This is a genomic window from Archangium violaceum (genome assembly GCF_016859125.1).
Classification (GTDB): Bacteria; Myxococcota; Myxococcia; order Myxococcales; family Myxococcaceae; genus Archangium; species Archangium violaceum_A.
Genome location: NZ_CP069338.1, coordinates 5,284,544 through 5,342,214, shown reverse-complemented (window position 1 = coordinate 5,342,214; position 57,671 = coordinate 5,284,544). Strand labels below are relative to the sequence as shown.

Here is a 57,671-nt window from a genome sequence, read left to right as displayed (position 1 = left end):
GCCGGGTGCAAGAAGGAGTCGAAGTCCGAGGAGGGCAGCAAGCCCGCCGCCGCGCAGCCGCAGCAGGTGGACACCGCCGCCCTGGAGAAGGCCGCCGAGAAGTGGGTGGACCAGGAGTTTCAACCGAGCACCCTGACCCGTGAGCAACAACTCGCGGAGCTGAAGTGGTTCCGCGACGCCGCCGCGCCCTACCGCGGCCAGACCATCAACGTGGTCTCCGAGACGATCGACACCCACGTCTACGAGTCCAAGACGATGGCCAAGGCCTTCGAGGAAATCACTGGCATCAAGGTCAAGCACGACCTCATCCAGGAAGGCGACGTCATCGAGAAGCTCCAGACCCAGATGCAGTCGGGCCGGAGCATCTATGACATGTACGTGAACGACAGCGACCTGATTGGCACGCACGTGCGCTACGGGCACGTGGTGCCGCTGTCGGACTTCATGGCGGGCGAGGGCAAGGACGTGACGCTGCCCACGCTCGACATCGACGACTTCATGGGCAAGAGCTTCGTCACCGGTCCGGACGGGAAGATGTACCAGCTGCCGGATCAGCAGTTCGCCAACCTGTACTGGTTCCGCCACGATTGGTTCAGCCGGCCGGACCTGCGCGAGCGCTTCAAGAAGAAGTACGGCTACGAGCTGGGCGTGCCGGTGAACTGGTCGGCCTACGAGGACATCGCCGAGTTCTTCACCAACGACGTGAAGGAGATCGACGGCGTCCGGGTGTACGGCCACATGGACTACGGGAAGAAGGACCCGTCGCTGGGCTGGCGCTTCACGGACGCGTGGCTGTCCATGGCGGGCGTGGGTGACAAGGGCTTCCCCAACGGCAAGCCGGTGGACGAGTGGGGCATCCGCGTGGAGGGCTGCAACCCGGCGGGCGCCTCGGTGGCGCGCGGCGGCGAGACGAACGGCCCGGCCGCGGTGTACGCGCTCACCAAGTACATCGACTGGCTGAAGAAGTACGCGCCGCCCCAGGCCGCCGGCATGACGTTCTCCGAGGCGGGACCGGTGCCTGGCCAGGGCAACGTGGCCCAGCAGATCTTCTGGTACACGGGCTTCACCGCGCCCCTGATGAAGCCGGGGCTGCCGGTGGTGAACGCGGACGGCTCGCCGAAGTGGCGCATGGCGCCCTCGCCGCACGGCCCGTACTGGCAGGAGGGCACGAAGCTGGGCTACCAGGACACGGGCTCGTGGACGATGCTCAAGAGCACGCCGCTGGAGCGCCGCAAGGCCGCGTGGCTGTACGCGCAGTTCACCGTGGCGAAGACCACGTCGCTCAAGAAGTTCCTGGTGGGGCTCACGCCCATCCGCGACTCGGACGTGCGCTCCGAGCACGTGACGAAGGTGGCGGACAAGTACGGCGGCCTGGTGGAGTTCTACCGGAGCCCGGCGCGCGTGGCGTGGACGCCCACGGGCACCAACGTGCCGGACTACCCGAAGCTGGCGCAGCTGTGGTGGCAGAACATCAGCCTGGCCGTCGAGGGCGAGAAGACGCCGCAGCAGGCCATGGACACGTTGGCCGAGCAGATGGACGACGTGCTGGGCCGTCTGGAGCGCGCGGGCATGCAGAACTGCCCGCCGAAGCTCAACCCGGTGAAGGACGCGAAGTTCTGGTTCGACGCGCCGGGCGCGCCCCAGGCGAAGCTGGCCAATGAGAAGCCCAAGGGCGAGACCGTGCCCTATGAGCAGCTCCTGCAGGCCTGGAAGGAAGGCCGGGCGATGTAGCGCCTTGCCGAGATGGGGAGCGCACTCCCGCCGCGCTCCCCATCTCCATCCACATCCGCGACAAAGAAGCTCGACCACGAGGGTCCAAGCGTGAAGGCCTATCTGTTCCTCCTCGTAGGAGCCATTCTTCTTTCCGGCGGCTGCAGCCATCAAAACAATGCGGTCCGCCAGGAGCCAGACACCGGCTGGGTTGCTGACACGGCTGACGCAGATGTGCCCGGCGAAGGCGTACGCCTCAAGGGTGGCAACTCGGTCTCCGCTCGGATCTGGGTGCTCATCAACAATGGCCAGTTCGCAGAGGCCGAGGCATTGATTGCCGAGGCGAAGGCATCGGGACTCATCGCCGCTCCGATGGCCACGCGAATGATGGACAGGATCACCCTGCTCAACATGAAGTTGGGGCAGATTCCCGCGACCCTTCAGCGAGCCCCCGACTTCCCTACTCAACTCAAAGATTACACCCTGTTCGAGATCATCAAGATGCAGAAGCAAAACGACTTCAGTCTGGCGACGAAACTCCAGTTGAAGATGGTCAAGAAACTGCTCGAACAGCCAGAGCGCCTCATGGGGAAGTTGTGAGATAGAGCCATGAAACATCCCAGTCTCGAGGAGTTGGTTGCGAAATTCGAAGCCGCCAAGGCAGCCGGTAAGGACGTGCGTGGCAATCCGGAGCAGTTGAGGTTGCATCGCGAACTCGCTGAAACCTGCCCCGCCTTCACACACAATCTCCTCTATCTCGCCTGGTTGCAGCAATCCATCGACCAGCCCGACAGAAGTGCCGAGGAAGTGTCCTCCGAGATCCAGCGCCTGTTGGAAGCGGCTGTTTTTGGCTCGTACCGCAGCGCCCAGACCGTGGTGGAGTTGGGCCACTTCCTGGACGCCTTCCGAGCATCCCCCCACGAGGCCATGCGGCTCTACGAGGAGGGGGAACAGAAGGCGTTGGACACGCTTCGAGATGCATGGCTCGGGAAGATCCGGTACTGGAATGATGAGCGGACAAAAGAGTCCTTGAAAAAAGCTCTTCAGCTCGGCGAACTGGCGGAGCGGATGTTTCCTGACTTCACCAGCCTCCACATCGAGATTCAGATCACGAGGGATTACGCGGAGACAGAGGGACTACTCCCTCCCGCTGAGAAGTAGGATTGATTCAAATATCTGGGCCTCTGGCCAACGTGCCAGCAACTGCTCCGAAAATTCCCGGGCATCGAGAACCCAATCCGTCTTGATGATGATGTAGCTCATCAGGCACTTTCTTACTGGAGCTTGACCACGACCCGGCCTGGAGTGTCACACCGAGCGCGAGCAGCGCGACATCCACCGCTTCGCCGACGATGGGGATACCTCGAGACCCAATCCATGCAGCCGTCGGGGTTCCCATGAAGGCCAGGTTCGCTGGGGTGAGCAGGGCCTTGGCATCATCCGTCATCGTCGCCGGCAGCGCCGCGAGGGCTCGCGAGAACGAGCGACACAGCTGCAGAGAGTTGGCTGAAGCGGAGAACGCGAGCAGCAAGCCCAAACAAAGGGCAAGGCCCTTCATGTGTTCTTCCTTCTGGCAAAGACGACAGCGCCATCTTGGGCTCAGTTGGCCTGTGCCGTCTCGCCGGAGCTGTCCTCGCCCTCCCCTTCTTCCTCGTCTCCCTGTGCGTCGAAGCCCTGCGGCACTCCGTCCACGTACGTGACGACGTTGCCCACCGTGGCCGGTACTCGCGGTCCCGGTGTCACCACGCCCGTCAGGTTGAGCGGATCCACCGCCGAGAGCTGCACGCGCACGCCCGAGGGCACTTGTCTCCGTACGGCTCGCGCGACGTCCACCGCCTCCGGTAGCGCGAACTGCTCTCCTACGAAGCCCGCTACGAAACGGCCTCCACGGATTTCGCCTCGCGCTTCCATCCGCCGGTACACGTACAGCAGCTCGCGCCACGACGGTGCCAGTGACTCGCGCATCACCAGGTCTCGCCAGACGATGCCGTAGCGCTGGAGGAACAGCCGTGCGAGGGATTCACGCACCTCGTCCTCGGCCTTCGGCTCCGAGGGCACCAGCAGGCTCCAGCGGCCCGGGCCTCCTCGCTGCAACAGCTTCTGGCGCTTGCGCTGCGCCGGGCTCTGCAACACTCGCAGGTTCTGCACCGCGTCCGCGGTGACGAGTCCCCGGGCCACCAGCTCCCACAGCGCGTCCTCGACTTCCGCGGGCAGCCTCCGTGAGCGCGAGCAGAGATCGTTGAAGAAGCACGCCCCCCGCTGCTCCAGCACCGTCACCACGTCCTTCGCCGGCCCCGACAGGTCCGGCGGCACCCACACGCCTCCGTCTGAAAGCACCGCGTTCGGCCTCGCCGCCGATAGCATCCAGTCCAGGTCCTCCCGGCGCACGAAGGTCAGGCTCGCGTTGCGGTTCGGCGTCGCCGCTCGCGCGCGCGGGGCCTCTGGTTCGGGGGGGGTGGCTGGGGCTCCACGGCGTGGGCCGGGGGTGGGCTTCGCCTCCTTCTGCGTCAGCCGGCCCCACGCCACCTCTCCCGAGTAGCAGGCCCTCTCCAGCAGATCTCCCAGGTACCCCTTCATCCGCGCGGGTAACAGGTAGCGCTCCCATGCCGATGCCGGTGCTTCGTAGCCCTGCAACAGAGAGATTGCCTTCGACAGCCCCGTGGAGCCTCGCAGTGCGTCCAGCTCCTCCAGGTGGTGCCACCGGAAGAGGAAGCGCATGAAGTCTTGCGCGCTGAGGGGCTCGATTTCCTTGCGCAGCCGCCCCACCGTCAGGCGATGGATTCGCTGCAGGAGCCGGCGATCGCACCACTCCACCACGGCGGGGGTGGAACCCTCGGTCTCCGATACCCTCACCCCGTCCCTCTCCCAGAGGGAGAGGGTCGAACTCGAGTGTGGAATCACTGGGCGGAATCGGCCTCTCAGGATTCCTCCCGTTGACTCCAGTTGGTGCAACGACAGGTTTATCTCGGACTCGTTCAGCGCCGTTCGCTCCGCCAACTCCCCCACCGTCGTCGGCCCCAGTAGCTCCATCCACCCTCGCACCACTTGCGACACCGCTGCTTCCTTCTCCACTGGTTTGTCTCCAGGGAGTGGCATCAACGCCGGTTGCAGCTCGGCCTCGGGGAACAGTGCTCGGATCGCGCTCAGGCGCTCGGCCGGAACCAGGAAACGTCTCTTGTCCGTCGCAAGCCACGCCACCCGTCGCTGTGTCATGAGGCTCGGGACGAAGCGCTTGGGTACCTCCTCCTCGGGCATCAACACCAGTTGCAGCAGCGCGTCGTGCAGTTCGTCCTCGTCCCTCATCGGCGGCGCCGCGTCCCTCACCACCTGCGCGATGGCATCCGCGTCCAGTGCTCCAAACGACGCCGCGTCCTCCGCCGGCAGCGTCCGGCGCAGCACCACGTTGCGCACCCGCCGCTCCTCCGCCGGTGCGTCGTCCAGGAACGTGTAGGGCTGGCTGTTCACCATCTGGTGGGCGAACACGCTCGGCTCCGGCACGTCCCTCGCCACCAGCTTGATGCGCCCATCCTTCATCCTCCTCAACACCTCACGCAGGCCCTCCACGTCCATGGCCTCGCGCAGGCAGTCCTCCATCGTCTGCTTCACCAACGGATGGTCCGGCAGCTCCACGTCCGCCCCTCCGTGGTTGTCCTGGCACCCCACCTGCGCAGGAAACACCGCCGCCAGCAGATCCTCGCTCCTCGCCCTCTGGAGGTTCGGCGCCACCCGCTTGCCCCCCGCGAAGCGCGACAGTGACAGCGCTCGCGTCGCGTTCCACCGGAAGCGCGTGCCGAACAGCGGCACCTGCAGCACCGCCTGCACCAGCACCTCCTCCACGTTCGCCGGGTTGAGGAACTCGAAGATGTCCTCCAGCGGGAACGAGTGCTGCTCACCCAGCGACAGCAGCAGTCCGTCCTCCGTCGCCGCCGCCTGCAGCTCGAAGTCGAAGGTGCGGCAGAAGCGCTTGCGCAGCGCCAGTCCCCACGCCCGGTTCACCCGGCTCCCGAAGGGCGCGTGGATGATGAGCTGCATCCCTCCCGCCTCGTCGAAGAAGCGCTCGGCCACGATGGTGGTGTGGCTCGGCACCACGCCCAGCGCCTGCTGCCCCGCCCTCAGATACGCGAGCAGCGCGTCCACCGCCGGCGGCGGCACCTTCAGCTCCTTCTCCAGGAAGAGCGCCGCGTCCTCGCGCTGGGTGAGCTCCTCGCGCAGCCGGCCCACGTGCGCGCTCAACTCGTCCGTGCGCCCCGGCGCCTCGCCTCGCCAGAAGGGCACCGTCGGCGGCTGCCCGTGCGCGTTCTCCACCATCACCGACGCCCCCATCACCCGCTGGATCCGCCACGCCGTCGTCCCCAACAGGAAGATGTCCCCGGGCGTCGACTCCACCGCGAAGTCCTCGTCCAGCGTCCCCACCACCTTGCCCTCGGGCTCCGCCACCACGTTGAAGGTGAAGGTGTCCGGAATCGCCCCTCCGTTGGTGAGCGCGGTGATCCGCACGCCCCGGCGCGCCTTGAGCCGCTGGTTCACCCTGTCTCTGTGCAGGTGCACCCCCGCACGGCCTCGCCGCAGCGACACGCCCTCCGAAAGCGTCTCCAGCACCTTCTCGTACTCCTCGTACGTCAGGTTCCGGTACGGGTACGCCCGGCGGAACAGGCTGTAGAGCGCCCGCTCGTCCCACTCCTCGCACGCGCACGCCGCCACCACCTGCTGCGCCAGCACGTCCAGCGGCTTCTCGGGTATCCGTACCGCGTCGAGGTCCCCCTCGCGCACCGCGTTCAACAGCGCCACGCACTCCATCAGCTCGTCTCGCGTTTGCGCGATGAGGATGCCCTTCGAGATTCCTCCCTTGTAGTGGCCCGCGCGGCCCACCCGCTGCAACAGCACCGCGATGGAGCGCGTGCTGCCCAGCTGCACCACCAGGTCCACGTTGCCCACGTCGATGCCCAGCTCGAGCGACGCCGTCGCCACCATCACCGACAGCTGCCCCGACTTCAGCCGCTCCTCGGCCGACAGCCGCATCTCCCTCGACATGCTGCCGTGGTGCGCCGCGACCTTGTCCGCCCCCAGCCGCTCGCCCAGGTCGTGCGCCACGCGCTCGGCCATCTTCCGCGTGTTCACGAAGACGAGCGTCGTTCGGTGCTCGCCCGCCAGCGCCACCAGCCGGTCATACACCTGGCCCCACATCTCGTTCGTGGCCAGCGAGCCCAGCTCCGCGTCGGGTATTTCCACCCGCAAATCCCACGGCCGCTGGTGCCCCACCTGCACCAACCGGCACTCCTCCGCCCGCTCTCCCGTGAGGAAGGCGGCGATCGCCTCCAGCGGCTTCTGCGTGGCCGACAGGCCGATGAGCTGCGGCCTCACCTCCGTGAGCGCCTTCAACCGCTCCAGCGACAGCGCGAAGTGGCTGCCCCGCTTGTCGCGCGCCAGGGCGTGGATTTCATCCACGATGAGCGTGCACACCCCGCGCAGCGTGGCGCGAGCCCGGTCCGCCGTGAGGTAGAGGTAGAAGGACTCGGGCGTGGTGATGAGGATGTGCGGCGGCCGGCGCACCATCTGCGAGCGCTCCGACGCCGAGGTGTCTCCCGTGCGCACCTGCACCCGCAGCTCCTGGGGCGAGTAGCCGGCGGCGCGCGCCCGCTGCATCAGCTCCTCCAATGGCTGGAGGAGGTTCTTCTGCACGTCGTTGCCCAGCGCCTTCAGGGGCGACACGTACAGCACCTGCGTCTGATCCGGCAGCCGCTCCTCCAGCGCCAGGCGGAAGAGCCTGTCCAGCGCCGCGAGGAAGGCGGTGAGCGTCTTGCCGCTACCGGTGGGCGCGGCGATGAGGACGTCGTGCTGCGCCTGGATGAGCGGCCAGCCCTCCACCTGGGGGCGCGACGGCTCGCCGAGACGCTCGGTGAACCACCGCTGCACCACCGGGTGGAACGGCTCGAGGGCCGGGTGGACGGCCTGCTGGGACGTGGCGAAATCGAGGGCAATCTGGGGGGCCATGGCGCTCTCTCCCTCTGACTGAACACCGGTTTAGGGGAGGCGTCAACGCACCCGCCTGGACGGAGGGTGGGCTGCCGTGGGATGGGACATCTGTAAACTGGAGAACACATGCCCATCGACGAAATCCTCGAATCCAATACGCAGCTCCTCGGCGCCTGGCGCTTCTTCGCCCGGCACAGCCCCAACGGCGAGGTGCTCGATCTGCCCGAAGTGCACATCGCCTCGGCCAATGGCGTCTGGCAGATGCTGAACATCGCCATGCCCCGAGGCCCCCACGAGACGGCGGAGGAACTGCAGCGCAGCGCCGCCGCCGCCGCCCGCTACTTCGAATCCCGGGGGTGCGCGTGGATGTTCGCCGTGTGCGAGGACTGGCTGGCGCCGGGGTTCCGTTCTCGGGCCGCCGAGCTGCTCGCCCCCTACGGACTCAATCCGGGCCTGGACACCACCGGCATGGTCACCGACCGCCTCGTGGAGCCCGTGCGGCCCCTGCCCGCCCTCGAGTTCCGACAGGCGGTGGATTCACAAGGCCGCAATGACGTGGCGGACATCAACGCGCACTCCTACGACACCCCACGCGACCTGGTGCGCGAACCCCTCGACGTGCCGGCCTACTTCTCGGGCGACAACCAGGGCGTGGGCTACGTGAGCTACCGCGATGGGAAGCCCGCGAGCTGCGCGACCGTCCTCCCGGTGGACGGCATCGCCTACGTCGCGCTGGTGGCGACCATGAGTGAGCACCGCAAGCTCGGTTGCGCCGAGGCCGTCATCCGCAAGGCGCTCGCCGAGACGCACCGCACCCAGGGGCTGCAGCGCACGACGCTGCACGCCACCCCGGCCGGCTACCCCGTCTACCTGCGCATGGGCTACCGGGCCGTGACGCGCATCCACTTCTACATGGCCGCGGCGAAGGGCCACTGAAGAGGGGCCCGTCGAAGCAGGAGACCCTCCGGGCGCTGTCTTCCGCAACTTGTCCGATTGTCGGACAGGTTGGAGAAAAGTGAGGCCGGAGGGCGGGCTCAAGAGCGCTCGATAAATCCCAGGAAGTGAAAGCTGGGTGATCCAAAGGTGGGTGGGGAAGGCAAAGCCCCACCCCTGGGGTTCGGGTGCAAGAGGTACCATGTGAAGTAGGCAGGGGGAGTGAGCCAGAAGAAAGCGCGGGCAGCAGAGGGAAGAGTCCGGACGAAAGAGCCGGACAGGTCGCAAGGCTGGCTGTTCAAGCAGATGCCGGAGCAGTTGGTGGAGCCGGAGCACCCGGTGCGGGTAGTGGCGGCGGCGGTGGAGGCGTTGGACCTGAGAGGCTTTCTGGCCGGGGCCAAGGCGGTGGAGGGACATGCGGGACGCCCGGTGACAAGTCCCCGGTTGCTGTTGGCGCTGTGGGTGTACGGGATTCAGCAGGGAGTGGGGACGGCGACGGAGCTGGCGCGCCGGTGCGAGGAGGACAGGGCGTACCAGTGGCTGGCCGGTGGAGTGAAGGTGAGCCACGACAAGCTGAGCCAGTTCCGGGTGGAGCACCTGGAGGTGTTGCAGCAGGTGTTTACCGACGTGCTCTCGGTGCTGTTGCAGCAGGGGCTGGTGAGTTTGGAGCAGGTGGCGCAGGACGGCACGCGGGTGAGGGCCAGTGCCTCGGCGCCTTCGTTCCGGCGGGAGCAGTCGCTGCGGGAGTGCCAGGAGCAGGCCGAGCTGCACTTGCAAGCGGTGCTGGCGCAGAAGGACGACCCGGAGCTGACGCGTGGGCAGCAGGCGACACGAGAGGCCAAGGCGCGTGACTACCAGGCGCGGGTGGACGCGGCGCTGGAGGCGATAAAGCAACAGCAGGCCAGGAAGAAGGGGGCGGACAAGGAGAAGGTGCGCGCCTCCTCCACGGATGCGGATGCACGGGTGATGAAGATGGCCGATGGGGGTTTCCGACCCGCCTACAACCTGCAATTCGCGGTGGCTGGGGAGGCGCTGGGAGGGCCGCGAACGATTGTGGGAGTGGAAGTCACCAACCAGGGCAGCGACATGGGCAGCGTGAGCCCCATGGTGGAGCAGATTGAGCAACGCACGGGCCAGGTGCCCGAGCGCGTGCTGGCCGATGGCGGCCATGCCACGTGCGCAGACGTGAAGCAGTGCGCGGCCAAGGGGGTTGAAGCGCTCATTTCGGTGCCCGAGCGCATGGCCCAGGCCGGGCAGCAGGGGGACCATTCCCCCGAGGTAGAGGCGTGGCGTGAGCGCATGCGCACCGACGAGGCCAAGGAGCAGTACAAGGCCCGCGCCGGCCTGGTGGAGAACGTCAACGCGCAGGTGAAGGGGCGCTATGGCCTGACGCAGGTGACGGTGCGGGGGCTGGACAAGGTGAAGTGTGTCGCCTTGCTGGTGGCCCTGGCGCACAACCTGGCCGCACACGGCCAGCCTCTGGTGGATGCGCTGCTGGCGCGCCAGAGCGCGCTTGCCGAGCCGGCTCACCTCCTCGAGCTGGCTCCAGGCAACGCGGCCTCTCTCGGTGGCGGCATCAGTCCGGTGCCGGTGGACCAGGTCACCGCCTTGCCTGCTGGCTTCTGACGGCCAGCCCCCTGCCGCGTGTGGTGTGACCGGGCCTCTCAGGCTCCAACCAGGCGATGAGCCCCCGGGCTGTGTGGTTGAATCCCGCTCTCGCCTGCTTCCCACCTGTACAACCCCCCCCTCCAACTCCGCGCCTCGGGATGGGCGATTTCCTCCGCCCTCCCCTCCACTTCCTGATCGCGCTCTGCTCCCGCGAGGGATTTATCGACTGCTCTTCAGGGCTCGAGGGTGAGCAGGAAGGTGTCCCACCGCGCGGAGCCCGAGTCCTCCAGGGATGCGCCCAGCGCACACGAAAGCACCGCGATGACACTCGCCTTGCCTGCCTTCATGCCGCCTCCTGGATGAGGTGCGCGGAAACCAGGCCCCCCTCCAGGAAACAACGGAGGCGTGGTGTCCGCGACGGCGGCCGTGGTGAAGTCCACCTGCACGTCCGAGGGGAACAGGTTGGGCTGGATGGGGTCATCCGAGGCAATGCCAGACGGCCCGCCCGCGAGCGAGAGGGCGTACTCCGTGCTGGCGACGTAGTTGGCGCCCGTGGTCCCGAGCCTCAGCGCAGCGTCAGCGCCACGGCGGCCGGCCGGGTGGCGGCGTGCGTCCAGGTGAGCCGGAAGGTGGCGGCCGTCCCGTCGAAGGCCACCGGGTGCACGGAGATGTCACCGGCCCCGGCCGCGCGCAGCGTCTCGGAGAGGAAGCCACACGCGAAGAAGGGGTTGTCGGCGATGACGTCCTTCATCCACAGCGTGGCCGCGTGGGTGCCCAGCTCCTCCACCCGCACCTCGTTGAAGTTGTTGCCCGCGCGCACGTTGTGCGGCACCCGCTCCAGCGTGTGCCGGGGGCCCAGCCGCGTCACGAGCGACATGCTCGCGCGCCCCTGCGCCGTCTGACGGAAGCCCTGCAGGTAGCGCTCGCCCAGGCTGAACCACGCCTCCCGGGGCGAGGACGCCGGGAAGACGTCGCTCGCGGCCACGCGCAGGAAGGCCTTCCACTGCTCGAGCGCGTAGGCCGGCCGCAGCGGCTCGTTCAGGTCCAGGCCCACGTCCTTCAGTCGGCGCCGTCCCTCCCGGGTGAGGTGCGGCCCCAGGGCGCGCACGAAGAGGGCATCCACGGACTGTGCGAAAATGAGTTTCTCGTTGGTCAGCGCGGAGGGCATGACGGGAGGGTGACAATCCCCCCCAACTTCCGGCCATGCCCCACCGGGGCACAGTGTGCACTGGTGGAAAGTGGGTGAGCCCCGCGGGTCCCGGAATGTCCGCTGCAGCGCAGGTGCGCCGTTCACACCTGCATCTTCAGCCGCGTCTCCTGAACTTCCACCGAGTTGACCACCTTCTCGCGCTCGGCCTGGCGCAGGAGGCGGAGGATGAGCGGGCCGAGCACGTCGACCTCGGTGGACGCATAGGTCTCCGAGCCGAAGCGGCGGATGGTCTCCGTCTGGCGCGCGAGGATGCGGGCGTCCTGCTGGAAGATGTGCAGCGCCACCGGGGTGAGGAACGGCTTCACCAACCAGTGCGGCAGGGGCATGCGGAAGGTGACGACCGCGTACACCAGCGTGTCCCAGTCGTCCGCGGGCGTCATCGCCGAGGTGACGAGGAGATGGCTGTCGTCGCCGATGCGGTACTCCACCTGGGCGATGGACGGCAGCAGGAAGCGGTCGAAGTGCTGCACCACGCCACCGCCGGGGGCCAGCAGCTTGCCCACGAGCCCCTCCGGCCGTGGCTCGCCGATGTACTCGGCCTCCACGCGGTCCGCGCCCCGGCGCACCACCACCTCGATTTCGTTGCGCTTCTTCTCGGTGCGGAACAGGCCGCCGTGGAGGAAGGCCGTGTGGGGCACGTCGAGCGTGTTCTCCAGCGTGGAATGGAGCGAGCCCTTCGCGCGCAGGGTGCGGCGCACGGTGCTGTAGCCGTGGGCGTCCAGCAGGGGGAAGCGGTAGGGCTCGTGCGAGGGCTCGACGCCGGGGGTGGAGTACACCCAGATGAAGCCGTCCTGCTCGCGCGTGGCGTGCCAGGAGGCGCAGCGGGACTTCGCGCCGGGCTCGCCGATGAGGCCGGGGATGGCGCGGCACTGGCCCGAGGCGTCGAAGCGCCAGCCGTGATAGCCGCACTGGAGCTGGCCCCCCACCACGCGCCCCATGGACAGGGGCACGTTGCGGTGGGGGCAGCGGTCCACCAGCGCGGCGGGTTTGCCGGTCTCGTTGCGGAAGAGGACGAGCGGCTGGCCCTGGAGCGTGCGCGCGAGCGGCTTGTTCCCCAGCTCGCGCGAGGAGCAGAGGATGAACCAGCTCTGGGGGAGCCGGACCACCGAGACGAGTCCTGACGACGGCGCGCCCGGCCCGCGGGCTTCCTCACGAGAAGAAAACATGCTCCCAGTCTAATGAGGCGCCCGGGGAGTGCACGCTTCCTGGTGGCCGCTCAGGGATTGCCCATGGGGGGGCTCCCGGCGGGGGTCAGGCGGACGTACACCATGCCGCCCACCGGGGTGCGGCTGCCGTAGAAGGGCTCGAGCCCCTCCGGCACCACGTTCAGCGCGCCCCGCACGCCCACCCCCGGCCGCACCGGCCCGAAGGGGCCGAAGTTGTAGACGTAGCCCAGCACCAGGTTGCCCACATCGAAGACGGAGTGCTCCAGCGCCTCGGGGAGCACCAGGTCGTGCCCCGCCTTCCGGACGTACTCGGTGCGGCCGAAGACGACGTGGTGCCCGTCCAGGTCCAGGCTGCTCTCCAGGAGGAAGGAGTCGGTGGGCGCCTCCTCGCCCTCCACGTTGCGGCCGTAGATGGCCGTGGTCGCCCAGAAGCCCCTGCTTCCGAAGGGCGCGTGGTACGTGGCCGACGCGGTGAGCCGGTGCAGCGACACGTCCGGTTCGAGCAGCTCGGGGCTCCGCAGGAAGCCGTAGGACACCTGCGCGCTCACCCGGGCCGTGGGGTTGGCCGACAGCCGCACGGAGAACGAGTCCGGCGCCCGCAGGTCCAGGCCGTAGCGGTCCTCGTCGGGCTCGCGGCCGTTGAACCAGGAGAACTCCAGCTTCGCCGTCGGCGTGAGCAGGCCCGCGGTCAGCACCCCGAAGGAGATGTGCGTGGCGTCCTGCCAGTGGTGTCCCAGTGGTGCCAGCGGGTCGTACCAGGCCGAGGCCCGATGCGGAAAGCCCACCGGGCCCAACGCCGGCTCGCCCGCGGGCGCCGCGTAGAGCAGCAGCCCCCAGGTGTCCGAGAAGTAGTGCGAGTACGAGACGGCCAGCTCCATGAAGAGCTCATGCGGGTGCTGACGGTCGCGCAGGGGCTCGCCCTGGTAGGTCTCTCCCGTCTGGAGCAGCAGCGGATAGCCGCCATCCGCGCCGGCCGTGAAGGGCTCGGGGCTCACCATGATGCTCCCGACGAGCTGCCCCGAGGGCAGCTCCCGGTTCACCATGAGCATCAGCCAGCCGAGTGCGGTGAACGCGCTGTCTCCCCGCGGCCCGCTCTGCACGTCGTAGCCGCCGAAGAGCAGGCCCTGGAACATGAAGCCCCACCCCGCCACGTCCCAGTGCAGCATCGACGGAGGGATGAGGTCCGGCTGCCACGAGGTGCCCGAGCCCCGTCGCATCAGGGGAATGTCCCGCAGTGAGCGCACCTCCAGGGACTCTCCGCCCCCATGGCCCCTGTGTCCGGCGCCATGCGCGCCATGAGCCTCTTGCGCTTCGTGGGCCTCGTGCCCGCCAGGAGCCGAGGGCTCTCCAGGTGCCTCGTGCCCGCCATGGGTCTCATGCCCATGTCCGGGATCCTGCGTCTGGGCTCGAGCCGAAAGGGCCAGGAACAGGCCCGCTGTCAGGATGAGAGTGCGCATCTTCCACCTCGCGGAGGAAGACTGGTGTCTGTTCCCTCGCGGAGGGAGGGACTGGGTTGCTCCGCCGGCCGCCGGGAGGACGGGCGGGCAGCCCCGTGTGATTCAGGTCCAGCGTGCCAACGCATGAGCAAGAGAGCGTCCGCCAGGAGTGAGTTGCCACCTTGGAGCCCCTACCGAAGCCTCCACTCATGGATTGGGGATTCCTCGAGGATGACCGACAGCAAGGGCAAGGCCCTGCTGATGGCGTTCCGCGCGGAGTTCTTCTCCATGCTCACGGGCCATCCAGGGAGACCAGCTCCGGCTGGAGCTGGGCGGCGCGCGCGACGTGTGGGGCTTCCTGGACGAGCGGTGTCCCCTGAGCACTACCGGCGTGCGGCCAGCCCGGCTCCGACAACCCCCGTGGCGACGAGGCCCGCGACCGCCAGCCAGCCCCGGTGGAGGTTGGCCCATACCTGGAAGCTGCGCTTCTTGGCCCGCGCATCGAAGCGGCCGTGAGCGCCATGGTCTCCCGGCACGGGGGAGAAGAGGGCGTCGGGACGGTCCTTCCGGGCGGGCTCCTCCGTCATCTGACTGTTGTAGCCCTTCTTCCCGAGGTACCAGTCCAGCAGCCCGGGGATGAACTTGTCCCCGATAATGGCCTTCACCGTGGGGAAGCCCACCCAGATGGAGCGGCGCCGGTGGTGCGCCGCGTACACGATGGCGCGAGCGATGATTTCAGGCTGGAAGATGGGAGGAACCGGCTGGGCCTGCCGGGGCATCTTGCTGCGCTGGATGTCGAACTGCGGCGTGTTGACGGCGGGCAGATGCACCTCCGTGACGTGCACCTTGCTGCGCTCGTGGACGAGCTCGCACCGGAGCGACTCGGTGAAGCCCGTGATGGCGTGCTTGGCCGCGCAATAGGCCGATTGCAGCGGGATGCTCCGGAAGGCGAGCGCGCTGCCCACCTGCACGATGGTGCCCTGATTGCGCGGCTTCATCCGCCGGAGCGCCGCCTGGGTGCCGTGCACATAACCCAGGTACGTCACCTCGGTGACACGCCGGAACTCCTCGGGTGTCGTCTCCATCACGGGAGCGAAGACGGTGGACATGGCACAGTTCACCCAGACGTCGATATGACCCCACTTCCGCTCCACCTCGGCGGCGGCATTCTCGACCCCGGCGGCATCCGCCACGTCACATGGCAGGAGGAGCGCCTCGCCACCCAGCTCCTCCACCTCGCGCGCGGCCGCCCTCAACCCATCCTGCCCGCGAGCGAGCAGGCCGATACACGCCTTGCGCCGGGCGAACTCCCGTACCACGGCCCGGCCCACGCCAGCGGACGCCCCCGTCACCACCACCACTTCCCGCTTCACGTCCATGTCATCACCTCCGGAATCCCTTCCCCCTGGAACCCTTTCGAAGGTAGGGGCTCCCCAGCATCGCACCAGCTCGGCCAGGCAGCCTGCCTGGCCCTCGGGAGGACTCCCCATCTCCGAGGGCTAGAGGTCCAGCTTGCGCAACCGCAGCGCGTTGCTGATGACCGACACCGACGAGAGGCTCATCGCCGCGGCCGCGAGCATCGGGCTCAGCAACAGCCCGAAGAAGGGGTACAGCACCCCCGCGGCGATGGGCACGCCCAGCGTGTTGTAGACGAAGGCGAAGAAGAGGTTCTGCCGGATGTTGCGCAGCGTGCCCCGGCTCAGCTTCCGCGCCCGGGCGATGCCCCGCAGCCCGCCCTGCACGTCGTAGCCGCCGAAGAGCAGGCCCTGGAACATGAAGCCCCACCCCGCCACGTCCCAGTGCAGCATCGACGGAGGGATGAGGTCCGGCTGCCACGAGGTGCCCGAGCCCCGTCGCATCAGGGGAATGTCCCGCAGTGAGCGCACCTCCAGGGACTCTCCGCCCCCATGGCCCCTGTGTCCGGCGCCATGCGCGCCATGAGCCTCTTGCGCTTCGTGGGCCTCGTGCCCGCCAGGAGCCGAGGGCTCTCCAGGTGCCTCGTGCCCGCCATGGGTCTCATGCCCATGTCCGGGATCCTGCGTCTGGGCCCGAGCCGAAAGGGCCAGGAGCAGGCCCGCGGACAGGATGAGAGCGCGCATCTTCCACCTCGCGGAGGAAGACTGGTGTCTGTTCCCTCGCGATGGGGGGGCCCCGCTGATCCGCTGGTCGTGGAGAGAACGGGCGGGCCCACTCCGTGCGGAGGTCCATGAATCCCTGCTCCGACCGTGGCGCACCCGGGTCATACCAACGAACGAGGTCGCTCATCCGCGCCCATACTCCATTCGTCACACCAACTCCTTCGAACTCCGCGCTATAAACCGCGCCTTCATTGGGCATGAGCCCAATGAAAGACAAGGGTTTGAAGACATGAGACAAGAAAGGTCGAGCCGGAGGGCACTCCTGCTCGCATGCGCACTGCCGCTGGCCACCACGCTCAACGCATGCAGTCAGGTCAGTGAAGAAGACCTCGACTCCCGCCAGGAAAAGCTCCGCCTCCTGAACCAACTGACGACCGATAGTCAGGGCGAAGAGCGGATCGGCTGGAACGCGGAAAAGGGCATTCCGACCTTTGTCTTCGGCAAGCTCAGCGACAAGAAGGCATCGAACGCGCTCGATGCCCTGCGGGTGCTCGAAGAGAAGAAAGCCTTGTTCGATATGCAGCTGGCCGCCGACGAGTTGACGCTTGAGAGCCAGCAGCAGGACGAATACGGCAGGACGTTCAAGTTCAAGCAGCGCTACAAGGGGATCCCGGTCTTCGGCAGGGAACTGGTCGTCAACACCGATCTGCACGACGACGTGAGGACGATCAACGGCCATTATGAGCCGGTCTCCAGGCTCGATGGCCTGAACACCCGGCCCGGACTGAGCCAGGGGGAAGCGGTTGCGGCGGCGAAGGAAGCGCTCGGCCTGCGGACGGTCCAGTCCTTCCAGGAGCAAAGCGCCGAATTGAATGTCTACCGAGCGCACGATGGCTCCTACCACCTGGCCTACGTGGTCAGCCTGGCGACCCTCGAAACGGAGATTCCGTTCAGCGAGTGGGTGTTCGTCGATGCGCATGGCGGCACGCTCCTGCACCGAATTCCCCGACTGGAATCCTGGGCTGCGGTCGGCTCCGGCTCCGGCCTCGGAGGGGTCACCCGGACCGTGAACTCCGATTATGTGAATGGCATCTACGAGATGCGCGATCTGACTCGCGGCGCGCGAATCGAAACCCATGACGCCAACAGGATGGAGATGCCGGACTCGCCGATCGCCACGGACGAGGACAACCTGTGGGCCAGCAACCCGGATGCGGTCGACGTGCACGCCTTCACCGGCCTGTCCTACGACTATTTCAAGAACAAGCTGGGCCGCGATTCGTTCGACGATCACGGCCGCACCGTGAAGGCGTACGCCAACTTCGGCACCATGGCCAATGCCTATTACGATACCGCTGCCAGCACCCTCCACTTCGGTCCGGAATGGGGCAGGCTCGACATCGTCGGCCATGAGTACACGCACGGCGTGGTGGCGTACACGGCGAGGCTCATCTACGAGGCCCAATCCGGTGCGCTCAACGAGTCGTGGGCGGACGTGTTCGGCGAGCTGATCGACGACGACGATCAATGGCTCATCGGGGAAGACCTGCCCAACGGAGCCATCCGCTCGCTCCGCTCCCCGTCGGACCACGACGATCCAGCCCACATGAGCGACTACCTGAACCTGCCCATCGACGGAGACAACGATCTGGGTGGCGTTCACTCCAATTCCGGTATTCCGAACCGGGCCTTCTATCTCGTCGCGACCGCACCGGGGGTCACGAAGGACCAGGCCGGGCAGATCTGGTACCGGGCATTGAAGAACTACATGACGAGCACCTCGCAGTTCAGCGACGCGCGCATGGCGACGATCCAGGCGGCGAACGACCTGTTCGGCTCGGCCTCCGCGCAGACGTACGCGGTCATCTACGCATGGAATGGCGTGGGCGTGGGCACTCCGGCGCCGCATGACGCCTACGAGCCGAATGACAGCCTGACCGCCGCTCATCCCATCTCCGCCGACATCACCTACAGCAGCAAGATCAGCAGCGAATCGGACGTGGACTACTTCCGCATCGAAGTGGACGCGGGCACCCACGTCCGCGTGGACCTGACCCAACTGCCCGCCGACTACAACCTGCAATTGATCCACCCCACTGGCTCGGCTGTCGGGATGTCCGGTGCACCCGGCACCGGGAACGAGTGGATCGACTACACCGCGGCGGAGAGCGGAACCTATTGGGTGAAGGTCTCCGGCTACGGTGGAGCGTACGACCAGAGCAACGCCTATGCGTTGAGACTGACCCTGAACGACCCGACGCCACCGCCGGCCACCGACCTGTACGAGCCGAACGACAGCCGCTCCGCTGCGTACCCGCTTCTGCCAAACCTCACCTACCGCGGCCTGATCGACAACGCATCGGACGTGGACTACTTCCGCATCGAGCTGGGAGCAGGCGCCCACCTCCGCGCGGACCTGACCCAACTGCCCGCCAACTACAACCTGCAGTTGATCCACCCCACCGGCTCGACGGTCGGGATGTCCGGTGCACCCGGCACCGGGAACGAGTGGATCGACTACACCGTGGGAGAGAGCGGAACCTACTGGGTGAAGATCCTCGGCTACAACGGGGCGTACGACGCGAGCAGCGCCTATGCGTTGAAATTGACGGTGACCGACCCTCCACCGTCGTGGGCCATCGACCCGTATGAGCCGAACGACAGCCTCACCACGGCCCATCCCATCTCCGCTGGCACTACCTACACCAGCAAGATCAGCAGAGCATCGGATGTGGACTACTTCCGCATCGAGCTGGGAGCAGGCGCCCACCTCCGCGTGGACCTGACCCAACTGCCCGCCAACTACAACCTGCAGCTGATCCACCCCACCGGTTCGACGGTCGGGATGTCCGGTGCACCCGGCACCGGAAACGAGTGGATCGACTACACCGTGGGAGAGAGCGGAACCTACTGGGTGAAGGTCCTCGGCTACAACGGGGCGTTCGACGCCACCGCCGACTACACGCTGAAGGCCACCCTGACGGCCAACTGAAAGCCGGGGTTACAGGTCCAGCTTGCGCAACCGCAGCGCGTTGCTGATGACCGACACCGACGAGAGGCTCATCGCCGCGGCCGCGAGCATCGGGCTCAGCAACAGCCCGAAGAAGGGGTACAGCACCCCCGCGGCGATGGGCACGCCCAGCGTGTTGTAGACGAAGGCGAAGAAGAGGTTCTGCCGGATGTTGCGCAGCGTGCCCCGGCTCAGCTTCCGCGCCCGGGCGATGCCCCGCAGGTCTCCCTTCACCAGCGTCACCGCCGCGCTCTCCATCGCGATGTCCGTGCCCGTGCCCATCGCGATGCCCACGTCCGCCTGCGCCAGCGCTGGTGCGTCGTTCACCCCGTCCCCCGCCATCGCCACCGTGCGGCCCTCGGCCTGCAACCGCTTCACCACGTCGCCCTTGCCCTCGGGCAGCACCTCCGCAACCACCTCGTCGATGCCCAGCTGGCGCGCCACCGCCTCGGCCGTGGTGCGGCTGTCGCCCGTGAGCATCACCACGCGTACGCCCTCGCGGTGCAGCGTGGCCAGGGCCTCGGACGTGGTCGCCTTCACCGGATCCGCGACCCCGAGCAGCCCCGCCGGCTTCCCGTCCATCACCACGTACATCACCGTCTGGCCCTCGCGCCGGAGCGCCTCCGAGCGGGGCCGCAGCGCCCCCGCGTCCACGCCCAGTGACTCCAGCAGCGCCACGTTGCCCAGCGCCACCTCCGCGCCATCCACGCGCCCCGTCACGCCCTTGCCCGTCACCGAGCGGAAGCCCTGCACCGCCGTCAGCACGGCCCCACGCTCCTCGGCTCCCGCCACCACCGCCGCCGCCAGCGGGTGCTCACTGCCCCGCTCCAGGCTCGCCGCCAGGTGAAGCAGCCTCGCCTCGTCCACGCCGTCCGCCGCCACCACGGACACCAGCTTCGGCTTGCCCTCCGTGAGCGTGCCCGTCTTGTCCACCACCAGCGTGTCCACCTTTTCCAGCAGCTCCAGCGCCTCGGCGTCGCGGATGAGGACGCCCACGCCCGCGCCCTTGCCCGTCCCCACCACCACGGACATGGGCGTGGCCAGGCCCAGCGCACACGGGCAGGCGATGATGAGCACCGCCACCGCGTTCACCAGCGCGTGCGCCAATCGCGGCTCGGGGCCGAAGAAGGCCCACACGAGGAATGTCACCACCGACACCGCGATGACCGCCGGCACGAAGATCGCGGCCACCTTGTCCGCCAGCTTCTGGATGGGCGCGCGCGAACGCTGGGCCTCGCTCACCCGCTGGACGATGCGCGCGAGCAGCGTGTCCCGCCCTACCCGCTCGGCCTTCATCACCAGGCTGCCCGTGGCGTTGACGGTGCCACCCGTGACGCGGGCGCCGGGGACCTTCTCCACGGGGATGGACTCGCCCGTCACCATGGACTCGTCCACCGCGCTCTCGCCCTCCACCACCACGCCATCCACCGGCACCTTCTCGCCAGGGCGCACGCGCAGCGAGTCACCGACCTTCACCTGCTCGAGCGAGACGTCCTCCTCGCGGCCATCCTCGCGGATGCGCCGGGCCACGGACGGGGCGAGGCTGAGCAGCGCGCGCAAGGCTCCCGAGGTGGCACGCCGTGCCCGGAGCTCCAACACCTGCCCCAGCAACACCAGCGTGACGATGACCGCCGCCGCCTCGTAGTAGACGGGCACCGCGCCGGCGTGGCCGGTGAAGGCATGCGGCAGCAGCCCCGGCGCCAACGTGGCGAAGACGCTGAAGAGGTACGCCGCGCCCGTGCCGATGGCGATGAGGGTGAACATGTTGAGGTGCCGGTTCCTCACCGAGGCCCAGCCGCGCTCGAAGAAGGGCCAGCCGCCCCAGAGCACCACCGGCGTGGCCAGCGCGAGCTGCATCCACGCCAGCATCCGCGCGTCGAAGGCGCGCTGCACCGGCTGGCTCGGAATCATCTCGGACATGCCCAGGAAGAGCAGCGGCAGCGAGAGGATGACGCTCACCCAGAGACGCCGCGTCATGCTCCGCAGCTCGGGGTCCGGTTGCTCCTCGGGGAGCACCGTGCGCGGCTCCAGCGCCATGCCACACTTGGGGCACGTGCCTGGATGGTCCTGCACCACCTCCGGGTGCATGGGGCACACCCACTCGGTGCGGGCCGCCAGCGTCACCGGTTGCTCGGGCTCCAGCGCCATACCGCACTTGGGGCAGGCGCCCGGGTGGTCCTGGCGGACCTCGGGGTCCATCGGGCAGATCCACATCGTGCCCGGTGGGGCCTCCACTGGCTCCGGCTCGGACCTGGCCTCCAGGTACTTCTGGGGCTCGGCGGCGAAGCGCTCGCGGCACTTCGGGTTGCAGAAGAAGTACGTCTTCCCCTCGTGGACGTGGGTGCCGCCCCTGGGCGCGTTCGGGTTCACCGACATCCCGCAGACGGGATCCTTGGGGAGGTACTTCTCGGGCTCGGCGGCGAAGCGCTCGCGGCACTTCGGGTTGCAGAAATGGTAGGTCGCGCCCTTGTGGACATGGCTGCCGCCCTTGGCGGTCGCCGGGTCGACCATCATGCCGCAGACCGGATCCAACACCTTGCCCTCCGCGCTGGGAGGAGCGCCGTGCGAGTGGGCGGCATGGGAGTCGTGCGAATGGGTGTGCTCGTGGGCCATGAGAAGGAACTGCTCCTTTCACCCGGGCAAACGGAACGAACGCCAGACCCTTACAGTGGTCACGCCGCACGCCTCGGTTCGGCCCAGGAGGTAACCGGGGCCGCCTGCCCGTCAAGCGGGCGTCTTGCAGCCTCCGCCCGGCTTGCCGCAGGTGCAGTCCAGGCACCCATGTGACGCGCACGTGCCACAGCTCCGCTCCAGCTGCTTCTTGAGCGCCTGACGCGCCCGGTGGAGCCGCACCCCGGCGTTGTTCGTGGTGATGCCCGCCTCCCGGGCCACCTCGGGGACTCCGCGGCCCTCCAGGTCCACCTGCCGCACCATCTCGGCGTACTCGGGCTTGAGCGCGGGCAGCAGCTCGTGGATGCACGCGCAGACCGTCTGCGTCAGCTCCGGATCCGGCCCCAACTCGGAGACCTCACGGGCCTCGCGCTCCAGGGCCCGGCCCTCGGCGCCCTGCCGGCGGTAGTGGTCCACGAGCGCGTTGCGCAGCAGGCGGTAGAACCAGGCGACGGCGCCCTCGCCCTCCTGGAGCTCTCCTCCCTTCTCCAGCGTCCGCACATAGGCGGCTTGGAGGAGCTCCTCGGCGAGCGCCCGGTTGCCCACCCGTCGCTCGAGGAAGCTCAGGAAGCGCCGGTGGTTCCCGACCAGCGACTCCACGACCGCCGGATTCAACTCCCCCACTCCCTCCATGTCCTGCATTCCGTGCCTCGGGTTCACCGGGCACGCGCCGTGCGTGCCCGTCCTCCGTCTACTATCCGAGGCCCGTGGGGATTCAACCCCCCTCAGAAAAGCCGGTTGAGGCCGTTGAGCGCGGCCACACGGTACGCCTCGGCCATGGTGGGGTAATTGAAGGTGGTGTTGACGAAGTAGTCGATGGAGTTACCCGGCCTCTCCTGCGCCATGATGGCCTGGCCGATGTGGATGATCTCCGAGGCGTTGTCCCCGAAGCAGTGGATGCCGAGGAGCTCCCGCGTCTCCCGGTGGAAGAGCAGCTTGAGCATGCCCACCGTGCGGCCAGTAATCTGCGCGCGCGCCAGGCTCTTGAAGAAGGCGTGACCCACCTCGTAGGGCACCCCCTCGCGCGTGAGCTCCTGCTCGGTGCGGCCCAGGCTGCTGATCTCCGGGCTGGTGTAGATGCCGGTGGGAATGTCCTTCACCAGCTTGTGCTCCAGCCGCCCCTCGACGATGTGGGTGGCGGCGAAGCGGCCCTGGTCATACGAGGCGCTCGCCAACGAGGGAATGCCCACCACGTCTCCCACCGCGTAGATGTGGGGCACCACCGTCTGGTACGCGTCGTTCACCTGCACGTTGCCGCGCGAGTCCAGCTGGATGCCCAGCGCCTCGAGCCCCATGTCCTGCGTATTGCCCGTGCGCCCGTTGGCCCACAGGAAGATGTCCGACTTCAACCGCTTGCCACTCTTGAGGGACAGCACCACGCCGTCCTCGCGAGCCTCCACCCGCTCCATCTGCTCGTGGTGGCGGATGAGCATGCCCTGCTCCCGCAGGTGGTAGGAGAGCGCGTCGGAGATTTCATCGTCCAGGAAGGACAGGAGCCGCTCGCGCGTGTTCACCAGGTCCACCTTCACGCCGAGCATGCGGAACATGGACGCGTATTCGCAGCCGATGACGCCCGCGCCGTAGATGATCATCGTCTGCGGCGCCTCGCGCAGTGTGAGGATGGTGTCCGAGTCGAAGATGCGCGGGTGCTGGAAGTCCAGCTCCGGCGGGCGGTAGGGGCGCGAGCCCGTGGCCAGCACGAAGGCCTTGGCGGACAGCTGCTCGCTGGCGCCCCGCGGCTCGCTGACCTCGAGCGTGTTCGCATCCAGGAAGCGCGCCCGTCCCACCACCAGCTCCACCCGGTTGCGCTCGTAGAAGGTGGTGCGCAGCCGCACCTGGCGCGACACCACGGACGTGGCCGTCCGCATCATGTCCTCGAACTTCCAGCTCTTGGACAGCTCGACGCGCAGCTCGGGATGATCACTCTGCACGTCCACCAGGCGCTGCACCGCATGACGGAGCGCCTTGGAGGGGATGGTGGCGGTATGGGTACAGGCGCCGCCCACCAGCGGGCGCTGCTCCACCACGCACACCCGCTTGCCGGACTTGGCGGCCTTCATGGCGGCCCCCTCGCCACCAGGACCCGAGCCAATCACCACGATGTCGAAATGCCGCACGCTCATGGCCGGATATTCAACCCGGCCGGAGGGACTCGCGAAGAAAACAGCCAGGGAAAGAAGCGCGGGCCGTTTCCCTGGCCGGTGCGGGTGCGAACGGCCTCAGTCCCGCTGCCGGTAGAGACGCACGGGCGTCCCCGGGCCTCCGCTCACCGGGACATAGAGGACCCCCTGCTCCTCCGAGCCCACGGAGGTGGCATCCCCGAACCGCGTGTGGAGCCAGGGCTGGCCGAAGCCATTGCCCCCGAGGCCCGCGCAGCCCGCCATGGCCGCCGAGCACCCGCCCTGGCCCGTGAAGTCCGAGCGGCTCGAGGGCGCCACCGCCGAGCGGTACACGACCACGCCCTCCACCGCGTTGTCGAAGCCCACGTACAGGTGGCCGCGGTTGACGGTCAGCAGCGTCAGCCGGGTGTTGTTCGGGTTGTCGAACTGGCTGAGCCGCGCGTCCCCCTGGCCGTTGGCGGCGACGAGCACCCAGTCCCCCGCGTCGCAGTCCTCGGCGGTGGCTGGCGCCGGACCGGAGACCCGGACGGGCTCGCACCGCCACAGCTGAGGGCCCTCGGTGGTGTTGCGGCCCAGGTACACGTGGCCCTCGAAGACGACCATCCGCGACCAGGCCCGGTCGGACGGCTCCAGGTCCACGGTCTTGTCGGTGGTGATGGACTCCCTGGCGAGGTACTCGGGCGCGCTCGGGGTGATGGACACCCAGTGCGAGGGCGAGCTCTCGTAGTCGAGCGGCTGCGAGACGGTGGCGCGGACGAGTCCTCCGTTGTTGCCCAGGTAGAGCCTGCCGTTGAGCTCGCCGACGAAGTCGATGCCCACCGTGCGCGCCGGGTTGGCGGGAGAGCCCGCCGCGCCGATGCCCGGCATCCGGTGCGCGGACAGGTTGCACACGTCATGCGCCGAGGGATTGCACGCTCCACCCTTGATGCCGTTGCCCCGGGCCTCCAGGCCCCTGACATTCGCCGCCGGAGCACGCAGGAGCGCGAGGAGCTCGGGCCGGCGCGACCCGTCACGGGAGGGCATGCCCAGGTACGCGCGCCCCTCGAGGAAGCCCATGGCGGAGAAGCTCCGGACCGACGTCGAGTCCAGCGCCTGGCTCAGGTCCACGTACTTCATGTCCAGCGTCGCGTCGTCATCACGGGACAGGTACACGTAATCGAGCCCACCCGAGCTTCGAGTGCCGCCGATCATCAGCCACTCGGAGCCATCGAGGGAGCCGGAGGCGAAGAGCGCGCGACCGTCCTCGTTGTCCGGGCCGCACTGGAACATGTTGGCCTGGCAGCCCGCGAAGCCGATGGACGGGAAGAGCGAGCCGGCGGTGTTGGAGCTGCTCGAGCCGGCGAGCTTCTGGGTGTCCTTGCGGAAGCGGAAGTCCAGGTCATCGGGCCGGAGGCCATCCAGGTCCATGCCCACCGCGCGCGTACCCTGGGCGTCGGTGCCCAGGTACAGCCGCCCGCGGTAGGAGACGACGGAGGTGGAGGCGACTCCATCGGCGAACGGGTCCACCTGCACCGGCCCGTCCTGGAAGCGGCTCACGAGCGGACCGAATCCGGTGAAGGTCGCACGGTCCAGCGGCGACGCGCCCAGGCGCCCACCCACTCCATTGGAGGCGACGACGGTGTACTGGCCTCCCCGCTGGAAGGCCTCAGGCGAGCCTCTCATCTGCTGAGCAATGGAAAGAATTCATTCCCGCGTTGTTCACACCGGACAGTCCTCCCGTGCCCTGTGTGAGCAAACGCGTTCCCACATGCTCCTTGCATCTATGTGGGGCTCCGGAACATGACAGGGCCGGGCCCACCCCTTCGCCCGGGCCCGAGGGAGAGCCCCACATGCCGTTGCGCTTCAAGAACCTGGATGGCAGCGGCCCGCAGCCCTTCGCCAATGTCTTCAAGTGGGCCGTGGGGGACAAGCTGGCCGGCAGGCGCCGCAAGAGCCCGGACAAGGCCCCCATGCGCCGCGTGGAGCCGGACCTCGCCGCGCTGGCGAACCCGCCCGCCCCTGGCGAGGGCGCGCGCCTCACCTGGCTGGGCCACGCGAGCTGGTTGGTGCAGCTCGACGGCGTGTCGCTGCTCATCGACCCGGTGTTGCGCGACACCATCACCGGCTTCATCCGCCGCAACGTGGAGCCGGGCGTGACGATGGAGAAGCTGCCCCCCATCGCCGCCACGCTGGTGTCCCACAACCACTTCGACCACCTGGACATGCCCACCGTGCGCCAGGTGGGCGCGCCCGTCATCACCGGGTTGAGCATGGCGCGCTACTTCCCCCGAGGCGCACCGCCCGTCACCGAGCTGGACTGGTGGGGCTCCACGAAGGTGGGCGCGGTGACGGTGCACTTCGTCCCTGCCCAGCACTGGAGCCGCCGCGGCCTCAAGGACGCCAACGAGACGCTCTGGGGCGGCTTCGTGGTGGAGGGCTCCAGCGCGCGCGTCTACCACTCGGGCGACACCGCGTACTTCGAGGGCTTCAAGGAGATCGGCCGGCGCTTCCCCGGGCTGGACGCGGCGATGCTGCCCATTGGCGCCTATGATCCGGAGTGGTTCATGAAGAAGCAGCACATGAACCCCGAGCAGGCGGTGCAGGCCTATGAGGACCTCGGGGCCCGGCGCTTCCTCGCCATGCACTGGGGCACATTCAAGCTCACCGACGAGCCCCTCGACGAGCCGCCCCAGCGGCTGGACGCCGAGTGGAACCGCCGCGCACTGCCTCGCGAGCCGCTCCACGTGCTCGCCGTCGGCGAGAGCCTCACCGTCCGTCACACGTGAGCATGACTCCAGCAAGACTCATTGCCGCGGGCCTTGGCATACTGCTCGTCTCTTGTAGCGCTGCCCGCCACACGGCTTCTGTCAGTACCGAAGCGCTCCCTGGCTTCGTACTCATCATCCAGGAGTTGCCTGACGGTCAGGTCACTCACGACTGGCAGCGCGCGAAAAAGAAAGGAGGAGCTTTCACCCCACCATATTCGCGACGACTGGCTCAAGACATGCATGAAGGCTGAGGTCGAGCGCGTTGGGTTGAGTTATCGGGCACAAGGCAGAGGAAGCCCGCCCCGGGGCAGCGGGTAGCAAGCAGGAGGAGATGGAGAGGGGAGTGGGGAGAGTGCGACACGTGAGCTGCAATTGACTCCAGGCAGCTACGTGATGTGCGCTGTGCTCAGCGAGCCCAGCTTCGTCCACAGCTTCTGCCAGAGGCTGGCCGACTCCCGGCCAATGACCAGCACCACTCTTCTGGCGTGTAACAGCACCCGCGCGGCTACTTTGAGCACCCGCTCGCGCACACGGAGCAGCCCCAGCCCTCGCCCGTGGCCTGCTCCATCAGCACGCGCGCGGCGTGCACCAGGTTGTAGGCCAGGGCATTGAGCAACAGGCGTACCTCGTTGTTGGCGAAGGCGTCGATGGACACCGCGCGCTGGACGGGCGGCTGCCCCCGGTACTTGGACTTGGGCCGTCTGGCCGAGGAGAGCGCCGGGGCCAGCACGTCCATGAGCTCTCCGAAGTGGCCCTCCGCCGTGCCGCGTTGGCGGTAGTGCTCCAGCAGCGCCTGTGCCGGCATCTGCTCCTTGCTCCAGCTCGTCACCAGCCAGAAGGCGTGCGGGAAGAGCTCGTCCTTCCTCTCCAGCACTACCAACACCACGCGCCGCGCACGGCTCCAGCCCTGCGCCTGGTACTCCCATTCGTACAGGTGGGTGCCCGGCTCCCCCTGCGGCACTCCCGAATTCATGAAGCGCGGCAGCGCCGCCTCCCGCTGCAACACGCTGGTGTTGCGCACGCGCGCCACGTAGGGCGTGCCTCGCTCCTCCAGCTTCGCCAGCAGCTTCTCCTCGGGAAAGCCCGCGTCGAAGCGCACCGCCGCCACCTCACACACCTCCTTCTCCACTCGCCCCAGCAACTCGTCGATGAATTCCAGCGCTCCATTGGCGCTGTGCACGTTTCCCTCGCGCAACCTCACGTCCAGCAGGTCTCCCGTCTCGGCCAGACTGGCGACAATCGGGTGGTACATGCGTACTCCGTAGTGCCCGTTGTACGCGCTGCCCTCCTGGTGCCCATGCACCTCCACCGGCAACCCGTCCACGTCCACCGTCACCTGCTTGAGCTTCTGGCCCTTGGGCTGCTGCGCCCTCAGCCTCCGCCCCGTCTGCCACACCAGCGCCTCGTGCAGCACCTTCCGGTTTTCCTCTCGCGCCAACATGGCCGTCAGCCGCGACAAGGTGGGCTGTGAGGCCAACCCCTCCGCTCCCCCCTCTTTCCCCCTCAGCGGCACGCTGCTCTTGCTGTCCGACACCGCCAACCTCAACGCCGCGTCCCTCCTGAGCGCGTCCGCGTCGTCGTGGTCTCTCCACCCTTGCCCCAACAGCAGAAGGTCCGTGCGCACCAACTCCCTCAGCGAGTGGGTTATCCGCTTCTCGTCTCGCGTGTCCGTCAACATCTCCCCCAGCCAGCGCGTCAGCCCCAACCGCTCGTCCACCTCCCTCAGCAGCACCGCACCTGCCTCCGACGTCAACCGCTCCGCCCTCGCCTCCAGCTTCACGGAGCCGTTGAACTCCAGCCCGAAGTCGTTGAGGATTTCACCCATGACGCGCCTCCTGCCTTGTGGTGGTGGATGTCTGAACAACACCCCTCTACCACTCGGGAGGTCAGGCGCGTCACCCTCCTTTTCCGGTCATCCTCCTGCACCTCTCGTGAATAAGGCGGGTTCACCTTATGGGCACCGAGCAACTCCCCTCGGCGCACCCGGACGCATCCTGCTCGTCTCAGCCAGTCAACGCGACTGTGACCAGGAATTCGTGGATTGCCACAGGGAGTGCATGAAACATCCCGTTCCCCCGGAGTACAACCAATACGAGTACAACCGCGGGCTCAGCGGACGCGCGGATTACTGCAACAAGCAGTGCCTGCCTCCCTACCTGGACTGCAAGGAACTGGAGAAACTCCGTCCCCAGGAGTTTTCGGCGATTGATGCCGCAGTCGACTGGTTGAAGCGCAACCGCGAAACGCTCCTGGTGGGAACCACCGTCGTCATAGCGGGAGTGGCCTTTGCCGTGGTTTCCGCAGGGGCGGGAGCCGTCATGCTCGCTCCCGTTCTCCTCGTCGCCTCGTGAGTGGCTCCCTCCATGAACATCGACAAGCTTCTTCATGACGTCCAGGGCCTTCTTGGCCGGACCCTCAACAACACTCAATCTCCCGCGGAAAAGGAACTCTTCAGGAGCGCCGCCGCGGCGCTCATGTACATATCGGAGACCGGCAGAATCCATTCGTTCGAAGATTATCTCCAGCTCGGCAGGGAGGACCCGCCCTACGCGGTGGCTTCGTTCAAGACACGCGAGGAAGCGGACGTCTGGCTCAGGAATCACCCCGAGCCTCCACATGGAGCACACGTGCTGGTCGCGGATGAATACCACCTCGTCGCTCATCGCAGGGAGTCGGACATCCGCAGCCTCATCAAGCTCCCCGTCATCGATTACTACCTCGCGGACCTCGCGCGCAGCGGCCCCACGGCCCCGGTGGCTTCATTCAGCACACGCGAGGAGGCGGACGCATGGCTCCAGAGCCAGCCCGAGCCGCCAAGGAATGCGTTCGTCTTGATCTCGGGCAAGTACCACGTCGCCATCTACCACCGCATCATCAACCACCGCGCGCTCCATCCCTTGCCCGTTACCACCCAGGAGCCGGAGCGGAACGCCGACACGGGAGAGCACTCAGGTACGCCTGAGAGTGTGTAACGAAGACGTGCTCGCCGTCGGCGAGAGCCTCACCGTCCGTCACGCCGCGCTTCATCGGGGTTGAGCGGGGGCGGGCGGTGTGCTCAGTAGGCGGGTGCCATGCTCCTGCCCGTACTCCTCGCCCTGACGCTCCAACAGGCTCCCCTCACCACCGTCTCCGAGCAGAGCGGCTGGACTCGCACCGGCCGCTACGCGGAGGTGGAGTCCCTGTGCGCCGCCTTCCCCAAGCGCTACCCCGGAAAGGTGCGCTGCGAGACCTTCGGCACCACGCCCGAGGGCCGCCCCATGCTCGTGCTCGTGGCCAGCGCGGATGGAACCCTCACTCCCGCCTCGGCCGCGAAGAAGAACCGCCCCGTCGTCTTCTTCCAGGGGGGCATCCACGCCGGTGAAATCGATGGCAAGGACGCCGGCTTCTGGATGCTGCGAGACCTGCTCGACGGCAAGGCGCTCCCGGGCGTGCTGAAGCAGGTGACGGCCGTCTTCGTGCCCGTCTTCAACGTGGATGGCCACGAGCGCTTCGGCCCCAACAACCGCCCCAACCAGGTGGGCCCCGAGGAGATGGGCTGGCGCGTCACCGCGCAGAACTACAACCTCAACCGCGACTACGTGAAGGCGGACGCCCCGGAGATGGTGGCGCTGCTCAAGCTGCTGCACGCGTGGGATCCGCTCTTCTACGTGGACCTGCACGTCACGGATGGCGCCAAATTCGAGCACGACGTGAGCGTGCAGATGGAACCGCAGAAGACGGGCCCGGAGACGATGCAGGCCCTGGGCACGAAGCTGCGCGAGGAGCTCTTCACCGAGCTGGAGTCCAAGGGCCACCTGCCCCTCCCCTTCTACCCGTCCTTCCGGGAGAACGATGACCCCACCTCGGGCGTGAACTACGGCGTGGCGCCTCCGCGCTTCAGCCACCCGTACTGGGCGGTGAACCGGCGCTATGGCGTCCTGGTGGAGACGCACTCGTGGAAGCCCTACGCGCACCGCGTGGCCACCACGCGCCACGTGCTCGAGGGACTGCTGCGGCTCGTCGGCCGGGATGGGGCGGCGCTGCAGGCGGCCCGGAAGGCGGCGGACGCCGAGGCCGAGTCCGGCAAGGCTCGCGAGGTCGTGCTCCTCTGGGACAACACGGAGAAGAACCACCCCATCGCCTTCCGCGGCTACGCCTACGAGCGCACGCCCTCCGAGCTCACCCAGCAGCTCTGGATCCGCTACGACGACACGAAGCCGCAGGTGTGGACCATTCCCTACTACGACGAGCCGCGGCCGGTCCTCACCGCCACGCTGCCCGCCGGTGGCTACCTGGTCCCTCCGGCGCACGCGGCCTGGGTGGCGGAGAAGCTCACCGCGCACGGCCTGCGCTTCCAGCGGCTCGGCCAGGGGGTGCCCGCGGCCGACGTGGAGGTGTTCCGCGCCACCGAGGCCAGGCCGCGCCCCGGCTCCTTCGAGGGCCATCAGCTCCTCTCGGTGAAGGGCGAATGGAAGAAGGAGAAGCAGCCGCTGCCCGCGGGGACGCTCTACGTACCGGCCGCGCAGAAGAGCGCCCACCTGCTCGCCCACCTCTTCGAGCCGCTCGGACCGGACTCGCTGCTCGCCTGGGGCTTCTTCAACAACCACTTCGAGCAGAAGGAGTACGTCGAGGACTACGTGGTGGAGCCCTTCGCGCGCGAGCTGCTGGCGAAGGACCCCGCCGTGAAGGCCGCCTGGGAGGAGAAGTTGAAGGACAAGGAGTTCGCCTCCAACCCGCGCGCCCGCCTGCGCTTCTTCGCCGAGCGCCACCCCGCCCACGACACGCGCCTCAACCTCTACCCCGTCTTCCGCACGGACTCGGCCCCCTCGGGCCTGAAACCGGGGCGTTGAGGCTCCTCGCGACCCTCACTCCCCGTGGGTTGAAGCCAACCGAGCGTCCCTCCTAACGTGGTGTGTCAAGCGTCCCGTCATGTGGGATAGGTTCAACCCCGGACGACGCCGAGAGGACGATGAGGAACGAAAGGGACCTGCTGGAGCAGGCCATGGCCCTGCTGGAGGCTCAGCGTCCCACGCTGGGCCACGAGGCCACCGAGGCCGCGCTGGCGGCCTTGCGCGCACGGCTCGCGGCCCTGGCCTCCCGCGTTCCCCTCGAGCGCCGGCATGTCACGGTGCTCTTCGGTGACCTGTGCGGCTTCACCGCCCTGAGCGAGCGGATGGATCCCGAGGACGTCAGCGAGCTGATGAACCGCCTCTGGGAGCGCGTGGACGCGGCCATCGTCCGGCACGGGGGGCGCATCGACAAACACATCGGCGATGCCGTGATGGCGCTCTGGGGCTCGGATGGCGCGCGCGAGGACGACGCGGAGCAGGCCCTCCACGCCGCCCTGGACATCCAGGCCCAGCTCGCCTCCTTCCAGGCCGTGCCCTCGGGAGTCCTGCGCATGCGCATCGGCATCCACACGGGCCCCGTCCTCCTGGGCGTGGTGGGGACACTCGGTGAGCTCACGGTGATGGGCGACACCGTCAATACGGCCAGCCGCCTGGAGCAGGCCGCGCCCGAGGGCGGCATCCTCATCTCGCACGGCACGTACCGCCAGGTGAGCGGGGCCTTCGAGGCCGAGCCCCTCGCCCCCCTCAAGCTCAAGGGCAAGCAGGAGCCGCTCCACGTGTACCGGGTGACGGCGGCCCGGCCCCGCGCCTTCCTCCGGCAGGGACGCGGCCTGGAGGGCATCTGGGCCCGGCTCGTGGGACGCGAGGAGGAGTTGCACCACCTGCGCTCCGCCCTGTCCACGACACTCTCCGGAGGCGGCTGCCAGCGCATCACCCTCACCGGCGAGGCCGGCATCGGCAAGTCGCGACTGCTCGGGGAGTTCGAGACCTGGCTCGAGTCGCTCCCCTCTCCGCCCCGGTGTCTGCGAGGCCGCGCCAGCCCGGAGATGCGCAGACATCCCAACGCCCTGCTCAGGGATTTGTTCTCCTTCCACCTGCAGGTGCAGGAGAGCGATGTGCCCGGCGTGGTGCGTGCCCGGTTGGAGGAGAGCTTCCTCGATGCGCTCGGCCCCGAGGACTCGAGCCGCCTGCACGCCCATCTCGCCGGCTCCCTCATCGGCTTCGACTTCAGCGACAGCCCCCACTTGAAGGGCTCGTCGACGGACGAGCAGAGCCTGCGCGCCCGCGGCCTCGCCTCGCTCAGCGAATACTTCCGCGCCCTGCTGGGCCGCGAGCCCATGGTCCTCTTCCTCGAGGACGTCCACTGGGCCGATGACAGCGCGCTCGATCTCCTGGAGCGGCTGCTGCAGACGCTGGCACCGGAGCGGCTCCTCGTGGTGAGCACCGCGCGGCCGGAGTTCTTCGAGCGGCGGCCGGAATGGGCGCTCGCGCCCTCTCACGTGAGGCTCGAGCTCCGGCCGCTCTCCCTGGAGGACAGCCACCGGCTCGTGGCGGAGCTGCTGCGCAAGGTGGAGGCCATTCCCCCCGTCCTCCACGAGCTCGTGGTCTCCCGCGCCGAGGGCAATCCGTTCTACCTCGAGGAGCTCATCCAGATGCTGCTCGAGGAGGGCGTCATCCTCGCGGACGGCGAGCGCTGGCGCGTCGAGCCGCACCGGTTGACCTCGCTCCGGGTGCCCCCGACGTTGAGCGGCGTCCTCCAGGCCCGGCTGGACAGCCTGCCCCTCCACGAGCGGGAGATCCTCCAGCGGGCCTCGGTGGTGGGACGCATCTTCTGGGACGAGGCGCTCGCGGGGATGGGCCGGAACGAGGATCTCCCCGTCAAGCTCCACGAGGCCCTGGCCGCGCTCCAGGAGCGGGAGCTCATCTTCGAGCAATCCACCCCCGCCTTCGCCGGCACGCGCGAGTACATCTTCAAGCACGCCATCGTCCGCGAGGTGGCCTACGACACCGTGCTCAAGCGCGAGCGGCGTGCCTTCCATGGACGCGTGGCCGAGTGGCTGCTCGCGCGAGGAGGCGAGCGCTCCCGGGAGCACCTCGGGCTGATCGCCGACCACCTGGAGGCGTCCGGGCAGGGAGTCCGGGCGGCCGTCTACCTGCGACGGGCGGGAGAGGAGGCCCTGTCCCTGTTCGCCAACGCGGAGGCGCGCTCGTTCCTGGAGCGGGCCCTGGCGCTGACGCCCGAGACGGACCTCCCCGAGCGTTACGCCATCGTCGCGGCCCGAGAGAAGATCCACGCCGTCCAGGGCGAGCGGCAGGCACAGCAGATGGATCTCGAGACGATGGAGTCACTGGCCAGGAGGCTGGGCGACGAGCGGCGGCAGATCGAGGCGGCCCTGCGCCGCGCCCTCTACGCCTCGGAGGTCGGTGAGTTCGCGGTGGGAGAGGAGGCGGTGCGCAGGGCCATCCTGCTGGCCCAGGAGGTGGGAGACATCGGCAGCGAGGCACTCGGCCACCTGCGGTGGGCGCGGATGCTGCGGCACCACCAGGGTGACTTCGCGAGCGCCCGCAACCACCTCGAGCGGAGCCTGATGCTCGCCGAATCGGCGCGGCTCGCCCAGCTGGAGGTGGAGAGTCTGCTCAACCTGAGCGCGGTCATCCACGAGATGGGAGACGTGGAGGGGAGCCTCTCCTATATCCAGCGGGTGCTCCCCTTCTGCCGGTCGATCGGAGACCGCTGGCTGGAGTTCTCGGCCCTCCGGCACCTGGGCTACGTGCGCAAGAGCCTGGGCGACTTCGCCGGAGCCAGGGAGGCTATCGAGCAGACCCTCCAGTTCAGCCGGGTCATCGGCTACCGGTTCTGGGAGTGCACGGACATCTGCAACCTGGCGCTCATCCACTACCACCTGGGAGACGCCCCCGCCGCGCTCGAGCTCGCCGAGCAGGGCCTGCGCATCGGTCAGGAGATCGGCAGCGCCCGGTACCAGGGCTATGCGTGGATGAGCAGGGGCCACGCGCTGGCCACCCTGCGGCGCTTCCCCGAGGCCCGGGAGGCCTACCAGCAGGCCCGGAGGATCCGCGTGGAGGCGCGCATGCCACACCTGGAGATGGAGTCCGTCGCGGGCCTGGCCGCCGTCGCGCTGGCGACCGGTGCCCGGCAGGAGGCGCTCGGGTACGCCGAGGAAATCCTCTCCCACCTGCAACGCGTCACCCTCCATGGCGTGGAGGATCCCTTCCAGATCTGGCTGACGTGCTTCCAGGTGCTTCGCGCTCAAGATGATTCCCGTGCGCAATGGGTCCTGGAAACGGCCCACCGGCAGATCCAGGAGAGCGCGAAGAGGCTCCACGACAGGCAGCTCCGGCACTCGTTCCTGGCCATCCCCGCGCACCACGAGCTGCTCGCGCAGGTGCGTGGGACACAGACCCGTGACAGTGCGACGCGTCAGGGAGATGGACTAGCGTAGGTGTCCCTCACCGGAGGAGACACCATGTCCAGGCATTCCTGGCTGAAGTACGTGCTGCCCGCCCTGCTGCTCACCACCACCGCCTTCGCCGCCGGCTCGGCCGACGTGAAGGTCGGCACCGGCATCGAGAAGTACGAAGTCACCGGCGCGTCCGACAGCTTCACGGTCGCCCCGAACACCCGCATCTACGCCGCCACGAAGGTCACCGACGTGGAGCCCGGGACCGTGACCATCGTCTGGTCCAAGGACGGCAAGGAGGTCTCCAAGACGGAGCTGAAGGTCCCCCGCGCGTCGTACCGCACGCACGCCTACCGGACATTCCGCGCGGGTGACACCGGCGCCTGGACGGCCCGGGTCTTGGGCTCGGATGGCAGCGAGCTGGGCTCCACCAGCTTCCAGGTGCAGGTGCAGTAACACCTCCCGGCACTTCTCCCCTGACGAGAGTCAGGGGAGGATCCGGGCCATGTCAGAGAGCCAGGCCGTCGCGTGCTCTTTCAGTTCAGCATCGGCTCACAGGTACAGGTGCTCATGTTGCACTCCGTGAGCGACGGGCAGGAGCCGCAGTTGTCCCGGCAGACGCAGGCACAGGCATCGGCATCGGCCCGGTAGGTGGGACCACACTCGAGCGCCGCCGTGTCACAGACGCAGGCGCAGGCCGCCGGGTCGAACTTGAAGCCAGGAGCGCAGGTCGCGGACGCCACGCACTGGCAGGCGCACGTGGACGTGTTGCACATCTGGAAGCTGCCGCACGAGCCTCCGCAGTCCGACGTGCAGGTGAAGTCGCATACGTCCCTGCGGGAATCACACACCTCGCCCGGCGAGCCGCCACCGCCACAGTCCGACGGGCACTCACACCGGTTCGTCTGCCGGTTGCACGTGAGGTTGCCCTGGCAGAAGTCCGGCTCGCTTCCGTCGTAGTAGCCGGTGTCCGTCGAGCAGGGCGGCGGGTTGCCATCCTTGTTGAGCGTGAGGTCGCTCCAGTACCGGTAGGAGACAGCGGCCTTCGTCGTCCCCGCCGCGGCCGGACGGCACGCACCGTAGAAGGACAACGCCCGGCTGACTCCGTCCACGTCGAAGCCGTTCGTCCGGCTGCGTGGCAGATCGCTCGCCGTGCACCGCGAAGGGTCCTGCACCGCCTCCATCGCCACGCGCACCGACGCGCCGATGGGCGGCTTGAGCGTGCGGTAGCCCGTGGAGGCAATCACGCTGTCCACGATGGTGTTGATGGTATTCTGGATGGACGCGGTGCTGCGGATGCTGCCCACGACACCGCCGGTGGCCTGGATGACGTCCAGGTGCCGGGGGTCATGGACGGGCTCGCTCGGGTAGCACTCGCCGCCGGCCGGGTCGCAGATGATGCCGTGCATCTGGATGAGCTGGCCGATGGGGTTGGTGCCCTTGAAGTAGTCGATGTACGTGCTGACCGGCGGGGTGTCCGGCTGGTCGCGCACGTCGGTGAGGAGGATGATCACCAGCCGGGCACCCGGACGGTACTTCCTGGCCGCGGGGGTGCTCGCCTGGGTCATGAGGTCCACCGCCGCCCTCGCGCTCTCCAGGGTGCGCTCCTCGCTGGAGCCGTCGATGCCCACCCAGCAGTACTGGCTGGGGTCGGGGCACGGCGCGCCCTGCTGCAACCACGCCTTGAACTGGTCGATGTTCCGGGTGAAGCCACGGAACACCCCGGCGTTGGGGAGGCCATAGCCCGTCTGCGTATAGGTCGAGGTCACCATGGCGATGCGCCAGTCGAGCTGCGAGTTGCCCAGCCGGTTGGCCACGGCCGCGGCGGCGTCGGCCACCGCGCTCTGGGACGTCTGCATGGAGCCGCTGTCGTCCACCACGAAGAGGAAGTCCACCATGCCGTTGCCCGCGGTGAAGGTCTCGCACTGCACCGCGTCCGCGTCACCGAACTGGGCCAGCGCCGTGCCGCCCGCCGTGTCCCCCACGGTGAAGATTCCAGGTTCCACGAAGCGCGCCTTGGGGGTGATGGCCAGCACCACCAGCACGCTCGCGTTGGAGCGATGGACGTACTGCGCCTGGAGCTTGTACGGCCCGTTCACGGCCGCGCCGCCCGAGAGCACTCCGGCCCCCGAGCCGACGAGCGCGTTGGCCACCGCGTTGGTGTAGTCCCGCAGGTTGGTGGTCGCGCCCTGGTCATAGAAGGCCTGCAGCGCGGGGTGGCCGTCCCAGGTGGTGAACGTCTGGGTGGTGCCCGCCGTCACAGACGGGGAGAACTGGCCGCGAACGAACAGCTCGTCGCCCACCACCGTCGTCGAGCTGCCCGCCTGCGCGCGCTTGTAGGCGATGAAGGCCACCTTGTGCGTGTCGTCGTAGCCCACGAAGCCCCGGCTCTTGCCGCCCACGACGAGCTGCTTCACCTCCTGGAACTCGGGCCGGAGCGCCAGGCGGATGTCCCCACCACTGTCTTCCTTGAAGATGACCTGCCGCAGGTTCCGCGCCGCGCAGGCCTGGCCGGCGGGCGTGCTGCTGGCCCCGTCGCTCCCAGTGCGAGGATCCAACTCGCCCGGGTCCTTGCGGCCGTTCTGGTTCGAGTCCTCGGCACCATCGGCGATGCCATCCCCGTCGGAGTCGGCGTTGCCCGGATCCGTGGTGGTGCCGGGATCCGCGTCGCCGGGATAGCCACAGGTGGTGAGGGGCGCCGAGCCCGCGGGGATGCCGCGCTCCACGCCATCCAACAGGCCGTCACCATCCGTGTCCCTGCGGGCCGGATCCGTCTCCCCCGGGTCGCGCACGCCGTTGCCGTTCGTGTCCTCGCCCTTGAAGGCCCCCTGATCCGCGCCATCGAGCAGGCCGTCACAGTCCGAGTCCTTCACGCGCGGGTCGGTCTCGCCGGAGTCCACCACGCCGTTGTGATTGCGATCCTCCGTGCCGTCCTTCAGCCCGTCTCCGTCCGTGTCCGCGTTGCGCCAGTCCGTCTCGGACCCATCCTTCGCGCCGTTGTGATTGACGTCCTCGACGGTGTCCGGCACTCCATCGCCATCGGTGTCCGGGAGGCCGCCCGCGCCGCAGTCGGAGCCGTCCCGAGGATCCGTCTCCCCCGGGTTCTTCACACCGTTGCCGTTGATGTCCTCGGCACCATCCCGGCAGGAATCCCCATCCGTGTCCGCGTCGAGCGGATCCGTGTGGGTGGTGCTCAACTCGACCGAATCCGAGAGGCCATCTCCGTCCGAGTCCCGCTTGCGAGGATCCGTCTCGCCGGGGTCCACCTGGCCGTTCTTGTTTCCGTCCTCCTCGCCATCCAGCAGGCCGTCTCCATCCGTGTCCCGGTTGATCGGATCCGTCTCGCCCGGCTCCACCTTGCCGTTGCGGTTGCGATCCTCCTCACCGTCCTTCAGCCCATCCCCATCCGTGTCCGCGTTGCCCGGGTTCGTCCGGCTCGAGGGCTCCGCGTCCGCGCGGAAGAGCCGCTTGCACTCCGGATCCGCGTTGAGGGAGGTGGTACGGCCCGCCTCGAGCCCATCGCGGAGACCATCCCCGTCCGAGTCCCACCGGCCCGGATCCGTCATCAGGCCTCCCGGATAGACGTTGCCCCACTCCTCCGCGTCCGTCAGGCCATCGCAGTCGGAGTCGAGCGCCCGGTTGTCGGGATGACTGGGGCCCGGAGGATCCGCGAAGGGATCCTCCACGGGGGGCGGTGGCTCCGCCGGGGTCGGGTTTCCGTTGGAGGGCTCCTCGCTCTGCCCACCCCCACCGGGTTGCGCGGGGTCGGTGCCCGCCTTGTCTGGACCACAGCCCGTAGCGAGCGCGGCCACGAGCAGCGCGGCCGGGAGGACTCGGAAAGGGACACGCATGATCTGCCTCGGGGGAGGGGGTGTGACAACGGCCCGCGAAGCTGGAGACGCGCTCCCCTATTGCCCAGGTGGGTTTCCTGGAACCTGCCCTCGCGTACCGGGTGCCACCTCTCCGGATTGACCAGCGCCGCACGGAGCGCCTCTGGAGACCCCACGTCCCGTGCTCGCCTGCTCGCGGAGCGTTCAATGGCGGGAAATGCACGATGATTGACCCACCCGAGCGCCGCCTCGGCTATCCTCCGTCGACGTGCCAGTGTTCGGTCTCGCGGCGTTGTGGAATGGCTCGGCCCGTGCAGAGCGGGTCAGAGCTCTGGTGGAGGGGCTGGGGGCGTTGCTGCCCTCGCCGAGGCCGCCTGGCATCGTCGTGGCTTTACGGGACGTAGAAGCCACCCTGGAGTTGAAGGTGGAGGTGCCCAGCTACCCGCGCTCGGCGGTGGAGGCCCTGACGGAGGAGGTCCAGGAGAGCGGCGGCATCCTCGTGGAGCTGTGGCGCCTGCCCAAGGCGGAGCGAGATGCGTTCCGCGCCCGCGCGCTCACCGGACCGGACATCCACGAGTTGGAGGACTTCGAGGCCGCGGCCATCGTGCTGCACGGGCACCTGCAGCAGCTCGCCGTCCGCGAGCCCATTCCGGATGGGCCGCCCCAGGGCCCCGCCTCCGTCCGCATCGCCTACTTCGACACAGCGGCCAGCAACGCCCAGGCCCCCGCCCCGAGCCCGGAGCCAGCCCCCCCGGAAGCACCCTCGGCGGAAGAGCCCCCCAAGCCGGGCACCCCGGCCTACGAGACCTTCGACACGCACCGCCGGGGGCGCCGCTTCGCGGTGAAGCTGGAGATGGAGTTCCGCACGGAGCTGGACTTCGTGCGCGAGCACGCGACGAACATCTCCAACGGGGGCCTCTTCGTGAGGACGGCGCACCGCCCGCCCGTGGACAGCGTGGTGACGGTCCAGGTGAAGCTGCCCAACGGCGAGCGCCTGCAGGGAGACGCGCTGGTGGTGCACGTGGTGGATGACCCTTACAAGGGAGGCGTGGGGCTCGCCTTCCTCAACGACGACACCCGCTTCGCCGAGACGTTGGATCGCTACCTGGCGAGCCTGGCCGGCTCGCCAGCGAGCTGACGCGCTACCCCACCGAGGCCGCGGGCCGCACATCGGGCACCGAGGCGCCGAGGAGTCCCGGCTCGCCCATGACGACGAGCCGGCTGCGTCCGGCGCCCTGCTTCACCACGCGCACCTGCACGCCGATGCGCTCGGCGAGCCCGGACACGTGGGAGATGATGCCCACCTGCCGGCCGGTGGCCTGGAGCGCGTCGAGCGTGGCCAGGGCCATCTCCAGGGTCTCCGGATCCAACGTGCCGAAGCCCTCGTCGATGAAGAGCGTCTCCACCTGCGTCGTCTCCGAGGAGAGCGAGGCGAGCCCCAGGGCCAGGGCCAGAGACACGAGGAAGCTCTCCCCACCCGAGAGGCTGGAGACACCGCGAACCTCGTCGCCCATGTCCCGGTCCACCACCTGGAGGTCGAGGTCGTACTTCGGCACGCGCATGAGGCGGTAGCGCGGGGCCAGCTCCTCGAGGTGCGCGTTGGCGTAGTGCAGGAGCGCGTCCAGGGTGAGGCTCTGGGCGAACACCTTGAACTTCCTGCCGTCGTGCGAGCCGATGAGCTCGCTGAGGGTGCGCCACACGCCGCTCGCGCGCTGCTTCTCCTCGAGGAGCCGGGCCTGCTCACCGTGGCGGCGGCGGGCCTCGTCGTCCTGGTCGAGCCGGGCCTTCAACGAGGCGGTGGACTGACGCCGGGCCTCGGTGTCCGCGCGGGCCCGCTCGCATACGGCGGCGGCCTCCGCCTCGGCGATGGACGGGAGCCCGGACGACTCGTGCCGGGCGCGCTGGGACTGGCGCTCCGTCAACACGGCCAGCGCGTGCTCATGTGCCTGATGGAGCGCGGACAGCGCACGCTCCTCGGCCTCGCACCAGGCGGCATCCCTCGCGAGCAGGAGACGCGCGGCCTCCAGCGTGAGACTTCGCGCCGATAGCAGCGCCGAGAGCGCCGCCTCGGCCTCGGCCCTGGCGGTGTCCGCGGACACATGAGCCTGCGCCGCGTCCTGGGCACGCGCAGCCGCGGTGGCGGCATCCTGCTTCGCCTTCTCGGCGTCGGCGCGGACGGACTCGTAGGCCTGGGACGCCTCCTGCAGCTCCCGTTCGAGCCCGTCACGCACCTCGGCGGTGGGACGCCCGCCGAGCACCGCCCCACGCGCGGCCTGCTTCTCCCGCAGCGCCTCCTGAGCCCGGGAGAGCTCCTGGGCACAGCTCGCGGCCTGGGTGCGCTTCACCTCGGCAACGGCCTCCGCCGGCGCGCGCTTGTCCCTGGCCCGCGCCACGCGCGCCTGGGCGTCCTTCAATGCCTGCTCGCGGGTATTCCACTCCGCCACCCGCTTCGCGCAGTGTGCACGGAAGTCGCCCGGCTTCGCGGACAGCGACTCCTGCCAGCGCGGCAGCTCCTTGAAGGGAATCCCCAGAACCTCCAGCACCTCCTGGCGGATGCGCGCGGCCTGCTCCACCTCGCGCGCGGCGGCGGACTCGGCCTCGGTATTCTGGCGCAGCGCTTCCCCGGCCTCACGCGCGGCCTTCTCCACCACCTCCTGGCGCTCGAGCGCGGCGGTGAGCGCGAGGCGGGCCTCCTTCACCACACGCTCCTGCTTCTCCGCCGCTTCCTCCTCGGCATTCAGCTGGGCCTGCAGCGTCTTCACCTCCGCGAGTGCCGCCTCCAACCAGGCCTCGAGGCCCTCCGCCTCCACGTCCTCCGGGGGCAACGTCCCCACGAGCTTCGCCCGGGAGTGGCTCCAGGCCGTGCGCTGCTGGGCACGCCGCTGCGCCGCGGCTTCCTTCCGGGCCTCCGCCTGCGCCGCACGAGAGGCCGCGGCAGTAGCCCGCGCACTGGCCTCGGCTTCCGCCCGGGTCATCCCCGCGGCCTCTGCTTCCAGCTCCTCCACCCGCGCCCGCGCCCTGGTGGCGAGCCCCTCCAGCGCGGTGCCCGGCTGGCGGTAGGGGTGCTCGGTGGCACCACAGAGCGGACAGGGCTGGCCCGCCCGCAGCTCCGCACGGTGCTCCGCGAGGTCCAACGTCGCCCGCGCCTCGGCGAACGCCCGGCGAGCCTCCTTCAGCGCGGCCTCCCGCTCCAGACGGCCCACCTTCGCGGCCTCGGCCTCGGCCGTCGAGGACGCATGCTCGGCGCGAGCCTTCCCAGCCTCCTCGGCGGCTTCCTGCTCCGCCCGGGCCGCCTCGCTCGCGCTCCCGCGCGCATCCGTCAACGCCCGCAGCCCCTCCTGCCGGGACTGCAGCTCCACCCGGCGAGCCCGCCGTTCCGCACCGGCCTCCCTGCCCTGCGCGGCCTCGGCACTGGCCACACGGGCCTTCGCGGCCTCCAGGGCCTCTTGCGCCTTGCGCTGCTCCTCGCCCCGGCGCTCGGCCTCCGCGCGCAGCGCTCCATCCCGGGACCGCACCTGCGCGAGTGACTCGCGCGCCCTGGTCTCGTCCTGCGCCGCGCGGCCGTAGCGGGTGAGCTCCGCATCCCACCGGGGCCACTCGCGAGCCATCGCCTCCAGGCGCTTGTTCTCACCGAGCCACGCCTCCGCCGCCTTCTCCTCCGCGCGATCGGCCTCCTCTTCCCGGACCACCCGCGCCAGCGCCTCCTGGGCCACCCGCTCGGACTCGCGGGCGGCCTCCAGCTCGCGCGCGGCCTTCTGCTCATCGAGCCGCGCCCGCTCCAGCTCCGCGTCCAGCTTCAGCGCCTCCTCCAGAGCCGGGCGCGCGACCGCCTCCGCCGCCTCCGCCGCGGTCCGCCGCGCCTCCGCCTTCGCCCGCGCCTCCTCGCGCACCAGCGCCAGGGCCCGTGCCGCTTCCGCCTCCGCGCGCCGCGCCGCGAGCGCCGCTTCCGCCTCCGCCCGCCTCCGCGAGGCCTCGTCCACCCGGTTCAGCGGGGCCCGCAGCACCTCCGCCGCGCGCACCCGCTCCAGCTCCGCCTTCCGAGGCTCCGCGGCCTCCAGCGCCTGGGCCGCGCGCTGACGTGCCTGCTCCGCCTCGGCCTCCAGCGCCACCAGCCGCGCCCGCTCCGTGTACCACTGGAGCGACTGCTCCGCCTTCACCTGCGCCGCCTGGGCCTCGGCCAGCGCCGCCTCCTCGCGAGAGCGCTGCGCCTCCACCACCGCGCGCTCCTCGTCTGGCAGCCGGGGAATGGCCGCCACGCCTTGCGCCAGCTTCGCCAGCTCCTCCTGCACCTCCTTGTGGCGCTGGTGCGCGGCCATGGACACGCGGCTGTACACCTCCGTCCCCGTCATCCGCTCCAGCAGCTCCGCGCGCTCGTTGGCATCCGCGCGCAGGAAGGCGGCGAACTCGCCCTGCGCCAGTAGCGCCGAGCGCCGGAACTGGTCGAAGGACAGGCCCAGCCGCTCTTCAATCGCCTTGAGCACCTCGGACTTGGTGCGTCCGAACTGCTGCTGGGAGCCCACGTCGGTGAGGGTCATCTCCTGGGGGCGGAAGCGGCCCTCGGCGCGGTTGCGCGCCCGCCACACGGACCAGCGCGCGCGGTAGCGCCGGCCGTCCTTGCCCAGGAAGTCCACCTCGGCGAAGCCCTCGGCCGCGCCCCGGCGCAGCACGCCGCGCACGTCGTTGGCCATCAGCCGCGCGTCCTCGTCCTCCTCGGGGCGCCCCACCGGAACACCGCCGCGCTCGCCCAGCCGGGGCGTACGGTCGAAGAGGGCCAGGCACAAAGCGTCCAGCAGCGTGCTCTTGCCCGCGCCCGTGGCGCCGGTGATGGCGAACAGCCCCAGCTTGTCGAGCGGCGGCTGATCCAGGTTCAGGGAGAAGTCGCCCGCGAGGCTCGTCAGGTTGCGGCCTCGGATGGAGAGGATCCTCATGACGCGTCCTCCTGCACCTGGGTGAGCAGCGAGTGGAAGGCCTCGAGCAGCGTCGGATCGAGCGGCTCGGTGTAGTCGCGCGCGTAGCGGGCGCGGAAGACGTCCTCGGGGGTGCGCTCCTTGAGGGAGAGTCCCGGCCCGGCATCCGCGAGCGTGTTGCCGCTGCCAGTATAGGCGGGGGTGAGCTTCACCAGACGCGCGGCCTTGCCCTCGAGCGCGGCCTCCACGCGGCGGCGCAGCGCGGGCTCGGGGCGGGGCAGCGCGACGCACACCTCCAGGTAGGGGCGGCGCCAGTCGGGCGTCTCCGGCTCCAGCTCGGGCAGGGCCTCCAACATCGTCACCACGTCATCCAGCGTGGCCGCGTCACGCTTGGGCACGCGCTCGATTTCCACGCGGCGAGGCACGTGCAGCGGCCTCACGGAGGAGAGCTGCTCGCCCTCGAGCTCCACCAGCAGCACCTGGTGCGCGTAGCTGGCCTCGGAGAGGGACAGGGGCAGGGGCGAGCCGCTGTAGCGCACGCCCTCGCGCCCGCCCACGCGCTGCGCCTTGTGCAGGTGCCCGAGCGCCGCGTACGCCACGTCCTCGGGGAAGAGGTCCACCGGGAGCGCGTGCTGGTTGCCCCCGAGAATCTTGCGCTCGCTGAGCACGGACAGCTCGGTGCCCACCATGTAGCAGTGGCCCATGGCGACGAGCGCCTGGCCCGGCTTGCGCTTGGAGCGAGCCCCCTCCAGCACCTCGGCGTACACGGAGCGCACGCCCGCGACGAGCCTGTCCCCCGCCTCCTCCGAGACGAGAGGGAGATCCGCGGGCCGCAGGTAGGGCACGGCCGCCACCCACGCGCCCACCTTGCCCTGGGCGTTCTTCAGCGGCACCAGCAGACGTTCCAGGTCCACCGAGCCCCGCGCCCTGGGCAGCCCGCCCACCACCCGCACGTCGAGCGCGGAGAAGAGTGGATCCGGCGCATCCAGCCGCGCCGCCGAGTCGTGGTTGCCGCCGATCACGACGACGTCCAGCTTGGGGCAGCGGATTCGGGCCTGGGCGACGAAGCGGTACCAGGAGGCCTGGGCCTCGGCGCTGGGGTTGGCGGTGTCGAAGATGTCGCCGGCCACCAGCAGCGCGTCCACCTTCTGCGCCTCGAGGGTGTCGAGCAACCACTCGAGGAACGCGGCGTGCTCGGCCTCGCGCGAGGTGTCGTACAGCGTGTGCCCCAGGTGCCAGTCCGAAGTGTGCAGCAGGCGCATCCGTGCGATCCCCTCCTGTGTCCGCGACGAGCACGGGAGGAGACCGCCTCCTGCTCGCACGTTCAGGCGGCGCGCAGTGTGCCCGCTGGCGGGCGCGGTGCCAACCGTAAGGGTAGGACCTACATGGAGAGGGCCTTTTCTCACCTGTCCACTCCCACCCGACTGCGCACCAGCTGCTGACGGCCTGCTGTCTGCTTCTCCATCGCCTCCCCGGGCCATGGGGCCTGTACCTGTTTTTCTTCCCCCGCCCTCGCCGGTACATCGGGGACGGCTTCATGCCATTTCAGCTCCGCCCTCCTGCGCCCCAACTACTTCGGCCGTCAGGCTCTGACCCGAACCGCCAGGTGATGGGGCGCACCACGACCCGGGCCCCCTTTCCATCATCCAGTCGGTCCGATTCCGGGCCGATTTCCTCCATCCAAGCTGCGCGGTAGCAATTGCATGTCTTGATCCAGTCGCCGCGACGGTGGGTTCATGGCTCCACGTACAGGACACAACTACGCCGGAGCTGCCCCAACTGGCCTCCGCGAGCCTCTCGGAACATGGCGGACCTCCAGGTCATTCAATGTCGCTGAACACGAAGAAGCGCGGGAAAAGGAGCCAGCCGGTTTGGGCGCGAGGAGCGGCGGAGCTCGCGCTCCGAGGAGGCCCGCACCGCGGTTCCATGGCGATGCTGTCCGCGATCCAGTGGGCGCCCTCGATGGCGTAACGAATTTCCCCCAGCTCAGCGGAGAGGCTGATGTGTTCCATCTGGACTCCTCCTCGGGTGGATTGGATGAAGATGCACTGGCCGAACAGCCAGAACATCAGCGGGAATGACCGCCAAGGCTCTTATGCCGAGGAGCACGCGAGTATTTAACGGGCTACGCTTACGGTGCTGTCATGCCGCGCAGAACTGGTGGGGATTCTTCAAGCGTGGGCGGCTTTTACCGCTTCTTCTTCACTGCCCGCCTTGAGCGAGGCGGGTTCCTGGCCAACAGCAGGCCTGGTACTTCACCGGAGCGCTGGAGCCCAATCCTTGACTTTGACCTCCAGCGAGGATTGCGTAGTTATCTCGCCCAGGATTCTCCTGAGAGTTCCCGCGTTACGGCCTCCGAGGTTGAAGGTCCGCCTGTTACCACGTCCTGCCCTCGGCGTGCCCCTGCATATCATGGTCGCATCGTGCCGCTCGTAAAGCCGGCAGAGGGGCCCGGTGGAAATCGGGCTCGTGAACCCAAGGCTGCTCATCAGCAGATCGAGGTCCGAGAGAAAGTCTGGATCGTTCCCCTTGAGACTGCCGCTGCACATCTGCGGCATGCCCTCGACCCGGAACAATGAGAATGCACCCCATGCCAGCATCTCGCGCAGGGTCTCGAAATCGTCCGAGAGCTCGCCCTCCTGAGCGGCACGTGTCGTTACCAATGCATCTTCTCGTGCTGGCGCGGTGAAGTCGTAGAAGAGATGCAAAGGCATCACCTCATCGGACTCATATGCGATGAGCAAGAACCGCTGTTCAGGCACGACCAGTTTCTTGGCGTAACAAGAGAGCACTCGCTGCGCCGAGAAGTCCAGAGTCGGATAGGCCAGAGGGCCCATGCTCTGGCCCATGCGGTTCAGGAACCAGCGATAAAATGAAGGCAAGGGACGGCCTGCAATTCGTTCGATCTGCGCAATCGCGTCGGGTGTGGCACCCTTCCACTGCTCGGAGAGCCCAGGCACGATTCTCAGGAGCAATTCCTCCATTTCCAACTCTAGGTCTTGTGTTGGCATTTTTGCCTTTCTTCGTCGTTGGGGCAGAGCAGCAAGGGGAGAATGAGGTTGCAACTCTCACACAGAGGGACGGTTTCGCCGTGGGCAAATTGTCTCACCATCGGTGAGCCACTCTCCCTATCATGGTATTTGATCAAACCCACGGTTGGATTGCCCTGGTTGTGGAACCACTGCTCGGTGATGCCGCCAGCGTGGGCACCATCCTGCATGACAAGCAGGAGCGTTTTGGGGGCGGCACAACGCCCCGGTTTGTAGGCGGAAGGCAATGTTTTGTTACGCCTTCTTCGTTGACAGAGATCTTCGGCATCCTCCCATACCTCCTCTATCCTCTCCACTCGCTCTGGGGCATTCTCGAAACGAGTCTTCAGGAAATTGAGAACCCCGCCCTTCTTGGTGTCTGCCTCGTCTTTCTTGGGGGCGGCAGTGTCTTTGGCATCAGGCTCTTTATTGGAATCGCCATTGGGACCATGCCATCCAATGTCTTTGATGGTCGCGCGGAGCACATCGTCTGTTTCGCTCGATCGGTCCGCGTAATGCTTCTTCTTGCACAGGCACCGGACGACACCAAGCATCGTGCTGGGGGGCTCGCTATTGGCAAGATAGTTCTTCTCGGTGAGCTGCTTGGTCAACCGCTGGGCGTTGACCTTTGTTGCTTTTATCTCTTTCAATGCGCCCTGCTTGCCATGGTTCTTTCCGCACACAGGACATTCGTCATCTCCGGTGACGAATGTGACGGTCCCATTCATCTGGATCACGCCCATCATCGTCGCCGCGTTGGCCGGACTGCCGCTCGGCCCGCAGTTGTTGAGCATTGGATCGCCGAGCAACTGGACGTTCTTTCCCTCGATCTTCACGTCCATGGACCCGGGACCCACGAAGCTCGTGGGTCCTTCCACGTTCGCGGAGACCACCCCACCGCCGGTCCCCTTGCTGGCCACGTCGCCCATGGAGCCGAAGGTTGCGCCCCGGATGGCGACCTTCTTGCCTTCGATAGTAACGCTCTTGGAATAATTCTTCGGGTCTGTCCCGCTCTCGCCAATGTTGGGCAACGGGGTCGGGACGAACGGCGCTGGCGGCCCCGGCATCTTGCACACGTTGGGTAACGTCGCCGCGGCGAGCCCGTTGCTATCCTCGGTCACCGGGGTCTTCGGAGCATTCACTGATACGCTCGGCATTGGGATTGCCTCCTCATGACACCTGCGGAGCTTGCAGGAGCATGGCCCCCCGCAGCCCGCTATCGGAACCTGCCATTACCAGCGCTCGCGGGCCTCGCGCGTAGCCTCGTGCGAACGCCCGGATCGCCAGCACGCCACCGAGGGCCCCAAACGCTGCGCCCACGTCGCCCCAGCAGTCACTCGGGGCTTTGTACCCCGGTGACTTCCAGACCGACGGCGCACGCAACGCGACGAAGCCCCACTCCTCGCTGCGATAACGCTCGCCATTGATGTCCGTGTACAGGACGTCGACGCGCTCTCTCGGAAGGTCGAGCCCGGCGACCGCGCCCTGAACGGCCTGCGTCATTCCGACGCCGAACGAGCCCGTGTCGCTGTCGCGCAGGAGTCGCTCCTGTGCCGTGCGTGCCCCTCGCACGACGGCCAATTGGGGGAGGCGCAAGCGACGGCGCAGTCCAGCGCTCATCAGTGCGAGGCATCCAACTCCCTCGCCAGGGGTGAATCCACTGCGAATCCCGGGCTGCGCGAACCTGCGACCGCGCTCCAGCCAAGCGAACGTGTCCGCGTGGTGATAGCTATCGACGCCAATGACCAGGAACAGAGTCTCCCTGCTCTCGGAGCACTCCCGTACCGCCTGCTCGACCGCCCGAATGGCTCCGGCGTGCCCGCGTCCGGCGAGCTCGACATGGGCGCTGGACGTTTTCGCTCGCAAGCGCGCGGACAGGGCGCCCACGACCCATGCCGCGTCTTCCTCGGAAAATCCCGGGCGGGTTTCTGGAAGCGCGAGCAACACGCTGAGCCTGCCCCCGTAGAGGACCTTGTGATCGATCTTGGCCTCGATCTCCTCGAGAACACTCCCGGCCATGGGCACCAGACGGTCTCGCCCCTCAAGTCCAGGCTCTAACAGTCGGTCGGCGGCGACCACGACCGGCTCGCCGCGTGGATCGATGAAGGGATACTCGGCGTACCGGCAGATGCCAGCGCGCACGGAGGCCGCGCTGCTCTCCGCAGTAAGCCCGACAGGGGTTCGTGCGGCGACGGCCACCACCTCGACCTGGGCGTTCACGTCGCGCTCCTTTGTTCGACGATTTCCGTCTCGTCGAGATAGTCCGCCTCAGGTGCGGGAACGCGCAGCACGCTCTGCCATACCAGGGAGAGGCGCCTTTCATCAGGTTCCACGAGCACCGTTACCACGCGCGAGCAGTGTTGCTCGCGCCGAGTGCCAATCACTACAGTTGCAAGCTCACTACCAGGGCTGAGAGGTGCGTTTGCGGTAGTGACAGAGCCTGGCAATGGCTTGATGCCGACGTCGCCAGAAACTCCATCGGAGGGAAAAAGCGCTCGGGGGTTGCCATGATTGCAGCAGACGGATGAAGAGCCGTCTCACCTCCTGGATGCTGAAGAGGACGAGTTGGACGCCGAGGCTGGAGAGCGAAGGCCGCGCCGGTGCAGAAAGAGATGCATGCTGCTCTTCTTGCACGGCGGGCCCAGGACTTTTGGGAGGAGGGACTCCGGAGAAGCGTGTTTGCGGCCTGCCGTCTCCCGCACAGTCCCTGCCCGCGCGGGAATCTGGTGTGCTGGAGCAGGAGACTGCTCCCGCGTGTCAGCCGTAGCTGTCTCCGGGTGGCCGGAGCCAGAGTTCGCCGGCTCCTGAATTCGCATCGCATTGAGCTCCAGATGCGCCGTCGTGAGAAAGGAGTGCGCCACCAGGCACAACGTCATGTGTCGGTACCACCCCGTCCACGAGCGCACTTCATATTCATCCAGCCCTACCTCCTGCTTGGCGGATTCAAAGCAGGACTCCACGGGCCAGCGGCCTCCCGCCGCCTCCACCATGGCCTCCAGCGAGGTATTCGCGGGCGCGTGCACCAGGAAGAAGTCGTAGTTGCTCAGGGTGAGTGTTTCAAGGGTTTTGTCCACATCTCGCCGCACCAGCAGCCAGCGGCTGAGGCTCTCCACGTCCGGGGATTGAGCCGCACCCGAGCCCAATCCGACTCGCGAGGACCCTTGGCGCCGTCGCCCGCGGACAGTCGCTGGAAGTCCTCCGGGTGCACCTCCTCGAGGAGTATCTGGGCGGGAGTCATCTTGCGCAGTCCTCGCTCAACCGGAGTGTTCGAGGCGACTGTCAAGACATAGCGTTGGCGACGTTGCTCCAGAAAAGCGCGCAACTTGCCATCCCGGCCATACACCTCATCCCCAAGCACCCAACGCGGCGTGTACCCCGCTCCAAAGGCCCGCTGAAGCATCCGCTGCTCCAGTTGCGGTTTGGTGGCGAACTCCACCTCATCTGCAATACCTGCCCGGCGGCAGCGCTCCCTGTCAGAAGTCCACTCCTCGGGCAGGTACAGTTCCCGGTCGAGCAGGGTATGCCCCTGGGGGGTGGCATAGACGAGGAAGACACCCATCTGGCAGTTGGCGATGCCGCCGGCCGTGCCGGTGTACTGGTGCGCGACACCGGCGGACATGTCCCCCTTCTTGAGGAAGCCCGTCTCATCCAGGATGAGGTCCCCCTTGGGGCCCAGCTTGCGCAAGACATCGGCTTGCATGGAGTCGCGCACTTCGTCCGGCTCCCATCTGGCGCGCCCCAACAGGTACTGGAAGGCGTACGGAGTGGGTCGGCCCGCCTCCTCGCTCAATCCCCAGGAATTCTTGTGCTCCACGCGCGCCAGCAGGGCTCGCAGGAAGTCCTCCACATTGCGCCGTGTCTCGGGACGGCGAAAGTGCTGATTGAGCCACCCCAGCACCCGCTTCAACTCCCCGGAGAGTTTCGCAACGAAGGTGGCCTCCGTGTCGGCGGGCACGACACGGGTGGACTCCGCCGTGATGGACTTGGACATGTGCTCCCCCTTTGGATGCGACTTCTCCCATAGGTTGGAACCACATCACCTCCACCGTCACTTCCATCCCCCCTCGTTTCTCGTCTCCCTGGCTACTACCCTGTCAGGTAGCTACAACCGCCTGACTCGGGAAGTCACCCTGGCCCTCGCATGTTCCCAGGATGAAGCAAGGACAGGACGGACACTGCCCCAGAAGGAAGTGGATTTCCGTCTATTTTTGAACCTACAACTGTAGTGCTAAGGGAGGCATTGCCCTACGCGGGTACCGCCTGCTCGGGGCGCATCCACGAGTCATGAGGCAGTGGTGCTCGCCCCAGGGGAATGCGTGCGAACTTGGGAATGGTGGGGTACTCGCGTTGAACCGGCATGCCGAGCGTCTCGGCGAGCCGCAAGAAGGCCAACCCATCCATGAAGACAAAGCCCTCGGTAAGACGTCTGTCAGGGGGGACCGACTGCTTCTTCTCGTCTTGAAAGGAGCGCTTACGAATAGCGATGGCGTCACGCAGCGCCTCATTGAGCGCCCGGGTGTCTTTCTGCAGCAATGCCTTGCATGCTCCCAGGTACGGGTCATACTCTCCTTCCAGCACTGTCTCCCAGCGCTCCAACATGGCTGCAAGGTCGAAGTTGTCACCTACATGGAGGTGAAGGGTGAGCCGTTGGAGGAAGCGATGCAGGAGGAAGTCGTCCTCATATTCGATGCTTGGTGTATGCCGATCCGGAGTCAGCCGGGCAAGCTCCACCGCCATGTGAAGTTGGCCAGCGACGAGTGAGTCAACAAAGGAGAAATTCCGGCTTGCACAGGTATGGAGCGGGGCGGCTGCGTGCCCCTGCGTGACGAGGCGAAGGAAGTGGATACGCACCAACGCGGACTTCGCCAGAAAAGTTGCAAACCGATCCATTCGTGCCTCGGCGAGCAGTTCGCAGATGGCGATTCGTCGGTAAAAATAAGCCGCGGTTATATAGGCTAGACCGGACTGCTCATCGGCCGTTCTCTGTGAGATGCTGTCAAGCGCCTCCATTAGGTATACGTGGGCGTTCTCCCGAACGGTCTCCAGGTTCATGGCGTTGAGCCCTCTTGCAAAAACATTGCACGCATCAGTAGAGCATGCACTTCTCGCCCATGGCGATGTACCTCGCGCCAGTCACCTCATTCTGTTCGAAGAGGGCACGCAGATCATCCCGGATTATGAGGACGGATGGTTTGGCGCTGATACGGAAGAGCCTGCTCTGAGGATCAATCCGTGCTGGGTCCAGGAAGAGTCTGAACAGGCCAATGTACTGACCAGGTTCAGAGGCGTCCTCCTGGCCTTCGGTCCTGGTTCTATCGACACAGTCCTGTGAGCCCAGGACGTTGGCGATGTAGCAGTCGTCGCAGGCGACCCTGCCTTTGTGATTATAGAGCATGAATGGCAAGAACTCTATCTCGGCATTTGACTCGCGCTCCAGTAGTTGCTTGAGTTTGCCGCTAACGAGCGGGAGATGGAGGTTGTTGTCGATAAAGTCTGGAATGTGCATTCCGCCATGGCTCTTGTCCATGTCGAGGCGAACCGGAGGGCTGTAATGTCCCCCCATGGGTTCGCCTTCGGCGATCCGCCATTTCTTGCTATCGAGCGGCTCGGGGCACTTGTTGATAGTGCAGTTCTCGGGAGAGGGGTGTGATTCGAGAATGAAGTAGTTGTGCATGGTGTCTTGAGCAGAGGGGGGGCTGTTGATGGTGCCGGTTCTATCGAATTGGTTTGAAAATATCGTTGATGTGTAGGGGTGCGCCTGCCTTTGCCTTTTCGATTGCAAAGTCGCGTAACTGGATTCGCATCCCGAGGGAGAAGTTGTTGAGGTTGGTTCGATGATTGCCTGGGTTTTCTGCCGACATTTCCGGGTGCCCGCCTTGTTTTTCTTTCTCTTTCCCGAATTTATTGGATATGCTGTCTAGCATGCGCTTGAGGGATCTGTTGTAGTCAGGGTGGTTTGATGGGTGTGAGGGGAGCTGGTACACCCGTGCGTGTTTTTCATTGATGGGAAGCATGATGATATTAACGCCAATGTTGACGTTGTATTTGACTGCTTGGAGTAGAAGCAGCTTTCCATCGAAGTGTGTGGCGAGGGCCTCTATCGGGATGATGTGGTGGGCTTCGTTCTTCCAGGGACGGTTGTTTATCCGGAAGTTGGCGCCGTACTTGCTCATCCACCAGCAGTCCTTGCTGATGGTGGGGTTGTTGACGGGCTTGCGCACGCCGAGTTGTGCGTCGCTGAATTCCTTGTTCAGTCGTTTGCGCGACTCGCTATTGCGCTCCCTGAAGTCCAGGTTGTACCAGTCGGACTCGTTGGCGAGCTGGTACTTCACCCCATTCTCCCGGTGGTTGTGGCCTCGGAAGAGGCACCGGCGCCTCCAGGTGGGGGGCCGAGCCTTGTCCCACAGGCACCGGGTGACGCAGCCGCTCTCCTCTCCGTGCTGGTGACTGTCAGCTGCCAGCAGGGAGGAGAGGTGCTCCTCGCGCGCCTTCGCACTGGCGCTCTTCTCCGCCTTCTCCGCTTCCTTCTCCGGCCGCTCGGCTTCCTTCAACTCCTTCTCGGCCTTGCCGATGCCGCCCTTGCGCTCCTGGCGCGCTTTGTCGAACTCCTCGCGGGCCTTCTTCAGCCGCTCCTCGTTGGCATCCGCGCGAGCGCGGGCCTCTTCAGCCCTCTTGCGGGCCTCTTCGGCTTCCGCTCTGGCCTTCTCCAGCCGTGCCTGGGCTTCCTGTCGGGCTCTGTCCTGCTCCATTGGTGACTTCCCTCGTCGTGTACCGGCCACCTCAGGCCGCGTGAAGGAGGTAGGCGCTCCGGGTTTCGTCGTCCGCCAGCAGGAGGACGAGCGCGTGGGGGCTACCCGCATGGCCCCGGGCAAAAGCCCTCACCAGCATGCACGTGGAGACGGCGCCCGTCGCGGCTCCCACCTCGCCGAAGGAGGCCGGTGGGTACCACCGCGGCGCCTCCGTGGGCAGGCCCGCCTCCTTCATGGCCAGCAGGGCCGTGCCGAAGTCGCGCGCCCGCCACTCGTCCCCATTGAGGTTGGCCACCACCAGGCCCACCTGCTGCCCGTTGCAGCAGGCCGCTGCGGCGCGCTGCAGCGCCGCCCCCAGAGGTACCTCGCCGGAGAAGCGGTGGAAGGGCTCCGCCTCGAGGGCCACGTTGCCCAGCCATGCCTCCACACGGGCCTCTCGGGCCCTTGCGGCGTCCGCCCTCTCCAGCAGCACGAAGGCCGCCGCTTCTCCCGGGAAGAAGCCCACGGCGGACTCCGGTGTGTGCACCAAGCCCAGCTCGTACACGTCCTCCAACGCGGCCCCGTACACCAGTGAGTCCACGCCCCCCACCACGCAGCGCTCCAGCTCTCTTGTCCGCAGGAGATCCGCCGCACGCGCCAGCGCCAGGGCGAAGGTGGCCGCTCCCCCTGGAAAGCAGGCCCGCGCGGCAGGGGGCACTGTGAGTCCGTGCAGGGTGAGCAACTCCGGCAGCAGCCGCCGCTCCATGGCCTCCCGGGCCTGCTTGCGCTCCAGGGCGTCCTCCTCCTCAAGTGCCTGCGCCAGTGTGGGCGTCATTCCCTCCAGCGTGCGCACCGACTCACTGCGCATGCGCGCATACAGCTCACCGGGCAAGCACAGGAAGAAGCCCAGGCGCCCGGCCTCCTCGGGCTTGAGTCGCGAGTACTCCAGCATGTCCCCCAGGGCCGCATCCGCCAGCCGCAGCAGGCGTCCCACTCCTTCGAAACCGTCCGTGAAGCCCCGCACGGTATGGCCCTTGAGGGGCACACTCTCCAGCGTCTTCACGTCCGACTCCTCAATCTCCAGGTGGCTCAAGCGCGTTACCCCCGCGCGGGCCGCCGCGCACCCCGCCACCACATTGAGTCCCAGCGAGGACGTCATGCCCAGGCCTGTCATGGCGACATGGCCCGGAGGCAGCTCGAGCTGCCATGGTGCCGCTTTCATGAGGAGAGTCCCTCCGTGAAGGGGCGTGCGAAATGTGCTGGGGGCAGGGCTCGAGCCGCGCGCAGGGCGGCCTCCTGGGTACGGGCCCACGCGCGGGTGGGTACACGCACCTGGCCCTGGCTGCGCAGCGTCACCTCCAGGCCCAATACGTGCCGGCGGCGCATGGGGGCTGTCTCCAGCGCCTCCAGCAGGGAGCCCGCGGTGAGTGGCTCACCGAGAAGGTAGCGTTGCCCCGGGGTGAAGCGCGGGCGTGCCTCCTTCCACCATGCGGCTACCGCGTCCGGGGCGGGCAGGGGCAGCAAGTCCTCCATCGAGCGGCGGATGTCCATGTCCGGGTTGGTATCCAACTCGGCTTCTGACGGCTCGGAGCGCTCCAGTGCGTAAGGGCCCTTCAGGCGCAGGCCCGTCAGTGCGGAGAAGGCCTCGCCGGCCAGAGCAGTCACGGAGGGGTCTGCCAGGCACACCATGCAGGCGTCGGCTGCGGCCAGGCGGCCGGAGAAGCCGAGCACCCACAGCACGTCCGCACGCAGGGCAGGAGTGTCGAGCAGTGCCACCAGCCGCTGCACGTCCCTGTCGTCTCCCCCCAGGGCCCATAGCAGCCGGGAGAGGTGCGCATCCGGCACGGCGAGCGTGGCCTGACACGCGGCCCAGGCGGCGCGCTGGCCTCCCGCCAGCCCGGCCTCAATGGCGGCGTCGCGCACCGCCGGCACGGGCGAGGCCAGCAGGTGCTGCAGAGTCCTGCCGTCCACGGCCGTGCGACTGCGAGCCAGGGCCCGCAGGGCCGCAGCCACCACCTCCTCCTCCTCGTGCTGCAGGAGGGCCAACAACCGGGCCGTCGGCACGCCCCCGTGTGTCCCCAGCACGCCCAGCGCCAGCGCCTGGAGTGCGGGCTCCGGTGCCTCCAAAAGCTGCGGTACCCAGGCCGGCAAGGCACCAGGCTCCAGGAGGGCCAGGGCCTTCGCCATGGCCTCCAACACACCGGGCACCTCCTTCCTCACCGCCTCCAGCACCGCCTGGCTCGCGCCGGGCACGCCCCCCACCAGCAGCGTGTACGCCGCGGCGCTGGTGCGCGTGGGCAGCTCGGACTCCAGTGCCGGCACCAGCAACCCCTCTGCTACCGGTGTGCCTCCCAACACCAGTGCATCCACCCGGGCCAGCAGCCGCTCTTCTCCCTCGGCCACCTCCGGCAGCCGGTACTCGGGAGACCCACCCTGCCGCTCCCTCTGGCCCCAGAGGAACTCCGCCTCCTCCAGGTGCTCCTCGTATACCTCCCAGTTGAGGAACAGCTCGTCGCTGAGCGCCTCCACGCTAGTTCACCTCCACCGCGCCACCCTTTATCCGGTTGACATCCTCCGCGCGTGACTCAACCCGCACGCCCCGCAGCACGGCCCGGCCGTTGCGCTGCAGGGTGAGGCTGGCCTCGCCGCACACCAGCGACAGCTCGTTGGGCGTGAGGGTGACGCGCGAGTCGCCACACGAGAAGGACACCTCGCTACGGCCCTTCACCTTGAGCGGCATGCGCTGGCCGTCCACCTTCACGTGCTCGGGCGGGTATGTCGCGGTGTTCTCCAGCAGCGAGTCCAGCATGGGCGTGGGGCTGGGGGTGTAGACGAAGGCCAGCAGGAAGGGACGGCGCGGGTCCCCCTCCTCGAAAAGGAGCATGACGGGCTGGCGTCGGGCCACGGCCTCCCGCACCGCGCGTGCATCGAGCGGCAACCCCAGCTTCGCCCCCACGGGGCCTCTGGAGTTGCCCGGGAAGTCCACCAACACTCCCCCGTCAGTGGCGAGCCCGGCCACCCAGCCCTGCCGTGGAGCGAGAATGGGCTCGAGCACAGCAGGGCCGCCCGGCTGTTGCGTGTCGTCTGTCTTCATGCGTCAGTCCTCCATGTGCAGGCGGCGGCTATAGGTCCTTGTCGCATACCAGGCACCTGGGTTTTTCCTTGTCCCTGCCGAGGGCCACCACGGGGGGCTGCATCACGGGGAAGGGCGGGGTGTTCTTGTCGTTGTGCAGCATGAGGTCGAAAGCGCGGGCCACGTTCTTCCCCTCGAATTTCACGTCGAAGGAGAAGTTGACGAACTCGGCCTTGCCCTTGGTTTTGCTCGAGGCCACGCCACCCCCCGCCGTGCCTGCCTCGTCGCCCGTGCTGGTGCTGAAGTTCGAGTCCTTCACGCACACCGGGTTGCTCTCTACCAGCACGCTCCTGGTGCCCTGGGCCGTGTCCGAGGAGCGGGCAATGTTGGGGTAGGGAATGGGGACGGGGCCGACTGGGCTGGGAGTCTTGCATACGTCCGGGAAGGCGACGGTGGTGCCGTTGGAGTCCTTGGTGATGACGGACATCTTGTTGACACCGACGGTGTTGGCCATGAGGTGACTCCTTGAGGGAAACTCGAGCGGCAGGAACGAGGGTTTAAGGCTTCCTCGCGGGCAGGCCATTCACGCGCACGGCGAGGGCGTGCGCCTCGTGAAGCCCCTCGTGCAGTGGAAGGTGTCCGCGCCACAGCAGCGGCAAGGGACGCAGTTCCTCGTTGGCGAGCGTCAGCGCCTCGAAGGTCAGCGGTGTCGGATGCTCCACGGAGAATTGTCCCATTGGCGCCCCCCTTCGCCTGGTCCGGGGCGTTTGGGCCCCGGAGTTCACCCCTGCATTCAAATTGTCGATGCTCACCGAGAAGCGCGGGAATTTGTACGAGCCGAGCGTCGCGGCCTGAAACTGGCGGGCAGAGGTAGGTGGAGGTAGCGCAGAGGGCGCGCGTCGGCCCATCGTGCTCACCGGGATCGGCCATCGTGCTCCGCGGGCCTTTGGGTCCGAGGACTACGCTGGAGGTCAGGTGGTTCGCCCTACGGGGCCCGTCGGCTGGTAGCACCGGACGCGGGAGGGCGGGCGAGCCGAGCGAGCACGCTGGACGGCATTCGTCGACGGCCCTCCGCGAGGAGGGCCGATGGCCACGGAGCGACTGTCCATGCGTCACATACGAGAAGTGCTACGGCAGAAGTGGGTGCAGAAGAGAAGCCACCGGGAGGTGGCCAGCAGCCTGGGAATCAGCGCGG

Annotated in this window: 40 protein-coding genes and 2 pseudogenes (1 of these 42 cut by a window edge); 13 read left to right on the top strand and 29 right to left on the bottom strand. The window is 67.8% G+C overall.

The window, feature by feature from the left end; genetic code table 11:
• The 3 genes from JQX13_RS22895 to JQX13_RS22885 form a co-directional block, all read left to right on the top strand.
• Positions 1-1,731 carry the 3' portion of an ABC transporter substrate-binding protein gene (locus JQX13_RS22895; protein WP_239015035.1) on the top strand. Its footprint begins 39 nt before the window's first position, so the window shows 1,731 of its 1,770 coding nt (coding positions 40-1,770); the start codon falls outside the window, past its left edge; the stop codon is at positions 1,729-1,731.
• A 90-nt stretch (positions 1,732-1,821) separates the two neighbouring features.
• Complete coding sequence (locus JQX13_RS22890; protein ID WP_203411045.1) at positions 1,822-2,310, top strand: hypothetical protein; 489 nt, start codon at positions 1,822-1,824, stop codon at positions 2,308-2,310.
• 9 nt (positions 2,311-2,319) lie between these two features.
• Entirely contained in the window at positions 2,320-2,871 is a 552-nt protein-coding gene (locus JQX13_RS22885; RefSeq protein WP_203411044.1) for a hypothetical protein, read from the top strand.
• 7 nt (positions 2,872-2,878) lie between these two features.
• On the opposite strand, the gene JQX13_RS22880 is transcribed toward JQX13_RS22885, so the two are convergent.
• Positions 2,879-3,268 (bottom strand): hypothetical protein, encoded by a 390-nt coding sequence (locus JQX13_RS22880; RefSeq protein ID WP_203411043.1) that lies wholly within the window; start codon positions 3,266-3,268, stop codon positions 2,879-2,881.
• Positions 3,269-3,309: 41 nt separating this feature from the next.
• Positions 3,310-7,701: a DEAD/DEAH box helicase gene (locus JQX13_RS22875; protein ID WP_203411042.1), complete on the bottom strand. Its 4,392-nt coding sequence runs from the start codon at positions 7,699-7,701 to the stop codon at positions 3,310-3,312.
• A gap of 108 nt (positions 7,702-7,809) precedes the next feature.
• Here JQX13_RS22875 and JQX13_RS22870 point away from each other — a divergent pair, with 108 nt between their 5' ends.
• Positions 7,810-8,619, top strand: a complete 810-nt coding sequence (locus tag JQX13_RS22870) for a GNAT family N-acetyltransferase (protein ID WP_203411041.1) — start codon at positions 7,810-7,812, stop codon at positions 8,617-8,619.
• Between the two features lie 219 nt (positions 8,620-8,838).
• Complete coding sequence (locus tag JQX13_RS22865) at positions 8,839-10,242, top strand: transposase (RefSeq protein ID WP_203407889.1); 1,404 nt, start codon at positions 8,839-8,841, stop codon at positions 10,240-10,242.
• A gap of 547 nt (positions 10,243-10,789) precedes the next feature.
• Here JQX13_RS22865 and JQX13_RS22860 read toward each other — a convergent pair.
• From JQX13_RS22860 to JQX13_RS56430, 5 genes and pseudogenes are all read right to left on the bottom strand, one after another.
• Positions 10,790-11,392: a DUF2378 family protein gene (locus tag JQX13_RS22860; protein WP_203411040.1), complete on the bottom strand. Its 603-nt coding sequence runs from the start codon at positions 11,390-11,392 to the stop codon at positions 10,790-10,792.
• Between the two features lie 122 nt (positions 11,393-11,514).
• Positions 11,515-12,600 carry an aromatic ring-hydroxylating oxygenase subunit alpha gene (locus tag JQX13_RS22855; protein ID WP_203411039.1) on the bottom strand — a complete coding sequence of 362 codons (1,086 nt, stop codon included), beginning with the start codon at positions 12,598-12,600 and terminating at the stop codon, positions 11,515-11,517.
• Between the two features lie 50 nt (positions 12,601-12,650).
• The gene (locus JQX13_RS22850) at positions 12,651-14,057 is read right to left on the bottom strand and encodes a hypothetical protein (RefSeq protein ID WP_203411038.1); all 1,407 of its coding nucleotides are present in this window, start codon (positions 14,055-14,057) and stop codon (positions 12,651-12,653) included.
• A 362-nt stretch (positions 14,058-14,419) separates the two neighbouring features.
• On the bottom strand, positions 14,420-15,415 hold the full coding sequence (locus JQX13_RS22845; protein WP_203411037.1) for an SDR family oxidoreductase: 996 nt from the start codon (positions 15,413-15,415) through the stop codon (positions 14,420-14,422).
• A gap of 120 nt (positions 15,416-15,535) precedes the next feature.
• Positions 15,536-15,778, bottom strand: a pseudogene (locus tag JQX13_RS56430) (copper-transporting ATPase); the annotation flags it as partial.
• Between the two features lie 625 nt (positions 15,779-16,403).
• Here JQX13_RS56430 and JQX13_RS22835 point away from each other — a divergent pair.
• Positions 16,404-19,106, top strand: coding sequence for a M4 family metallopeptidase (locus tag JQX13_RS22835; RefSeq protein WP_203411036.1), 2,703 nt, complete (start codon positions 16,404-16,406; stop codon positions 19,104-19,106).
• A gap of 9 nt (positions 19,107-19,115) precedes the next feature.
• On the opposite strand, the gene JQX13_RS22830 is transcribed toward JQX13_RS22835, so the two are convergent.
• The 4 genes from JQX13_RS22830 to JQX13_RS22815 form a co-directional block, all read right to left on the bottom strand.
• Entirely contained in the window at positions 19,116-21,737 is a 2,622-nt protein-coding gene (locus JQX13_RS22830; protein ID WP_203411035.1) for a heavy metal translocating P-type ATPase, read from the bottom strand.
• Positions 21,738-21,848: 111 nt separating this feature from the next.
• The gene (locus tag JQX13_RS22825) at positions 21,849-22,436 is read right to left on the bottom strand and encodes an RNA polymerase sigma factor (protein ID WP_203411034.1); all 588 of its coding nucleotides are present in this window, start codon (positions 22,434-22,436) and stop codon (positions 21,849-21,851) included.
• An 83-nt stretch (positions 22,437-22,519) separates the two neighbouring features.
• A complete protein-coding gene (sthA, locus tag JQX13_RS22820) occupies positions 22,520-23,917 on the bottom strand; it encodes a Si-specific NAD(P)(+) transhydrogenase (protein ID WP_203411033.1) in 1,398 nt (465 codons plus the stop codon).
• Between the two features lie 96 nt (positions 23,918-24,013).
• Entirely contained in the window at positions 24,014-25,576 is a 1,563-nt protein-coding gene (locus JQX13_RS22815) for a hypothetical protein (RefSeq protein ID WP_203411032.1), read from the bottom strand.
• Positions 25,577-25,743: 167 nt separating this feature from the next.
• Here JQX13_RS22815 and JQX13_RS22810 point away from each other — a divergent pair, with 167 nt between their 5' ends.
• A complete protein-coding gene (locus JQX13_RS22810) occupies positions 25,744-26,679 on the top strand; it encodes an MBL fold metallo-hydrolase (protein WP_203411031.1) in 936 nt (311 codons plus the stop codon).
• 368 nt (positions 26,680-27,047) lie between these two features.
• Here JQX13_RS22810 and JQX13_RS55490 read toward each other — a convergent pair whose 3' ends face one another.
• Positions 27,048-27,179: a hypothetical protein gene (locus tag JQX13_RS55490; protein WP_275424885.1), complete on the bottom strand. Its 132-nt coding sequence runs from the start codon at positions 27,177-27,179 to the stop codon at positions 27,048-27,050.
• A complete protein-coding gene (locus JQX13_RS22805; RefSeq protein WP_203403922.1) occupies positions 27,167-28,486 on the bottom strand; it encodes an IS1380 family transposase in 1,320 nt (439 codons plus the stop codon). Before JQX13_RS22805 ends, JQX13_RS55490 begins: the two co-directional genes overlap by 13 nt.
• 232 nt (positions 28,487-28,718) lie before the next feature.
• Here JQX13_RS22805 and JQX13_RS54365 point away from each other — a divergent pair, with 232 nt between their 5' ends.
• The 5 genes from JQX13_RS54365 to JQX13_RS22780 all read left to right on the top strand — a co-directional run bounded on the left by JQX13_RS54365 (position 28,719) and on the right by JQX13_RS22780 (position 35,365).
• Complete coding sequence (locus tag JQX13_RS54365) at positions 28,719-29,012, top strand: hypothetical protein (protein ID WP_239015033.1); 294 nt, start codon at positions 28,719-28,721, stop codon at positions 29,010-29,012.
• A gap of 12 nt (positions 29,013-29,024) precedes the next feature.
• Positions 29,025-29,633 (top strand): head protein, encoded by a 609-nt coding sequence (locus JQX13_RS22795; protein ID WP_203411030.1) that lies wholly within the window; start codon positions 29,025-29,027, stop codon positions 29,631-29,633.
• Between the two features lie 99 nt (positions 29,634-29,732).
• Positions 29,733-31,490 (top strand): M14 family metallopeptidase, encoded by a 1,758-nt coding sequence (locus JQX13_RS22790; RefSeq protein ID WP_203411029.1) that lies wholly within the window; start codon positions 29,733-29,735, stop codon positions 31,488-31,490.
• Positions 31,491-31,642: 152 nt separating this feature from the next.
• Positions 31,643-34,951: an ATP-binding protein gene (locus tag JQX13_RS22785; protein ID WP_203411028.1), complete on the top strand. Its 3,309-nt coding sequence runs from the start codon at positions 31,643-31,645 to the stop codon at positions 34,949-34,951.
• A 24-nt stretch (positions 34,952-34,975) separates the two neighbouring features.
• Positions 34,976-35,365, top strand: coding sequence for a DUF2914 domain-containing protein (locus JQX13_RS22780; protein ID WP_203411027.1), 390 nt, complete (start codon positions 34,976-34,978; stop codon positions 35,363-35,365).
• 80 nt (positions 35,366-35,445) lie between these two features.
• On the opposite strand, the gene cglD is transcribed toward JQX13_RS22780, so the two are convergent.
• The gene (cglD, locus tag JQX13_RS22775; RefSeq protein ID WP_203411026.1) at positions 35,446-38,760 is read right to left on the bottom strand and encodes an adventurous gliding motility lipoprotein CglD; all 3,315 of its coding nucleotides are present in this window, start codon (positions 38,758-38,760) and stop codon (positions 35,446-35,448) included.
• 313 nt (positions 38,761-39,073) lie between these two features.
• Here cglD and JQX13_RS22770 point away from each other — a divergent pair, with 313 nt between their 5' ends.
• The gene (locus JQX13_RS22770) at positions 39,074-39,877 is read left to right on the top strand and encodes a TIGR02266 family protein (protein ID WP_430384186.1); all 804 of its coding nucleotides are present in this window, start codon (positions 39,074-39,076) and stop codon (positions 39,875-39,877) included.
• Between the two features lie 4 nt (positions 39,878-39,881).
• On the opposite strand, the gene JQX13_RS22765 is transcribed toward JQX13_RS22770, so the two are convergent.
• From JQX13_RS22765 to JQX13_RS22695, 15 genes and pseudogenes are all read right to left on the bottom strand, one after another.
• Positions 39,882-43,667 carry an AAA family ATPase gene (locus tag JQX13_RS22765; RefSeq protein WP_203411024.1) on the bottom strand — a complete coding sequence of 1,262 codons (3,786 nt, stop codon included), beginning with the start codon at positions 43,665-43,667 and terminating at the stop codon, positions 39,882-39,884.
• Positions 43,664-44,908, bottom strand: coding sequence for an exonuclease SbcCD subunit D C-terminal domain-containing protein (locus tag JQX13_RS22760; protein WP_203411023.1), 1,245 nt, complete (start codon positions 44,906-44,908; stop codon positions 43,664-43,666). Before JQX13_RS22760 ends, JQX13_RS22765 begins: the two co-directional genes overlap by 4 nt.
• Positions 44,909-45,466: 558 nt before the next feature.
• The gene (locus tag JQX13_RS22755; RefSeq protein WP_203411022.1) at positions 45,467-45,658 is read right to left on the bottom strand and encodes a hypothetical protein; all 192 of its coding nucleotides are present in this window, start codon (positions 45,656-45,658) and stop codon (positions 45,467-45,469) included.
• Between the two features lie 243 nt (positions 45,659-45,901).
• Positions 45,902-46,630: an SMI1/KNR4 family protein gene (locus JQX13_RS22750; protein ID WP_203411021.1), complete on the bottom strand. Its 729-nt coding sequence runs from the start codon at positions 46,628-46,630 to the stop codon at positions 45,902-45,904.
• An 8-nt stretch (positions 46,631-46,638) separates the two neighbouring features.
• Positions 46,639-47,832: a DUF4150 domain-containing protein gene (locus JQX13_RS22745; RefSeq protein WP_203411020.1), complete on the bottom strand. Its 1,194-nt coding sequence runs from the start codon at positions 47,830-47,832 to the stop codon at positions 46,639-46,641.
• A 13-nt stretch (positions 47,833-47,845) separates the two neighbouring features.
• Positions 47,846-48,895, bottom strand: coding sequence for a hypothetical protein (locus JQX13_RS22740; RefSeq protein WP_203411019.1), 1,050 nt, complete (start codon positions 48,893-48,895; stop codon positions 47,846-47,848).
• A 620-nt stretch (positions 48,896-49,515) separates the two neighbouring features.
• A pseudogene (locus JQX13_RS22735) lies at positions 49,516-50,666 on the bottom strand (IS701 family transposase); the annotation flags it as partial.
• A 254-nt stretch (positions 50,667-50,920) separates the two neighbouring features.
• On the bottom strand, positions 50,921-51,727 hold the full coding sequence (locus JQX13_RS22730) for an Imm49 family immunity protein (RefSeq protein ID WP_203411017.1): 807 nt from the start codon (positions 51,725-51,727) through the stop codon (positions 50,921-50,923).
• 34 nt (positions 51,728-51,761) lie between these two features.
• Positions 51,762-52,349, bottom strand: a complete 588-nt coding sequence (locus JQX13_RS22725; RefSeq protein ID WP_203411016.1) for an imm11 family protein — start codon at positions 52,347-52,349, stop codon at positions 51,762-51,764.
• Between the two features lie 40 nt (positions 52,350-52,389).
• The gene (locus JQX13_RS22720; RefSeq protein WP_203411015.1) at positions 52,390-53,424 is read right to left on the bottom strand and encodes an AHH domain-containing protein; all 1,035 of its coding nucleotides are present in this window, start codon (positions 53,422-53,424) and stop codon (positions 52,390-52,392) included.
• A 31-nt stretch (positions 53,425-53,455) separates the two neighbouring features.
• The gene (locus JQX13_RS22715) at positions 53,456-54,625 is read right to left on the bottom strand and encodes a hypothetical protein (RefSeq protein WP_203411014.1); all 1,170 of its coding nucleotides are present in this window, start codon (positions 54,623-54,625) and stop codon (positions 53,456-53,458) included.
• Positions 54,622-55,932: a TIGR02270 family protein gene (locus JQX13_RS22710; protein WP_203411013.1), complete on the bottom strand. Its 1,311-nt coding sequence runs from the start codon at positions 55,930-55,932 to the stop codon at positions 54,622-54,624. Before JQX13_RS22710 ends, JQX13_RS22715 begins: the two co-directional genes overlap by 4 nt.
• A 1-nt stretch (position 55,933) precedes the next feature.
• Positions 55,934-56,497, bottom strand: a complete 564-nt coding sequence (locus JQX13_RS22705; protein WP_203411012.1) for a DUF6484 domain-containing protein — start codon at positions 56,495-56,497, stop codon at positions 55,934-55,936.
• Between the two features lie 28 nt (positions 56,498-56,525).
• Positions 56,526-56,990 carry a DUF4150 domain-containing protein gene (locus tag JQX13_RS22700; protein WP_203411011.1) on the bottom strand — a complete coding sequence of 155 codons (465 nt, stop codon included), beginning with the start codon at positions 56,988-56,990 and terminating at the stop codon, positions 56,526-56,528.
• A gap of 43 nt (positions 56,991-57,033) precedes the next feature.
• Positions 57,034-57,213, bottom strand: coding sequence for a hypothetical protein (locus JQX13_RS22695; protein ID WP_203411010.1), 180 nt, complete (start codon positions 57,211-57,213; stop codon positions 57,034-57,036).
• Positions 57,214-57,671 lie beyond the last annotated feature (458 nt).

Excerpts from the sequence above, each read along its gene's own strand:
- JQX13_RS22760 (WP_203411023.1), bottom strand. The coding sequence starts at position 44,908 with ATGCGCCTGCTGCACACTTCGGACTGGCACCTGGGGCACACGCTGTAC.
- JQX13_RS22720 (WP_203411015.1), bottom strand. The coding sequence starts at position 53,424 with ATGGAGCAGGACAGAGCCCGACAGGAAGCCCAGGCACGGCTGGAGAAG.
- JQX13_RS22785 (WP_203411028.1), top strand. The coding sequence starts at position 31,643 with ATGGCCCTGCTGGAGGCTCAGCGTCCCACGCTGGGCCACGAGGCCACC.
- JQX13_RS22795 (WP_203411030.1), top strand. The coding sequence starts at position 29,025 with ATGAACATCGACAAGCTTCTTCATGACGTCCAGGGCCTTCTTGGCCGG.
- JQX13_RS22810 (WP_203411031.1), top strand. The coding sequence starts at position 25,744 with ATGCCGTTGCGCTTCAAGAACCTGGATGGCAGCGGCCCGCAGCCCTTC.
- JQX13_RS22730 (WP_203411017.1), bottom strand. The coding sequence starts at position 51,727 with ATGAACCTGGAGACCGTTCGGGAGAACGCCCACGTATACCTAATGGAG.
- JQX13_RS22805 (WP_203403922.1), bottom strand. The coding sequence starts at position 28,486 with ATGGGTGAAATCCTCAACGACTTCGGGCTGGAGTTCAACGGCTCCGTG.
- JQX13_RS22790 (WP_203411029.1), top strand. The coding sequence starts at position 29,733 with ATGCTCCTGCCCGTACTCCTCGCCCTGACGCTCCAACAGGCTCCCCTC.
- JQX13_RS22745 (WP_203411020.1), bottom strand. The coding sequence starts at position 47,832 with ATGCCGAGCGTATCAGTGAATGCTCCGAAGACCCCGGTGACCGAGGAT.
- JQX13_RS22850 (WP_203411038.1), bottom strand. The coding sequence starts at position 14,057 with ATGCGCACTCTCATCCTGACAGCGGGCCTGTTCCTGGCCCTTTCGGCT.
- JQX13_RS22870 (WP_203411041.1), top strand. The coding sequence starts at position 7,810 with ATGCCCATCGACGAAATCCTCGAATCCAATACGCAGCTCCTCGGCGCC.
- JQX13_RS22725 (WP_203411016.1), bottom strand. The coding sequence starts at position 52,349 with ATGCACAACTACTTCATTCTCGAATCACACCCCTCTCCCGAGAACTGC.
- JQX13_RS22855 (WP_203411039.1), bottom strand. The coding sequence starts at position 12,600 with ATGTTTTCTTCTCGTGAGGAAGCCCGCGGGCCGGGCGCGCCGTCGTCA.
- JQX13_RS22835 (WP_203411036.1), top strand. The coding sequence starts at position 16,404 with ATGAGACAAGAAAGGTCGAGCCGGAGGGCACTCCTGCTCGCATGCGCA.
- JQX13_RS22845 (WP_203411037.1), bottom strand. The coding sequence starts at position 15,415 with ATGGACGTGAAGCGGGAAGTGGTGGTGGTGACGGGGGCGTCCGCTGGC.
- JQX13_RS22880 (WP_203411043.1), bottom strand. The coding sequence starts at position 3,268 with ATGAAGGGCCTTGCCCTTTGTTTGGGCTTGCTGCTCGCGTTCTCCGCT.
- JQX13_RS54365 (WP_239015033.1), top strand. The coding sequence starts at position 28,719 with ATGAAACATCCCGTTCCCCCGGAGTACAACCAATACGAGTACAACCGC.
- JQX13_RS22750 (WP_203411021.1), bottom strand. The coding sequence starts at position 46,630 with ATGGAGGAATTGCTCCTGAGAATCGTGCCTGGGCTCTCCGAGCAGTGG.
- cglD (WP_203411026.1), bottom strand. The coding sequence starts at position 38,760 with ATGCGTGTCCCTTTCCGAGTCCTCCCGGCCGCGCTGCTCGTGGCCGCG.
- JQX13_RS22715 (WP_203411014.1), bottom strand. The coding sequence starts at position 54,625 with ATGAAAGCGGCACCATGGCAGCTCGAGCTGCCTCCGGGCCATGTCGCC.
- JQX13_RS22705 (WP_203411012.1), bottom strand. The coding sequence starts at position 56,497 with ATGAAGACAGACGACACGCAACAGCCGGGCGGCCCTGCTGTGCTCGAG.
- JQX13_RS22825 (WP_203411034.1), bottom strand. The coding sequence starts at position 22,436 with ATGCAGGACATGGAGGGAGTGGGGGAGTTGAATCCGGCGGTCGTGGAG.
- JQX13_RS22695 (WP_203411010.1), bottom strand. The coding sequence starts at position 57,213 with ATGGGACAATTCTCCGTGGAGCATCCGACACCGCTGACCTTCGAGGCG.
- JQX13_RS22885 (WP_203411044.1), top strand. The coding sequence starts at position 2,320 with ATGAAACATCCCAGTCTCGAGGAGTTGGTTGCGAAATTCGAAGCCGCC.
- JQX13_RS22780 (WP_203411027.1), top strand. The coding sequence starts at position 34,976 with ATGTCCAGGCATTCCTGGCTGAAGTACGTGCTGCCCGCCCTGCTGCTC.
- JQX13_RS22875 (WP_203411042.1), bottom strand. The coding sequence starts at position 7,701 with ATGGCCCCCCAGATTGCCCTCGATTTCGCCACGTCCCAGCAGGCCGTC.
- JQX13_RS22830 (WP_203411035.1), bottom strand. The coding sequence starts at position 21,737 with ATGGCCCACGAGCACACCCATTCGCACGACTCCCATGCCGCCCACTCG.
- JQX13_RS22765 (WP_203411024.1), bottom strand. The coding sequence starts at position 43,667 with ATGAGGATCCTCTCCATCCGAGGCCGCAACCTGACGAGCCTCGCGGGC.
- JQX13_RS22755 (WP_203411022.1), bottom strand. The coding sequence starts at position 45,658 with ATGGAACACATCAGCCTCTCCGCTGAGCTGGGGGAAATTCGTTACGCC.
- JQX13_RS22860 (WP_203411040.1), bottom strand. The coding sequence starts at position 11,392 with ATGCCCTCCGCGCTGACCAACGAGAAACTCATTTTCGCACAGTCCGTG.
- JQX13_RS22700 (WP_203411011.1), bottom strand. The coding sequence starts at position 56,990 with ATGGCCAACACCGTCGGTGTCAACAAGATGTCCGTCATCACCAAGGAC.
- sthA (WP_203411033.1), bottom strand. The coding sequence starts at position 23,917 with ATGAGCGTGCGGCATTTCGACATCGTGGTGATTGGCTCGGGTCCTGGT.
- JQX13_RS22815 (WP_203411032.1), bottom strand. The coding sequence starts at position 25,576 with ATGAGAGGCTCGCCTGAGGCCTTCCAGCGGGGAGGCCAGTACACCGTC.